The 57,459-nt window shown below is 68.2% G+C and carries 50 protein-coding genes (1 of these 50 only partly in view); 29 read left to right on the forward strand and 21 right to left on the reverse strand.

The genetic code is table 11. The features are described 5' to 3' along the window. Positions 1–134: 134 nt before the first annotated feature. A complete protein-coding gene (locus tag HMPREF9710_RS28965; RefSeq protein ID WP_371855241.1) occupies positions 135–254 on the forward strand; it encodes a hypothetical protein in 120 nt (39 codons plus the stop codon). Here HMPREF9710_RS28965 and HMPREF9710_RS28110 read toward each other — a convergent pair. Both HMPREF9710_RS28110 and HMPREF9710_RS23510 read right to left on the reverse strand, forming a co-directional pair. Further along, a complete protein-coding gene (locus HMPREF9710_RS28110; protein WP_157225729.1) occupies positions 230–607 on the reverse strand; it encodes a hypothetical protein in 378 nt (125 codons plus the stop codon). The genes HMPREF9710_RS28965 and HMPREF9710_RS28110 overlap by 25 nt on opposite strands. 9 nt (positions 608–616) lie before the next feature. Next, complete coding sequence (locus HMPREF9710_RS23510) at positions 617–1,021, reverse strand: DUF6973 domain-containing protein (RefSeq protein WP_005670612.1); 405 nt, start codon at positions 1,019–1,021, stop codon at positions 617–619. 162 nt (positions 1,022–1,183) lie between these two features. Here HMPREF9710_RS23510 and HMPREF9710_RS23515 point away from each other — a divergent pair, with 162 nt between their 5' ends. From HMPREF9710_RS23515 to HMPREF9710_RS23565, 11 genes are all read left to right on the forward strand, one after another. Next, positions 1,184–1,972: a ferritin-like domain-containing protein gene (locus HMPREF9710_RS23515; protein ID WP_005670613.1), complete on the forward strand. Its 789-nt coding sequence runs from the start codon at positions 1,184–1,186 to the stop codon at positions 1,970–1,972. Next, positions 1,972–4,344 (forward strand): DNA polymerase II, encoded by a 2,373-nt coding sequence (locus HMPREF9710_RS23520; RefSeq protein WP_005670614.1) that lies wholly within the window; start codon positions 1,972–1,974, stop codon positions 4,342–4,344. The genes HMPREF9710_RS23515 and HMPREF9710_RS23520 overlap by 1 nt, the downstream gene beginning before the upstream one ends. Positions 4,345–4,423: 79 nt before the next feature. After that, positions 4,424–6,202 carry an alkaline phosphatase D family protein gene (locus tag HMPREF9710_RS23525; protein ID WP_005670616.1) on the forward strand — a complete coding sequence of 593 codons (1,779 nt, stop codon included), beginning with the start codon at positions 4,424–4,426 and terminating at the stop codon, positions 6,200–6,202. A 119-nt stretch (positions 6,203–6,321) separates the two neighbouring features. Further along, positions 6,322–7,731 (forward strand): GntP family permease, encoded by a 1,410-nt coding sequence (locus HMPREF9710_RS23530; protein ID WP_005670618.1) that lies wholly within the window; start codon positions 6,322–6,324, stop codon positions 7,729–7,731. A 135-nt stretch (positions 7,732–7,866) separates the two neighbouring features. Next, on the forward strand, positions 7,867–8,826 hold the full coding sequence (locus tag HMPREF9710_RS23535) for a chemotaxis protein (RefSeq protein WP_005670620.1): 960 nt from the start codon (positions 7,867–7,869) through the stop codon (positions 8,824–8,826). A 50-nt stretch (positions 8,827–8,876) separates the two neighbouring features. Beyond that, positions 8,877–9,818 (forward strand): LysR family transcriptional regulator, encoded by a 942-nt coding sequence (locus HMPREF9710_RS23540; protein WP_005670622.1) that lies wholly within the window; start codon positions 8,877–8,879, stop codon positions 9,816–9,818. A 142-nt stretch (positions 9,819–9,960) separates the two neighbouring features. Continuing rightward, the gene (locus HMPREF9710_RS23545; protein WP_040778080.1) at positions 9,961–11,373 is read left to right on the forward strand and encodes an efflux transporter outer membrane subunit; all 1,413 of its coding nucleotides are present in this window, start codon (positions 9,961–9,963) and stop codon (positions 11,371–11,373) included. Between the two features lie 17 nt (positions 11,374–11,390). Next, a complete protein-coding gene (locus HMPREF9710_RS23550; RefSeq protein WP_005670626.1) occupies positions 11,391–12,563 on the forward strand; it encodes an HlyD family secretion protein in 1,173 nt (390 codons plus the stop codon). 15 nt (positions 12,564–12,578) lie between these two features. Then, positions 12,579–14,036, forward strand: coding sequence for an MFS transporter (locus HMPREF9710_RS23555; RefSeq protein ID WP_005670627.1), 1,458 nt, complete (start codon positions 12,579–12,581; stop codon positions 14,034–14,036). Between the two features lie 49 nt (positions 14,037–14,085). Next, positions 14,086–14,613: a TetR/AcrR family transcriptional regulator gene (locus HMPREF9710_RS23560; RefSeq protein ID WP_005670629.1), complete on the forward strand. Its 528-nt coding sequence runs from the start codon at positions 14,086–14,088 to the stop codon at positions 14,611–14,613. After that, on the forward strand, positions 14,610–15,734 hold the full coding sequence (locus tag HMPREF9710_RS23565) for an MFS transporter (RefSeq protein ID WP_005670631.1): 1,125 nt from the start codon (positions 14,610–14,612) through the stop codon (positions 15,732–15,734). Before HMPREF9710_RS23560 ends, HMPREF9710_RS23565 begins: the two co-directional genes overlap by 4 nt. Positions 15,735–15,803: 69 nt before the next feature. Here HMPREF9710_RS23565 and HMPREF9710_RS23570 read toward each other — a convergent pair whose 3' ends face one another. The 7 genes from HMPREF9710_RS23570 to purU form a co-directional block, all read right to left on the reverse strand. Further along, positions 15,804–17,306 carry a tripartite tricarboxylate transporter permease gene (locus HMPREF9710_RS23570; protein WP_005670634.1) on the reverse strand — a complete coding sequence of 501 codons (1,503 nt, stop codon included), beginning with the start codon at positions 17,304–17,306 and terminating at the stop codon, positions 15,804–15,806. 6 nt (positions 17,307–17,312) lie between these two features. After that, complete coding sequence (locus tag HMPREF9710_RS23575) at positions 17,313–17,777, reverse strand: tripartite tricarboxylate transporter TctB family protein (RefSeq protein ID WP_005670636.1); 465 nt, start codon at positions 17,775–17,777, stop codon at positions 17,313–17,315. Positions 17,778–17,938: 161 nt separating this feature from the next. After that, positions 17,939–18,913 carry a tripartite tricarboxylate transporter substrate binding protein BugD gene (locus tag HMPREF9710_RS23580; RefSeq protein ID WP_005670638.1) on the reverse strand — a complete coding sequence of 325 codons (975 nt, stop codon included), beginning with the start codon at positions 18,911–18,913 and terminating at the stop codon, positions 17,939–17,941. A gap of 257 nt (positions 18,914–19,170) precedes the next feature. Beyond that, complete coding sequence (locus tag HMPREF9710_RS23585; protein ID WP_005670641.1) at positions 19,171–21,483, reverse strand: xanthine dehydrogenase family protein molybdopterin-binding subunit; 2,313 nt, start codon at positions 21,481–21,483, stop codon at positions 19,171–19,173. Further along, positions 21,480–22,514 (reverse strand): FAD binding domain-containing protein, encoded by a 1,035-nt coding sequence (locus HMPREF9710_RS23590; protein ID WP_005670643.1) that lies wholly within the window; start codon positions 22,512–22,514, stop codon positions 21,480–21,482. The genes HMPREF9710_RS23585 and HMPREF9710_RS23590 overlap by 4 nt, the downstream gene beginning before the upstream one ends. Beyond that, positions 22,511–23,038 carry a (2Fe-2S)-binding protein gene (locus HMPREF9710_RS23595; RefSeq protein WP_005670645.1) on the reverse strand — a complete coding sequence of 176 codons (528 nt, stop codon included), beginning with the start codon at positions 23,036–23,038 and terminating at the stop codon, positions 22,511–22,513. The genes HMPREF9710_RS23590 and HMPREF9710_RS23595 overlap by 4 nt, the downstream gene beginning before the upstream one ends. A gap of 98 nt (positions 23,039–23,136) precedes the next feature. Next, positions 23,137–24,027, reverse strand: a complete 891-nt coding sequence (gene purU, locus HMPREF9710_RS23600; protein ID WP_005670647.1) for a formyltetrahydrofolate deformylase — start codon at positions 24,025–24,027, stop codon at positions 23,137–23,139. Between the two features lie 242 nt (positions 24,028–24,269). On the opposite strand from purU, the gene HMPREF9710_RS23605 reads away from it, so the two are divergent. Next, positions 24,270–24,740, forward strand: a complete 471-nt coding sequence (locus tag HMPREF9710_RS23605) for a GNAT family N-acetyltransferase (RefSeq protein ID WP_005670648.1) — start codon at positions 24,270–24,272, stop codon at positions 24,738–24,740. 9 nt (positions 24,741–24,749) lie between these two features. Here HMPREF9710_RS23605 and HMPREF9710_RS23610 read toward each other — a convergent pair whose 3' ends face one another. Then, positions 24,750–25,214: a hypothetical protein gene (locus HMPREF9710_RS23610; protein ID WP_005670650.1), complete on the reverse strand. Its 465-nt coding sequence runs from the start codon at positions 25,212–25,214 to the stop codon at positions 24,750–24,752. Positions 25,215–25,396: 182 nt separating this feature from the next. Between HMPREF9710_RS23610 and HMPREF9710_RS23615 the strand changes: the two genes are divergently transcribed. Continuing rightward, positions 25,397–25,693 carry a putative quinol monooxygenase gene (locus tag HMPREF9710_RS23615; protein ID WP_005670652.1) on the forward strand — a complete coding sequence of 99 codons (297 nt, stop codon included), beginning with the start codon at positions 25,397–25,399 and terminating at the stop codon, positions 25,691–25,693. 193 nt (positions 25,694–25,886) lie between these two features. Next, positions 25,887–26,510: a PEP-CTERM sorting domain-containing protein gene (locus HMPREF9710_RS23620; RefSeq protein ID WP_005670653.1), complete on the forward strand. Its 624-nt coding sequence runs from the start codon at positions 25,887–25,889 to the stop codon at positions 26,508–26,510. A 1-nt stretch (position 26,511) separates the two neighbouring features. On the opposite strand, the gene HMPREF9710_RS23625 is transcribed toward HMPREF9710_RS23620, so the two are convergent. Together HMPREF9710_RS23625 and HMPREF9710_RS23630 are read right to left on the reverse strand one after the other, a co-directional pair. Further along, positions 26,512–27,045: an ankyrin repeat domain-containing protein gene (locus HMPREF9710_RS23625; RefSeq protein WP_005670654.1), complete on the reverse strand. Its 534-nt coding sequence runs from the start codon at positions 27,043–27,045 to the stop codon at positions 26,512–26,514. Between the two features lie 65 nt (positions 27,046–27,110). Then, positions 27,111–28,319 (reverse strand): MFS transporter, encoded by a 1,209-nt coding sequence (locus HMPREF9710_RS23630; RefSeq protein ID WP_005670655.1) that lies wholly within the window; start codon positions 28,317–28,319, stop codon positions 27,111–27,113. Positions 28,320–28,424: 105 nt separating this feature from the next. Here HMPREF9710_RS23630 and HMPREF9710_RS23635 point away from each other — a divergent pair, with 105 nt between their 5' ends. Continuing rightward, a complete protein-coding gene (locus HMPREF9710_RS23635; protein ID WP_005670656.1) occupies positions 28,425–29,339 on the forward strand; it encodes a LysR family transcriptional regulator in 915 nt (304 codons plus the stop codon). Positions 29,340–29,406: 67 nt separating this feature from the next. Continuing rightward, a complete protein-coding gene (locus tag HMPREF9710_RS23640; RefSeq protein WP_005670659.1) occupies positions 29,407–29,784 on the forward strand; it encodes a Rap1a/Tai family immunity protein in 378 nt (125 codons plus the stop codon). Between the two features lie 10 nt (positions 29,785–29,794). Here the strand turns inward: HMPREF9710_RS23640 and HMPREF9710_RS23645 are convergent, their stop codons facing one another. Next, entirely contained in the window at positions 29,795–31,939 is a 2,145-nt protein-coding gene (locus HMPREF9710_RS23645; protein ID WP_005670661.1) for a TonB-dependent receptor domain-containing protein, read from the reverse strand. Between the two features lie 271 nt (positions 31,940–32,210). Here HMPREF9710_RS23645 and HMPREF9710_RS23650 point away from each other — a divergent pair, with 271 nt between their 5' ends. The 3 genes from HMPREF9710_RS23650 (at position 32,211) to HMPREF9710_RS23660 (ending at position 34,277) form a co-directional block, all read left to right on the forward strand. Beyond that, positions 32,211–32,522 (forward strand): c-type cytochrome, encoded by a 312-nt coding sequence (locus HMPREF9710_RS23650; RefSeq protein ID WP_005670663.1) that lies wholly within the window; start codon positions 32,211–32,213, stop codon positions 32,520–32,522. Between the two features lie 589 nt (positions 32,523–33,111). Continuing rightward, positions 33,112–33,813 carry a pirin family protein gene (locus tag HMPREF9710_RS23655; protein ID WP_005670664.1) on the forward strand — a complete coding sequence of 234 codons (702 nt, stop codon included), beginning with the start codon at positions 33,112–33,114 and terminating at the stop codon, positions 33,811–33,813. 68 nt (positions 33,814–33,881) lie between these two features. Beyond that, positions 33,882–34,277 carry an OsmC family protein gene (locus HMPREF9710_RS23660; protein ID WP_005670666.1) on the forward strand — a complete coding sequence of 132 codons (396 nt, stop codon included), beginning with the start codon at positions 33,882–33,884 and terminating at the stop codon, positions 34,275–34,277. Here HMPREF9710_RS23660 and HMPREF9710_RS23665 read toward each other — a convergent pair. Next, positions 34,274–35,206: a LysR substrate-binding domain-containing protein gene (locus HMPREF9710_RS23665; protein WP_005670667.1), complete on the reverse strand. Its 933-nt coding sequence runs from the start codon at positions 35,204–35,206 to the stop codon at positions 34,274–34,276. The genes HMPREF9710_RS23660 and HMPREF9710_RS23665 overlap by 4 nt on opposite strands. A gap of 168 nt (positions 35,207–35,374) precedes the next feature. Here HMPREF9710_RS23665 and HMPREF9710_RS23670 point away from each other — a divergent pair, with 168 nt between their 5' ends. From HMPREF9710_RS23670 to HMPREF9710_RS23710, 9 genes are all read left to right on the forward strand, one after another. Continuing rightward, the gene (locus tag HMPREF9710_RS23670; protein ID WP_005670669.1) at positions 35,375–35,641 is read left to right on the forward strand and encodes a XapX domain-containing protein; all 267 of its coding nucleotides are present in this window, start codon (positions 35,375–35,377) and stop codon (positions 35,639–35,641) included. A 34-nt stretch (positions 35,642–35,675) separates the two neighbouring features. Next, on the forward strand, positions 35,676–36,362 hold the full coding sequence (locus HMPREF9710_RS23675; protein WP_005670671.1) for a hydrolase: 687 nt from the start codon (positions 35,676–35,678) through the stop codon (positions 36,360–36,362). A gap of 120 nt (positions 36,363–36,482) precedes the next feature. After that, positions 36,483–38,369, forward strand: coding sequence for an amidohydrolase (locus HMPREF9710_RS23680; protein ID WP_005670673.1), 1,887 nt, complete (start codon positions 36,483–36,485; stop codon positions 38,367–38,369). Between the two features lie 2 nt (positions 38,370–38,371). After that, complete coding sequence (locus HMPREF9710_RS23685) at positions 38,372–39,064, forward strand: YoaK family protein (RefSeq protein WP_040778085.1); 693 nt, start codon at positions 38,372–38,374, stop codon at positions 39,062–39,064. After that, positions 39,061–39,621 (forward strand): TMEM175 family protein, encoded by a 561-nt coding sequence (locus HMPREF9710_RS23690; protein WP_005670679.1) that lies wholly within the window; start codon positions 39,061–39,063, stop codon positions 39,619–39,621. The genes HMPREF9710_RS23685 and HMPREF9710_RS23690 overlap by 4 nt, the downstream gene beginning before the upstream one ends. Before the next feature lie 64 nt (positions 39,622–39,685). After that, on the forward strand, positions 39,686–40,318 hold the full coding sequence (locus tag HMPREF9710_RS23695; RefSeq protein ID WP_005670682.1) for a response regulator transcription factor: 633 nt from the start codon (positions 39,686–39,688) through the stop codon (positions 40,316–40,318). Between the two features lie 170 nt (positions 40,319–40,488). Continuing rightward, positions 40,489–40,914, forward strand: coding sequence for a Rid family hydrolase (locus HMPREF9710_RS23700; protein WP_229409924.1), 426 nt, complete (start codon positions 40,489–40,491; stop codon positions 40,912–40,914). Between the two features lie 119 nt (positions 40,915–41,033). Continuing rightward, the gene (locus HMPREF9710_RS23705; RefSeq protein ID WP_005670685.1) at positions 41,034–41,513 is read left to right on the forward strand and encodes a helix-turn-helix domain-containing protein; all 480 of its coding nucleotides are present in this window, start codon (positions 41,034–41,036) and stop codon (positions 41,511–41,513) included. A 16-nt stretch (positions 41,514–41,529) separates the two neighbouring features. Then, entirely contained in the window at positions 41,530–42,138 is a 609-nt protein-coding gene (locus HMPREF9710_RS23710) for a DedA family protein (RefSeq protein ID WP_005670687.1), read from the forward strand. 3 nt (positions 42,139–42,141) lie between these two features. Here HMPREF9710_RS23710 and HMPREF9710_RS23715 read toward each other — a convergent pair whose 3' ends face one another. From HMPREF9710_RS23715 to HMPREF9710_RS23745, 7 genes are all read right to left on the reverse strand, one after another. After that, positions 42,142–43,065 carry a diguanylate cyclase domain-containing protein gene (locus HMPREF9710_RS23715; protein WP_005670689.1) on the reverse strand — a complete coding sequence of 308 codons (924 nt, stop codon included), beginning with the start codon at positions 43,063–43,065 and terminating at the stop codon, positions 42,142–42,144. After that, entirely contained in the window at positions 43,062–46,613 is a 3,552-nt protein-coding gene (locus tag HMPREF9710_RS26780) for a hybrid sensor histidine kinase/response regulator (RefSeq protein ID WP_005670691.1), read from the reverse strand. Before HMPREF9710_RS26780 ends, HMPREF9710_RS23715 begins: the two co-directional genes overlap by 4 nt. A gap of 152 nt (positions 46,614–46,765) precedes the next feature. After that, on the reverse strand, positions 46,766–50,227 hold the full coding sequence (locus tag HMPREF9710_RS26785; protein ID WP_005670692.1) for a hybrid sensor histidine kinase/response regulator family protein: 3,462 nt from the start codon (positions 50,225–50,227) through the stop codon (positions 46,766–46,768). 2 nt (positions 50,228–50,229) lie between these two features. Beyond that, positions 50,230–51,615 (reverse strand): oxygenase MpaB family protein, encoded by a 1,386-nt coding sequence (locus HMPREF9710_RS23730; protein ID WP_005670695.1) that lies wholly within the window; start codon positions 51,613–51,615, stop codon positions 50,230–50,232. 47 nt (positions 51,616–51,662) lie between these two features. Continuing rightward, entirely contained in the window at positions 51,663–53,795 is a 2,133-nt protein-coding gene (locus HMPREF9710_RS23735; protein ID WP_005670697.1) for a TonB-dependent receptor, read from the reverse strand. 405 nt (positions 53,796–54,200) lie between these two features. After that, a complete protein-coding gene (locus HMPREF9710_RS28870; protein ID WP_005670700.1) occupies positions 54,201–55,814 on the reverse strand; it encodes a methyl-accepting chemotaxis protein in 1,614 nt (537 codons plus the stop codon). Between the two features lie 212 nt (positions 55,815–56,026). Beyond that, positions 56,027–57,459 carry the 3' portion of a methyl-accepting chemotaxis protein gene (locus HMPREF9710_RS23745; protein WP_005670703.1) on the reverse strand. 172 nt of this gene lie beyond the right edge of the window, so the window shows 1,433 of its 1,605 coding nt (coding positions 173–1,605); the start codon falls outside the window, past its right edge; it ends in the stop codon at positions 56,027–56,029.

Genomic DNA, 57,459 nt, shown 5'->3' on the forward strand with positions numbered 1-57,459 from the left:
GACGATCAAGTCTGGTTGAATCCGGAACGGATTCGGCCAGAAGCACTACAGCAAGCAGCTTGAGATGACGCGACAACTACGTTGACAAACACCGCTCAGCGGCGTCGCTGATCAACGACACGTGCTCGGGATACATCAACAAATATACCTTTTCGCGCGACACCGCCGCCGGTTGCGAGGTCGACTTCTGGATCGCCACCGATTTTGGTGCGACTGTATTTGATTTACCTCACTTCACATCGGGAACGAAATGAACGCGTTCGATCCGACCATTATTCTTGTTTGCCTCAAATACCCATAAATAGCCTTTTCCATGAATACTGGTGACGGTATCTGGCCCGACAAAATAGGCCGGATTATTATCGTAGTAGTAGTAGCCTGTGGATGGACCCAGTATCTTTTCGATCTGGCGCCGGTCGAGGGTGGTAGCATCATACTGGCGCAAGAATGACGCGGTCATCCGGCCACGCTCGATCCGCGATGCAGTGGCCCATGATTCGCGCGTGAACTCTCGCTCTCCCAGTTTGATTGCTTGATCAAGGGCTACGTCCGGCGAGCACGCTGAGAGGAAAAACACTGCAGAAAGCGCGGTGAGGAAGGGTCGCATGGTTTCATCCTAGCGTTCGATGATCTTGAGTCGGCCGGTGCGGAGTGCATCGACGCATCGCAAGATCAGTATCTGATTCGGACCTCCGTAGCGGCCGATACTCAGTCCGACGGCGTTATTATGCAGATCCATCGCCTTCTCATCCGGTGGATTATCCGGAAAAGCTTCGTGCGCATTCGTGTACCGCAATGCGCTGGCATACCCGATGTCTCGCGCGAGAAGTGCGGACCAAAAACAGTGTCGAAACGCGTCCCCCGGCGTATTGCGGCGGCTTCCTGGAAACCGCAGTTCGCTTTCGAGCAGTGCGCGCTGCGCGGATCGCTTGATTACCGCCGCCTGCTCGGGAAACAAGGCGAGATGAATTTTTTCACTTGCCGTCAGCTTCTGGAACAGTTCCGCATACGTCGTTGTCATATGAGTTTCCTTCTATGATAGGCGGTAAGAGTGTTTCATGTTCTGTCGTATTCACTCTTGGTCATGCTCAATCCGTACGCTGGCCCGGCGCGTCAGAAATCAGCGGCACAGGCGCTAAACGAATTGAGTAAAATGCCGTCTTTCGCCAGTACAGATCACACCATGGAACTCCGCGCCGCCGCGCTGCACGCGCTGCTCGAAACCGATCCTGCCACCAAGGCCCAGGCGGTCGCCGCCTTGAGCGCCGCCTGCAAGGCCGGGACCGTGCGCATCGACACCGCCACCGCGCTCGCCGCGCCCGCCGGCATCCCCGGCCGCCCGGCCCGCCCCGAACTGGTGCCGCCGCTGCAGGTCGGACGCCGCTCGATGGCCACGCCCGAGGGGCGGGCCATGCTGGTCCACGCCCTGGCGCACATCGAATTCAACGCCATCAACCTGGCGCTCGACGCGCTGTGGCGTTTCCATGGCATGCCGGAGCAGTATTACCTCGACTGGCTGCGCGTGGCCGACGAAGAGGCGCTGCACTTCACGATGCTGAGCGCGCACCTGGGCACGCTTGGCCACGCCTACGGCGACTTCCCCGGCCACGACAGCCTGTGGGAGATGGTGGCCAAGACGGGCGACGACGTCATGGCGCGCATGGCGCTGGTGCCGCGCACCCTGGAGGCGCGCGGGCTCGATGCGATTCCGCCACTGCGCAAGAAGATCGCCCAGGCCGGCGACCTGGCCGCGGCCCGGATCCTCGACCGGCTGCTGGTGGACGAAGTAGGGCACGTCGAGATCGGCAACCGCTGGTACTTCAGCCTGTGTCATGAGCGGGGACTGGAGCCGATCGCCACCTACGACGAACTGACCGCGCGCTACAAGGCGCCGGTCCTCAAGGGACCGTTCAATATCGAAGGCCGGCGCCAGGCCGGCTTCACCGAGGCCGAGCTGCAGCGCTACCGCTGATGGACACTGGTGTGGAGACAGGCTTCTTGTTGACGCGCCACTGGCGCGACACCGCCGCCGGCTGCGAGGTCGAGTTCTGGCTCGCCACCGATGCCGGTCCGCGCCGCCTGCGGCTGCCGGTGCAAAAGCCCGTGGCTTTCATCCCGGAAGAGCAGCGCGCCAGCGTCGAACAGTTGCTGGTCGATGAGCGCGGATGGGAACTACGGCCGCTCGACCTGCTCGATTTTCGCCACCGGCCGGTCGCCGGCCTGTACTGCCGCAAGTACCGCCAGCTGCTGCGCATCGAAAAACAGCTGCGCCAGCATGGTCTCGACGTGTTCGAGGGCGACGTGCGTCCGCCGGAGCGCTACCTGATGGAGCGCTTCATCACGGCGCAGGTAGGCTTCGCCGGCACGCCGGTCGATCGCGATCCCTTGCTGCTGGTCGACGCCGTCCTGAAGCCGGCGCCGGGCTACCGGCCGACGATCCGCACCGTCTCGCTCGACATCGAAACCACCTTCCAGGGCGAGCTGCGCTCGATCGCGCTCGAAGGCTGCGGCCAGCGCCAGGTCTATATGCTCGGGCCGCCCAATGGCGAGGACCGGGAACGCGATTTTGAACTCGACTACTGCGACACCCGGCTCGAACTGCTCGACCGCCTGGAAGAATGGTTCATCCGCCACGACCCCGACGCCATCATCGGCTGGAACCTGATCCAGTTCGACATGCGGGTGCTGCAAAAGCATGCCGATCGTTTCAACCGCCCGCTGCGCCTGGGCCGCGACGGCAGCGCGATCGAGTGGCGCGAGCATGGCGGCAAGCAGGAGCATTACTTCATCTGCATCGCCGGTCGCCTGGTCATCGACGGCATCGATGCGCTGCATTCGGCCACCTGGAGCTTCCCGTCCTTCAGCCTCGAGAACGTGTCGCGCGCCTTGCTGGGCGAAGGCAAGGCGATCGACAACCCGCACGACCGCATGGCCGAGATCGACCGCATGTTCGCCGAGGACAAGCCGGCGCTGGCCTGGTACAACCTCAAGGATTGCGAGCTGGTCACGCGCATCTTCGACAAAACCAGGCTGATGGCCTTCCTGCTGGAGCGCGCCAGCGTGACCGGGCTGGCGGCCGACCGCAGCGGCGGTTCGGTGGCGGCCTTCGAGCACCTGTACATGCCGCTGCTGCACCGCCAGGGACGGGTGGCGCCGAACATCGGCGACGTCGCCGGCGCCGACAGTCCCGGCGGCTTCGTGATGGATTCGCGCTCCGGCCTGTACGATTCGGTGCTGGTGCTGGACTACAAAAGCCTGTATCCCTCGATCATCCGCACCTTCCTGATCGATCCGCTCGGCCTGGTCGAAGGCCTGCGCGAGCCCGAGGACGCCACGGTGCCGGGCTACCGCGGCGGGCGCTTCTCGCGCACCAGGCACTGCCTGCCCGGCATCGTGACCCAGGTCTGGGCCGGCCGCGAAGCCGCCAAGCGCGAGCACAATGCGCCGCTGTCGCAGGCGCTGAAGATCATCATGAACGCCTTCTATGGCGTGCTCGGCACCACCGGCTGCCGCTTCTTCGACCCGCGCCTGGCCTCGTCGATCACGATGCGCGGCCACGACATCATGCACCGCACGCGCGAGCTGATCGAGGAGCAGGGCTACCAGGTGATCTACGGCGACACCGATTCGACCTTCGTCTGGCTCGGGCGCGAGCACGCCGAAGGCGATGCGCGCCGCATCGGGCAGGCCCTGGTCGACCACGTCAACGGCTGGTGGCGCAGTCACTTGCAGGCCGAGTTGGGCATCGAGAGCGCGCTCGAACTGGAGTACGACGTGCACTTCCGGCGCTTCCTGATGCCGACCGTGCGCGGTTCGGACGAAGGCAGCAAGAAGCGCTACGCCGGCCTGGCCGCGAGCGCCGATGGCGGCGAAGAGATGGTCTATAAGGGCCTGGAGACGGTGCGCACCGACTGGACTCCGCTCGCGCAAGCCTTCCAGCAGGGGCTCTACGAACGCATCTTCAAGGGCCAGCCCTATGAGGACTATGTGCGCGAGCTGGTCGCGCGCATGCTGCGCGGCGAATGCGACGACGATCTCGTCTACCGCAAGCGCCTGCGCCGGCCGCTGGAGGAGTACCAGCGCAACGTCCCACCGCACGTGCGCGCCGCGCGCATGGCCGACGAGCACCACCTGCGCCAGGGCCGCCCCGCGCTCTACCGCAAGGGCGGCTGGATCCGGTATGTGATGACCTTGAACGGCCCCGAGCCGATGGAAGCCCGCCACGGCGCCATCGACTACGAACACTACCTCACGCGCCAGCTCGAACCGGTGGCCGACGCCATCCTGCCCTTCCTGGGCGACAGCTTCGCCAATCTCACCAGCCCGCAGCAGACGCTGTTCTAGCAGTTCTTGTCGCCCTGTCACGCGTTGGAAACATCGGCTCGCTAGACTGCCGTCACGTTTTCAACAGGAGGGGGACCACGTGGACCGTCGGGGCTTTTTACGTAGCAGCGCATACTTCACCGTCGCCGCCGCAGGCGGCTTGCTTGCCGCCTGTGGCGGTTCGGACGACACGCCGCCGCTGGGCAGCTTCACCTTCCCGCTGGGCGTAGCCAGCGGCGATCCGAAGGAGGGCAGCGTCGTGTTCTGGACCCGTTGCGCGCCGGAGAGCGGCAGCGAAGCGGTCGAACTGCGGCTCGAAGTGGCGATGGACGCCGCCTTCACCCAGGTCGCCGGCGTGGTCGAACTGAACGCGCTGCCGACCTATGACCATACGGTGCGCGCCAAGCTGACCGGCCTCGCCCCAGCCACCCTGTATTACTATCGCTTTCGCGCCGGCGCCGACCTCAGCCCGGTGGGAAGGGCCAGGACCGCACCGGCCGCCGCCAGCACCCCGGCGCAGATGCGCTTCGCCTGGATGACCTGCCAGGACTGGAGCGTCAACCACTGGGCCGCGATGGGCATGATGGCGGCCGAGGAACTCGATTTCATCGTCCACCTGGGCGATTATGTCTACGAGACGGTCGGCGCCAACTTCCAGTCGGGCCGCGCCGAGCCGGCCCATACGCGCATCGACCTGCCCGACGGCGTGACGATCGCGGGCGGCGCGCGCTACGCCAATACCCTGGCCGACTATCGCACCTTGTACCGCACCTATCGCAGCGATGCGCGCCTGCAGGCGCTGCACGCCAAATGCCCGATGATCGTGATCTGGGACGACCACGAGTTCTCGGACGATTGCTGGCAAGACCACCAGACCTACGACAACGCCAACCAGCAGCAGACGTCGCGCCGCCGCAATGCGACCCAGGCCTGGGCCGAATACATGCCGGTCGACTGGGGCGACGTCTCGTTCGACCTGAACAAGGCAGGCCACGACAATATCCGCATCTACCGTGACTTCCGCTTCGGCGCCCTGATGCACCTGGTGATGACCGACCAACGTTTGTACCGCGATGACCACGTGGTCAATGAAGCGGCCTACGCCGGCATGCTGCAGGGCGACCCGGTGGCCGGTGACGACTCGATCGGCTCGCGCTACTTCGTGCCGCAGCCGCTGCTGGCCCGGTTCGAGGCCGGCGCCAGGACCGCGCTGGGCCGCAATCCGGGCCTGCTGGGACCGACGCAGACGCAGTGGTGGAAGGACACCATGCAAGGCTCGACGGCCACCTGGAAGGTATGGGGCAATGAAGTGACCCTCAACCGCATGTGGCTCGACATGCGCACCATGGCGCCGCCGCCGTACGACAACCTCTATATCGTCAATGCCGACGGCTGGGATGGTTATCCTTCCTATCGCGCCGAGATGCTGGGCCACCTGGCCAGCAACGACGTCAAGAACGTGGTGGCGATCACCGGCGACCTGCACGCGTTCCAGTGCGGCGTGATCTACGACAGCAACGATCCGCGCAGCGGCCGGCCGGTGGCGGTCGACTTCGTCGCAGCCGGCATCAGCAGTTCCTCGTTCTACCAGTACCTGCGCGCCGGCGCCGGCAACACGCCGCTGGCGCCGCTGGTGGCCACGCCGCAGGGCTTCGACCAGGTGCTGCGCATGAACAATCCCGCCTTTGCCTACGCCGACCACGACGCCCAGGGCTATGCGGTGGCAACCGTCACGCCGGCGACGTTCAGCGTCGTGTTCACCAAGGTCAAGCCGCTCGATGCCAATGGCGCGGCGCCGACTGCGCCGCTGGCCAAGCGCACCCGGATCACGCTGGCAAACGGCTCGACGACGCCGCGCGTGGAGGACAACGTCGCCTGAGCACAGCGTGCCGATGCCGCCTGCATAAACGCACGCGATATCGGCGCAAACGCTGTCCCACGGCCGCGCTCCCTTTCTATAATGATGACGTCCTTACACGCCATCGCCATGGAGTCGTCTTGTCCTTCCTGATCGTCCTGGCCGCTCTGGCCTTCCTGATGTTCGCCGCCTACCGCGGCTACAGCGTCATCCTGTTCGCGCCGGTTGCCGCCCTGGGCGCCGTGCTGCTCACCGACCCGGCGCAGGTGGCCCCGGTCTTTTCCGGCATCTTCATGGAAAAGATGGTCGGCTTCGTCAAGCTGTACTTCCCGGTGTTCATGCTCGGTGCGGTGTTCGGCAAGGTGATCGAACTGTCGGGCTTTTCGGAGGCCATCGTGGCGGCGGCGATCCGCTACATCGGCGCCGCGCGCGCCAACGCCGTCATCGTCGCCGTCTGCGCCTTGCTCACCTATGGCGGCGTGTCGCTGTTCGTGGTGGTGTTCGCGGTCTATCCGTTCGCGGCCGAACTCTATCGGCGAAGCGACATCCCCAAGCGCCTGTTGCCGGGGGCGATCGCGCTGGGCGCCTTTTCGTTCACGATGGATGCCTTGCCCGGCACTCCGCAGATCCAGAACATCATCCCGACCACCTTCTTCCAGACCACCTCGTGGGCCGCGCCGGTGCTGGGCACCCTGGGAGCGCTGTTCATCCTGGCGGTCGGGCTGACTTACCTGGAGTGGCGGCGGCGCGCGGCCGCCGCCAAGGGGGAGGGCTATGGCACGTCGCTGGTGAACGAACCGGAGCGGGTGGAGACAAGCGCCGGCGGCTTGCCGCATCCGCTGCTGGCGGTGGCGCCGCTGCTGCTGGTGGGCGTGGCCAACTTTGTCTTCACCCGCATGATTCCGGTCTGGTATGGCGGCGACAGCCACACGGTGCCGCCCGAGATCCTGCCCGGCATCGCCACGCCGGTAACGACGACGATCAAGACCGTGACCGCGATCTGGGCGGTGCAGGCGGCGCTGCTGCTGGGGATCCTGTTCGTGGTCGCGACCGCGTTCACGCGCGTGGCGAGGCGCTTCGCCGACGGCAGCAAGGCGGCGGTGGGCGGCGCGCTGCTGGCGGCGATGAATACGGCGTCGGAGTATGGCTTCGGCGGCGTGATCGCGGCGCTGCCCGGCTTCCTGGTGGTGAGCGACGCGCTGCGCAGCATTCCGAATCCACTGGTGAACGCGGCGGTCTCGGTCAGCGCGCTGGCCGGCATCACCGGCTCGGCCTCGGGCGGCATGAGCATCGCGCTGGCCGCGATGTCCGACGTCTTCATCCGCGGCGCCGGGAGTGCCGGGATACCGCTCGAGGTGATGCACCGGGTGGTGGCGATGGCCAGCGGCGGCATGGACACCCTGCCGCACAACGGCGCCGTGATCACCCTGCTGGCGGTGACCGGCCTGACCCACCGCGAGGCCTACCGCGACATCTTCGCCGTCACCCTGATCAAGACGGCAGCTGTATTCTTTGTCATCGGCGTATATTACGCCCTCGGTCTCACGTGACAATTCGTGGTTTTTTTGCACCTGTTCCCGCAAAATCAGCAAGGCTTATGGCTTGTATTGACCCAAGAAAGAGCCGCGCGACTACAATGAGTTCCGCAATGGTTTCCGTGCAGCACTATTAATCCAGGATGGAACATGAAATCGGTACAGCAAGAAGTCGACGAACGCAGCAACCTGACCGGCACCAACAAATTCGAATTGCTGTTGTTCCGCCTGGGTGGTGACGAGCAGGGCAACCATAACGAGCTGTTCGGCATCAACGTCTTCAAGATCCGCGAGATCGTCGCCATGCCCGAGATCACGGCGGTGGCCGGCGCGCCGCAGCACGTGCTGGGCGTGGTCAACCTGCGCGGCCAGATCATCCAGGTGCTCGACCTGCCGGGCATCACCGGCGTCAAGCCCAAGACCGGCCTGAACATCATGCTGGTGACCGAGTTCGCGCGCACCACCCAGGCCTTTGCCGTCGAGAGCGTGGAAGAGATCGTGCGCCTGGACTGGAGCCAGGTCATGACCGCCGAGCACAGCGCCGGCAGCGGCATGGTGACCAGCATCGCGCGCCTGCCCGAGCAGGATGGGCAGCCGGCGCGCCTGGCCCAGGTGCTGGACGTCGAGACCATCCTGCGCAACCTGAACCCGAACCAGGAACGCGAGAACATGGAGCAGGCGGTGGGCGCCAAGATCGTGATCAAGCCGGGCGCCGTGATCCTGGCGGCCGACGATTCGGTGGTGGCGCGCGCGCTGATCGAGCAGGGCCTTGACGCGATGGGCCTGCCCTACATCATGACCAAGAGCGGCAAGGAAGCCTGGGACCAGCTGGGCACGATCGCCGCCGCGGCCGAAGCCGAAGGCCGCACCGTGTACGACCGCGTGGCCATGGTGCTGACCGACCTCGAGATGCCCGAGATGGACGGCTTCACGCTCACCCGCAACATCAAGTCGAGCAACCGCTTCGGCAACCTGCCGGTGGTCATCCACTCTTCGCTGTCGGGCACCACCAACGAAGAACACGTCAAGAACGTGCGCGCCGACGCCTACGTGGCCAAGTTCTCGGCCGAAGACCTGTCGCGCACCCTGCGCAAGGTGCTGGGCGGCTGATCCTGCCCCCGGGGATCACATGCCAGTTGCCGCAATGATATGATGCGGGCGTGATCCCCGACCTTTCCCACTTACTCATCCTCGACAGCCTCCTGCGCGAGGGCAGCCTGACCCGCACCGCCGAACTGCTCGGCATGACCCAGCCCACCGTCAGCCGCGCGCTGGCGAAACTGCGGCGCCATTTCGGCGACCCGCTATTCGTGCGCTCGGGCCAGCGCATGCAGCCCACCTCCCGCGCCCTCGAACTGGCCGGCCCGGTGGCGGCCGTGCTGGACGCGGCGCGCCAGCTCGAAGGCGGCCCGGCCGCCTTCGATCCGCTCAGCGCCACCCGTTCCTTCGGCCTGTACATGGTCGACGGCGCGGTGGTGAATATCCTGCCCCAGCTGCTGGACGGGCTGGCCAGGCTGGAGAACGGCGCCGCCGGCCTGCAGCTGCGCAGCGTGCACATCGATCCCGGCTCGCTCGAGGCCCAGCTCGAACGCGGCCATATCGACCTGGCCATCGGTCGCTTTCCGCACCTGCTCAACAACATCCGCCAGCGCAAGCTGTGGGACGACGAATACGCCTGCCTGATGCGGCCCGGCCATCCCTGGGCCGGGCAACTCGACCGCGACGCCTGGCTGACCCACCGCCACGTGCTGATCGAGATGGAGCACACCAGCCACCACAACGTGGCCGTGACCCGCAAGCTGGAAACGCTGCTGGAGCCCACCCGCATCCTGTGCCATGTGCCGAGCTTCACCTCGGCGGCGCACATCGCGCTGCATACCGACGCCATCGCCACCATTCCGCTGCGCCTGGCGCGACCGCTGGCGCGCGACCTCGGCCTGGTGCTGGCGCCGATGCCGGTCGAGCTGCCGCCGCTGCAGCTGGCGCTGTACTGGCACGAGCGCAGCCACCGCGACCCGGCCAACCGCTGGCTGCGCGAATTCGTGCTGACGACCCTGACCAATACGCTGGGAGCCGAGACTGGTTATGCAGATTCTGCATGATGTCCATGCCGCTTATGGCATGGCCTAAATAACTCAGAGCAACTATGCTTCGGCTATCCCTGTATTTTTGCCGAGGCACACCATGCTTCAATCCCTTCCCGCGCCAGGCCGGTGTCCGACCCGCCTGGCGCTTGTTTCTGCGATGCTCGTACTCAGCGGCTGCGTGTCGATGGGCGCGCAGCCGCAATTGGCGCGCCTGACCCAGGACGCGGCTACAAATTCATCGCGCGCTATTGGGTCGTTGGCGACCGAGACCGCCGCCTGGCCGACCCAGGATTGGTGGCGCGCCTATGGCGACCCCCAGCTCGACCGGCTGGTGGAGGGCGCGCGCGATGCCAGCCCGACGATCGCCGGCGCGCTCGCGCGGGTGCGCCAGGCGGCGGCCCTCGAAGGCCTGGCCGCAGCGAGCCTGGGGCCGCAGGCCAACGCCTCGGTCCGTTCCGCGCGCCAGCGCTACAGCGAGAACGGCAGCGTGCCCAAGCCGCTGGCCGGTAGCTGGCAGTGGGTCAACGACGCCAGCCTCAACCTGGGTGTCGAACTCGATTTCTGGGGCAAGAACGCGGCCAGCGTGGCCGCCGCCGCCGGCCGCGTCAATGCGCGCCAGGCCGAAGCCCAGGCCGCGCGCCTGGCGGTGTCGACCGCCGTGGTGCAGGCCTACCTGCGCCTGGACCACCTGTATGCGCAACGCGACCTGGCCGAGCAGGAGCTGCGCCAGCGCAGCCGCATCCTCGAGCTGGTGCAGCAGCGCGTCTCCGCGCAGCTCGACAGCAAGGCGGAGCTGAAGCAGGCCGAGATCGGCGTGCCGGCCGCGCGCGGCCAGATCGCGGCGCTGGACGAGGCGATCGCGCTGACCCGGGGCCAGATCGCGGCCCTGGGGGCGCAAGGCCAGGACGCGGCCGAGTCGATCGCCCGTCCACGACTGCGCCTGGACCGCCCGGCGGCGGCGCCGGCCGACGTGCCGGCCGCGCTGCTGGGCCGCCGTCCGGAACTGGTGGCGCTGCGCTGGCAGGTCGAGGCGGCCAGCGGCGAGATCGACGTCGCCAAGGCGCAGTTCTATCCGACCGTGAACCTGAGCGTGTCCGGCGGCCTGGCCAGCCTGGGCTTCGACCGCCTGCTGCAGGGCGGCAGCCGCAGCTTCGCGGCCGGCCCGCTGGTGACCCTGCCGCTGATCGACGGCGGCCGGCTGCGCAGCAATCTCGCGGCGCGCAACGCCGAATTCGACGTCGCGGTCGAGAACTACAACGCCGCCGTGATCGATGCGCTGCGCGACGTGACGGCGCAACTGACGTCGCTGCGCTGGCTGGGCGAACGGGTGCGCGAGCAGGACCAGGCCCTGGCCGCCGCCGAGCAGGCCTATGAGCTGGCCGAGCAGCGCTACCGCGCGGGGCTGGGCAACTTCGTGCAGGTCCTGATCGCCGAAACCCAGGTCGTGGCCCAGCGCCGCGCCCAGGCCGAGCTGGACGCCCGCGCCTACGAGCTGGACGTGAACCTGGTGCGCGCGCTGGGTGGCGGCTACCAGGCCCCGGCCGCCAGGCCCGCGCTGGCCGCACATTGAAGAATCGAGAGAACGCTATGGACACCAATAATACGAACAACGCTCCCCAGGGCCGCCGCAAGCTGGCGCTCGGCCTTTCTGTCGCCGTGCTGGCCGCCGCCGGCGGCATCGCCTGGTCCTCGCCCGAGGTGCTGGGCATCGGCTGGAACAGCCAGCACACCGAAGACGCCTACGTCGAGGGCAACCTGGTGCAGGTGACCCCGCAGGTCGCCGGCACCGTGACCCGCATCGCGGCCGACAACACCGATTTCGTGCGGCCCGGCGACGTGCTGGTGCAGCTTAACGAGGTCGACGCGCGCCTGGCCCAGGACCGCGCCGAGGCGGCGCTGGCCAAGTCGGCGCGCCAGGTGCGGGCCCAGTTCGCCGGCGTCGAGCAGCTGCGCGCGACGGTCGCCCAGCGCGAGGCCGATCTCGGCAAGGCCGCCAGCGACCTCGAACGCCGGCGCAAGCTGGCCGACACCGGCGCCGTGTCGGGCGAGGACATCCGCCATGCCGAGGATGCCGTGGCCGCCGCCCGCGCAGCGCTCACCGCCGCGCGCCAGCAGGTCGGCTCGGCGCTGGCCCTGGTCGACGGCACCACGGTCGAAAGCCATCCCGACGTGCAGGCCGCGATCGCCCAGCTGCGCGACGCCTCGCTGGGTCTGGCGCGCACCACGCTGGCCGCGCCGGTGGGCGGCATCGTGGCGCGCCGCAACGTCCAGATCGGCCAGCGCGTGGCCCAGGGCACGCCGCTGATGGCGATCGTGCCGCTGGACCAGATGTGGGTCACCGCCAACCTGAAGGAAACCCAGCTCAAGGACGTGCGCATCGGCCAGCCGGTGGCGGTGACGGCCGACGTGTACGGCAAGGACGTCGTCTTCCATGGCCGCGTGGTCGGCCAGGAAGCCGGCACCGGCAGCGCCTTCGCCGCCGTCCCGGCCCAGAACGCGACCGGCAACTGGATCAAGGTGGTGCAGCGGGTGCCGGTGCGCATCGCGCTCGACCCGGCCGACCTGGCGCGCCATCCGCTGCGCCTGGGCCTGTCGATGAAGGTGGCGATCGACACCAGCAGCAAGCAGGGCCTGAGCCTGATGCAGGCCGGGGCCGCGCGCCAGCAGTACAAGACCGTCGTGTTCGAGACCGAGTCGCATGGCGCCGACGAGGCGATCCGGCGCGCGCTCGGTCACCCGGGCGCGGTGGCGTCGCGTTGATGGAAAGGGCAGGCGATGAACGCCCCCGCTAAGCTTACGATTCCACGTCCGGCGCTGCTGGCCGCGATCTTCGTGTTCAACTTCATCGAGTTCCTCTCGACCGGCATGACGGTGTTCGCGGCGTCGGCCATCATGGGCCACGTCGGCGCCTCGCCCGAGGAATACGCCACCGTCTCGGCGCTGTACGCGGCGGTGGCGGTGCTGTCGATCTCGCAGCTGACGGTGATGGTGCAGCGCCTCGGTTGGCGCAACTACCTGCTGGGCGGCGTGGTGTTCTACATGGTCGGCGCCTGGATCTGCGCGGGCAGCGGCAGCGTCGCCGCCTTCGCCGGCGGCCGGCTGTTGATGGCCATCGGCGGCGGCGTGTTCATGACCGCCTCGCGCATGATGGTCAACCTGATTCCGCCTTCGCCCCAGCGCCTGCAGGGCATCGCGGCATTCGGCAGCGCGCTGTCGCTCGGCCTGGCGCTCGGCCCCCTGGCCGCGGCGAAGTTCATCGGCCACGAAGCCTGGGGCGGGATGTTCCTGCTGCTGGCGACGCTGGCCGCGATCGGCGCCGGCATCGCGGCGCGCTGGCTGCCGCTCGGCGCCGACACGCTGGACGGCACGCCGACGCGCCTGCACGTGCCGGATGCGATCCTGCTGGGCGGCGGCGCCGCGATCACGCTGTTCGCCCTGCAGCACCTGACCTACGACTGGCATGGCGGCCAGCGTGGCGCGCTGCTCGGCCACCTGGCGCTGGGCCTGGCCTTGCTGCTGGCCTTCGGCCTCGTCAAGGCGCGCCGCCACGAACCCTTCCTGCACCTGAACATCCTGGCCAGCGCGCGCTATCGCCTGGGCCTGGTCATCTTCGCGGTCTGCTACGCGGTGCTCGGGATGGTCAACACCCTGTTGCCGCAGGCGGTGCAGAAGGGCCTCGGCATGGGGCTGGAGCAGGCCGGCGTGCTGCAAGGCGTGGGGCTGCTGTCGACCTTCGTCGTGTTCGTGGTGATGCTGCAGATGGTCAAGCGCAATCCGCATCCGACCAGGTTCTTCGTGACCGGCTTCCTGATGCTGGCGGCGCTCGGCTGGCGCTTCGCCACCCTGGATCCGCGCGCCAACGCCTGGGACACGGTGATGTTGTGGATGGGCCTGTTCGGCGGCTTCCTGACGCTCGGCATGGCGACCGCCGCGATCCACTCGTTCAAGGATCTGCAGGCGGACAACGTGGTGTTCGCGCACGCCCAGCAGCTCAAGAACATGCTGGGGCAGGTGGGCCTGGCGCTGGGCGTCGGCGTGACCAATATCGCGCTGCAGGAGCGCACGGCGCTGCATTCCTCGCGGCTGGCCGAGAAGGCCGGCCCGATCGGCGACGGCGGGCTGGAGCTGGCGCGCCAGGCCGGACTGCTGGCGGGCCAGGACCTGTTCTGGGTCGTGATGTGGGTGGGCCTGGTCGGGGCCGTGCTGCTGACCATGCAGCGCCGGTTCGACTAGGGGGGCAAGCGTGCGCCCGGGTGTAAAACGATCGTTTTACACTGGGGCCATGGATACCAACCCAGCACTCCTTGCCATTGCCGAGCGCCTGTTCTACGAACACGGCTACATGGCCACCAATATGGACACCCTGGCGCGCGCCGCCAGGATGTCGAGCCGCACCCTCTATAAACATGCCGGCAGCAAGGCCGCCCTGGTGGGCGAGGTGCTCGCCGCGCGTGACCGGCGCTTCTTCGAGCAGGTCGATGGACTCGACGTGCGCGCGCTGTTCGCCGCGCTGGCCGGCTGGATCGCGCACGAAGGGGCGCGCGGCTGCCTGTTCCTGCGCATCCTCGGCGAGACCGGCGGCGCCGAACCGGCGATCGTGGCGGCGGTGCAGGCGCACAAGGCCAGGCTGCGCGAACACGTCGCGCGGATCGTCCACGCTGATCTCGGGCGCGCCGACGAGGTGCTGGCCGGGCGCATCGTCCTGCTGTTCGAAGGCGCGGTGGCGGCCAGCGCCTGGCAGGGGGCGAGCGCGATCGAGGCGGCGTGCGGGGCCGCCGTGGATCTGGTTGCGATGGCGCGTGCGGCGTGAAACAGACCCTCGCTCTCGGCGTCACCGGCTTTGGCCTGATCGCGGTCTGCTACGGCTTCGCGCGCTTCGCCTTCGGCCTGTTCCTGCCCGCGATCTCGGCCGATTTCGAGCTCTCGTCCTCACTGGCGGGGATCATCTCGGCGGGGTCCTTTCTCGGCTTTTGCCTGGCGATCGTGCTGGCGGCCTGGCTGACCGAGCGCCGCGGGCCGCGCTTCGTGGCGGTGGCGGCAGGCGTGGCCGGCGCCGCCGGCATGATCGGGCTCGCCAGCGCCGCGTCGCCCGCCTGGCTCGCCGCCGCGGTGATCGTGGCCGGCTCGAGCACCGGCCTGGCGTCGCCGGCGCTGGCCGCGGCCGTGACGGCGATGCTGCCGCCCGCCAGGCACGACACGACCAACACCTTCATCAATGCCGGCACCAGCGCCGGCGTCGCCCTGTCCGGCCCGGTGGCGGCGCTGATGGGGGCCGAGTGGCGGCTGGCCTATGCCGGCTTCGCCGGCGCGACCCTCCTGATGGTCGGCGCGACCCTGAAGGTGCTGTCCGCCGGCCGGCCGCGGCCCGCCGTCGCTGCGCCGTTGCTGCCCCGGCTTTCGCCCGACCTGATGCGGCTGGCCGCGGCCGCCGGCCTGAGCGGAGCGGCGAGCACCGTGGTCTGGAGTTTCGGCGCCGACCTGCTGGAGGCCAATCTCGGCTGGAGCGGACGCCAGGTCGGCATGCTGTGGACCGTCATGGGGTGCGCGGGCGTGGTCGGCGCCATGGCGGGATCGCTGATTGCCCGCTACGGGATGCGCGCGGTGCATCTTGTGTTCCACGTCGCGCTGGGGCTGGCGGTTGCCGCCGTCGGCCTGGATGGCGCGCCGCCGTGGCTCGTGTTCATGGGCGGCGGCCTGTTCGGCGCCGCCTACCTGATGCTGACGGGCGTCTATCTGGTGTGGAGCATCGCGGCGCTGCCCGCGCGGCCCGCGACCGGCGTGACGCTGGCCTTCCTGGCGCTGGCGGTGGGTCAGACGCTGGGCGCATTGGGCTTCGGCTTTCTGATGGAGCGCGCCTCGCCGAACGCCGCCGTGGCGTCGTTCGCGGCGCTGGCCCTCGTCGCCGGCCTCGTTCGGCGCGGCCCGGAATGACAACGCCCGGCGCCAGCCTGGAAAGGCCGGCGCCGGGCGGCGCACGGGGTTCGCTCCGCGTTCAGCGCATCAGTCTTCCTGGAACGCCTCTTCGCGCTTCTTGCGCAGCGACGGCAGCAGCACGACGATCATCGCCGCGGCGGCCAGGCCCAGCATCACGCCCGAGATCGGACGCTCGATGAACACCATCGGATCGCTGCGCGACAGCAGCAGGGCGCGGCGCAGGTACTCTTCCATCATCGGTCCGATGATGAAGCCGAGCAGCATCGGCGCCGGTTCCAGTTCCAGCTTGGCGCACAGGTAGCCCAGCAGGCCGAACAGCGCCATCAGGTAGACGTCGAAGTTGCTGTTGTTCAGGCTGAACACGCCGATCGCGCAGAACATCAGGATCGCCGGATACAGCAGCTGGTAAGGCACCATGATCATGCGCACCCAGATGCCGATCATCGGCAGGTTCAGCACGACCAGGAACAGGTTACCGATCCACATCGAGACGATCAGGCCCCAGAACAGGCCGGGCTGCTCGGTCATCACGGCCGGACCCGGCTGGATGCCCTGGATGATCATCGCGCCGATCATCAGCGCCATCACCGGGTTCGACGGAATGCCGAGGGTCAGCATCGGGATGAACGAGGTCTGGGCGCCGGCGTTGTTGGCCGCTTCCGGGGCCGCCACGCCTTCGATCGCGCCCTTGCCGAACTGCGCCGAGTTCTTCGACACCTTCTTCTCCAGCGAGTAGGAGGCGAACGACGCCAGCATCGCGCCGCCGCCCGGCAGGATGCCGAGGATCGAGCCGAGGCCGGTCGCGCGCAGGACCGGGGCGATGATGCGCTTGAAGTCGTCCTTGCTCAGCATCAGGCCCTTGACCTTCTTCATCACCAGGTTGCGCGACTCGTCGTGCTCCAGGTTGCGGACGATCTCGCCGATGCCGAACATGCCCATCGCGACGATCACGAAGTTGATGCCGTCGGCCAGCTGCGGCAGGTCGAAGGTGTAGCGCGCCGAGCCCGAGTTGACGTCGGTGCCCACCACGCCCAGCAGCAGGCCGAGCAGCACCATGCCGATCGCCTTGAGCAGCGAGCCGCTGGCCAGGACCACCGAGGCGACCAGGCCGAGCACCATCAGCGAGAAGTATTCGGCGGGGCCGAATTCGAGGGCCATGTCGGCCAGCGGCGGCGCGGCCAGGGCCAGCAGCACGGTGGCGACCGAACCGGCGAAGAACGAGGCGATCGCCGCGGTGGCCAGCGCCTTGCCGGCGTTGCCGTTGCGCGCCATCTGGTAGCCGTCCAGGGCCGTCACGACCGACGAGGATTCACCCGGCAGGTTGACCAGGATCGCGGTGGTCGAGCCGCCGTACTGGGCGCCATAGTAGATGCCGGCCAACATGATCAGCGCCGATTCCGGCGGCAGGCCGAAGGTCGCCGGCAGCAGCATGGCGATGGTGGCGATCGGGCCGAGACCCGGCAGCACGCCGACCGCGGTGCCGACGAAGACGCCGACCAGGCAGTAGAACAGGTTTTGAAGCGTGAAGGCCGTTTCGAGGCCGAGGGCGAGATTGCTGAAGAGTTCCATATTCTATTAATTCCCACCGAGCCAAGGACCAAAGATAGGCATCGGCAAGCCGAGCAGCTTGACGAACAGGCCTACCGCGAACAGGGCGCCGCCGACGGCCAGCGCCACGGCCTTGCCCAGATTGAATTTCTGGCCGGCGTAGCTGCTGATCAGGATCAGCAGGAAGGCCGCCGGCACCAGGCCCGCGTCGCGCACCAGGAAGCCGAACAGCAGCACGGCCACCAGCACCAGCGACAGCTCTTTCCAGTACAGGCGGCCGATCGGCTCGCCCTGGCGGAAGAAGGAGCGCAGCAAGGAAGCTGCGCCGACCAGCGACAGCAGGCCGCCGAGGGCGGTCGGGAAATAGGCCGGGCCCATGCGTCCGGCCGTGCCCATTTCATAGTCCTGGCCGATGACGATGGCGCTCAGGCCGAAGAAGAGAAAGACGATGCCACTCCAAAAATCCTTTGGGTGGCGTATGAATGCTGGCACGTGGTGGTCCCCTTTTTTTGTGATGCAAATGCGGTGGTACAGATGCAATGGTTCGAAGTGTGTTTCAACGACGGTGCTGCGGGTGCGGCAGGTACGACAGCTACAACAAAACGCACCGTCCCGGTGGAACCGGCACAGTGCGTGATATCAGATGCTCATGCTCAGTCGGCGAAAGCGCCGGCTTTCTTGATGATCGGACCCCACAGGTCGATCTGCTGCTTGAGGTGGGTGCGCAGCGCTTCCGGCGTCGCCTGGTTGGTCGGCACCGGTTCGGTGCCCAGGTCGCTGAAGCGCTTGATCACGTTCGGATCGCGCAGCGAGGCGCGCAGGGCGTTCGCCAGCGCATCGACGACCGGCTTCGGCGTGCCCTTCGGCGCGTACAGGCCGTGCCAGACGCCGACTTCGAAGTTCGGCAGGGCGCCGGACGCCAGGGTCGGCAGGTTGGGCAGCGACGGCACGACGGTCTTGGTGGTCACGCCATAGGCCTTGATCTTGCCGCTCTTGATCTGGCTGGTGGTGTTGGTGGTCTGGTCGCACATGAAGTCCACCTGGCCGCCCAGCAGGTCGTTCATCGCCGGGCCGGTGCCCTTGTAGGGCACGGTGGTCAGCTCGACGCCCATCGCGGTCTGCAGCAGCATGCCGCACAGGTGCGAGGCCGAACCCAGGCCGGCGTGGGCGTAGGTCACCTTGTCCTTGTTGGCCTTGACGTAGGTGATCAGCTCCTTCATGTCCTTGGCCGGGAAGTTGCCGCGCGCGACGACGGTCATCGGCACGTCGGTAATCAGGCCGATCGGCTCGAAGCTGGTGATCGCGTCGTACGGCAGCTTGCGGTACAGGGCAGGGGCGGTCGACTGGCCGATGTGGTGCAGGAACAGGGTGTAGCCGTCGGGAGCGGCCTTGGCCGCGCGCGCCGCGCCGATGGTGCCGCCGGCGCCGCCGACGTTCTCGATGATGATCTGCTGCTTGAGGGTGGTGCCCATCGACTGCGCCACCAGGCGCGCGACCGTATCGGTCGGGCCGCCGGCCGCGAACGGCACGATCATGGTGATGGTCTTGTTGGGGTAGTTCTGGGCCTGGGCCAGGCCGCTGCCGAAAGCGGCCAGGCACGCGACAGCGCACAGCATCTTGAGCTTCATGTTTGTCGTCCTCGTTATCTCGTTCTTGGTATGGGATGGCAGTGCGCACCTTTGCGGTGCGTCGCTGCGCTCTAGCGTTGTCTTACGCAGCTAGGGTTGTACCAGTAAACATATTGATATGCAACTACGTGGAAATACGTATGTCGCATGGGTGTGACGAGGTTCAGTAAAAGCTGTACAGCCGAAGGCGAAAATTCGAAAATGACAACGCCGACGGCGGTGGCCGTCGGCGCTTCGATGCCGTCGAGAGAATCGGATTACACCGGCGCCTGCACCGGCAGTTCGCGATCCCCCATCAGCAGCTTGGCCGGGGTCATCGGCGTGGTGCGCAGGCGCTTGCCGGTCGCGTGGAAGATGGCGTTCGACACCGCCGCCGCCACGCCCACGATCCCGATCTCGCCCACGCCCTTGGCGCCGAGCTGCTTGCTCACGATGCGGTCGTCCTCTTCCACGAAGATCACGTCGATGTCGTGGATGTCGGCGTTCACCGCCACGTGGTATTCGGCGTAGTTGTGGTTCATGAAGCGCCCGTACCTGTCATCGGTATGGGTTTCTTCATGCAGGGCCTGGCTGATGCCCCACACCACCGCGCCGCTGATCTGGCTGGCCGCCGTCTTGGCGCTGATGATGCGCCCGGCCGCGACCGCGCTCACCACGCGGGTCACGCGCACCATGCCCAGCTTCTCGTTGACGCGCACCTCGCAGAACACGGCCGAGTGCACCGCGCGCGTGTACTTGCGCTGCTTGAGCATCTGCGGCGTCATGAAGAATTTCTCCTCCAGGCGGTCGAGGTTGGCGTCGCGCAGCACGGCGGAGAGTTCGACCCGCTGCGCCGGATCCTTCTTCAAGAACACTGCGCCGTCGCCGAACTCGACGTCGCGCATGCGCGCCTTGGCCAGCGGCGAATCCTGCATCGCCGCCGCCATCTTGAGCAGCTGCTTCTTGAGCTTCTCGCAAGCGCCATGCACGCCCGAGCCGACCGTGGCCATGTGCGACGAGCCGCCTTCGATCGGCGCCATCGGCAAGGTCGAATCGCCCAGCTGGAAGGTCACCTGCTCGAGCGGCAGGCCAAGCTGTTCGGCGGCGACGATCGACATCGCGGTATAGGTGCCGGTGCCGATGTCGGTCGCGGCGCTGCTCACCACCAGGCGGCCATCGGCATGCAGCACGGCGGAGACGCGCGCCACCATCACCAGCGAATCCCAGATCCCGGTCGCCATGCCCCAGCCGACCAGCTCGTCGCCGTCCCGCATCGAGCGCGGCTCGAGCGGACGCTGGTCCCAGCCGAAGCGCTCGGCGCCCTGGCGGTAGCATTCGCGCAGCTCCTTGGTCGAGAACGGCTTGTCCTCGATCGGGGCGACGTCGGTGTAGTTCTTCAGGCGCAGGGCCAGCGGGTCCATCTTGAGTTCGTACGCCAGCTCGTCCATCGCCACTTCGAGCGCGTGCACGCCGTGGGCGGCGCCGGGCGCGCGCATGTCGATTGGCGTGAATCGATCATGCGCCACCACCTGGTAGCCGAGCTTGATGTCGGGACAGGCGTACAGCTGGCCGGACCAGTTGACGATCACTTCCACGTAGTCCTCGAGGCGCGAGGTTTCCTGGATCGCCTCGTGCCAGATCGCCTTGAGCGTGCCGTCATGGTCGGCGCCCAGGCGGATGCGGTGCCAGGTCTCGGGGCGGTGGCCGAAGCTGAACATCTGCTGGCGCGTGAGCACCACGCGCACCGAGCGTTTCAGCTGCAGCGCGCCCATCACGGCCAGCGGCAGCTGGTACTGCGGACGCAGGCCGGAACCGAAAGCGCCGCCCACGTAGGGGTTGCGCACCGTCACCTTGTCCTTCGAGATGCCGAAGCCGTGCGAGACGTACCAGCGGCTGTTCTGCGAGCTCTGGGTCTTGTCGTAGATGGTCAGGTGGCCATCCTCGCCATAGATCACGGTGGAGGCGAACATCTCCATCGGATTGTGATGCTCGACCCCGTTGTAGTACTGCGAGTCGACCTTGACCGGGGCATTCGCGAACGCCTTTTCGCCGTCGCCGGTGCTGCTCGGCGGCGTGAAGCCGGCCTTCATCTTCTTCGGCTCATAGGCTTCGCCCAGGCGTTCCAGGTGGTTGGTCTCGTGCTCGTCGACGTCGTAATGCACGCGCACCAGCTGGGCCGCGTGGCGCGCCGCCTCGAAGGTGTCGGCGATCACCAGGGCCACCGGCTGGCCGCTGTAGAAGATCTGGTCCGAGAACAGGGGCCGGAAGGGCGAGCCGACGGGAGCGGTCATGTCCTTCCAGGCGATGTCGAGGGAGCGCATCTTGGGGCGGTTCTCGTGGGTCATGACGGAAATCACGCCATGCGCGGTGAGGGCGTCGACGGTGTCGATGCGGGTGATGCGGCCCTTGGCGACGGTGCTGCTGACGACGACGCCATAGCACAGGTCGGGCGCGAACACCTCGGCCGCGTACTGGGCCTGGCCGGTGACCTTGGCGCGGCCGTCGACGCGCGAGACGGCCATGCCGCTCTTGACGCGGCCGGTGCCGGCCGGCGCGCTCGGCGCTCGCAGTTCTGGAATCAGGTCGGTCATGCTCGGTCTCCTTCTGGATGGCGGTCGCTGCCGCTGGCGATATCGGTGCCGCGGGCGGCGCTGGTCAAGGCCTGGACGATGGCGTTCTTCGCCAGCGCCGGCTTGAAGTCGTTCTGGCCGAAGCTGCGCGCGCCCTGTAGAATGGTGTCGGCGACGGCGGCGAAGGCTTCCTCGCCGGCCGCCTTGCCCACCAGTTGCGCTTCTGCCGCTTCGATCCGCCACGGCTTGTGGGCGACGCCGCCGAGCGCGATGCGCGCAGCCTTGATCGTGCCGTCGTCATCGAGGTCGAGGGCGGCCGCCACCGACACCAGCGCGAACGCGTAGGACAGGCGGTCGCGCACCTTGATGTAGGCGCTGTGGGCGATGAAGCGGTCGGCCTGCGGGACGGTGATGTGGGTGATCAGTTCGCCCGGCTGCAGGGTGTTGTCGATCTCGGGACGGTCTTCCGGCAGGCGGTGGAACTCGGCGAAGGGGATTTGCCGCTTGCCGCTGCTGGACTGGACGTGCACGGTCGCATCCAACGCGCGCAGGGCCACGCACATATCGGACGGGTGGGTCGCGATGCAGGCTTCGCTGGTGCCCAGGATCGCATGCTGGCGGTTGACGCCATCCCTGGCCGGGCAGCCGGTGCCGGGCTCGCGCTTGTTGCAGGCGGTGCCGACGTCATAGAAGTAGACGCAGCGGGTGCGCTGCATCAGGTTGCCGCCATTGCTCGCCATATTGCGCAGCTGGGGCGAGGCGCCGGCCAGGATCGCGCTCGACAGCAGCGGGAAGCGTTCGCGCACCAGCGGGTCGTAGGCGGTGTCGGCGTTGCGGGCGAGGGCGCCCAGCAGCAGGCCGCCGTCGTCGCCGACCTCCACCTTGTCCAGGCCGAGGCCATTGATGTCGACCAGTTGCGAAGGGCGCATCACGCCTTCCTTCATCAGGTCGAGCAGGTTGGTGCCGCCCGCGATCGGGCGCGCTTCGCCGGCGCTCAAGGCCGCCAGCACGCCGTCGAGGTCCTTCGATTGGGTGAAGGTGAATGGATTCATGCGAGCACCGCCCCGGTCGTGAAGGCGGGCTTGTCGCCGCTATCTTTCTTGCGCAGGTCCATCACCTGGACCACGGCGTCCGCGATCTGCGGATAGGCGCCGCAACGGCAGATATTGCCGCTCATGAGTTCGCGCACGTCGTCGCGCGACCTGGCCTGGTCCTCGTTCATCAGGCCCACGGCCGAACACAGCTGCCCAGGGGTGCAGTAGCCGCACTGGAAGGCGTCGCAGTCGATGAAGGCTTGCTGGATCGGGTGCAGGTCTTCGCCGTTGGCCAGGCCTTCGACCGTGGTGATCTCTTTACCGTCCTGCATGACCGCCAGGGTCAGGCAGGAATTGATGCGCTTGCCGTCCACCAGCACCGTGCATGCGCCGCATTGTCCCTGGTCGCAGCCCTTCTTGGTGCCGGTCATGCCTGCGCGCTCGCGCAACAGGTCAAGCAAGGTCACCCAGGACTCGACGTTGAATTCGCGGTCCTGCCCGTTGATACGCAGGCGGACCGGATACTGCTGGTGAAGTTCCATGGTCATTCCCCTCTATGAGAAGCCATGATCTTACCCGTGCAGCCGGGTGCGTCACGGTTAGGTGACGCACCTATTCTTGAGGTAACTTGTTATTTTGCTCAGGGACCGCGGAATACCACTGTTTTGTTGCCGTCGACAAAGACGCGGCGTTCGATGTGGAATTTGACCGCCGCCGCCAGCGCCAGGCACTCGTTGTCGCGGCCGACGCGGGTCAGCTGGTCGACCCGGTAGTTGTGGTCGACCCTGGTCAGCACCTGCTCGATGATCGGGCCCTCGTCGAGATCGGGCGTGGCGTAATGGGCCGTCGCGCCGATCAGCTTGACCCCGCGGTCGAAGGCTTGCTGGTAGGGTTTGGCGCCCTTGAAGCCGGGCAGGAAGGAGTGGTGGATATTGATGCACTTGCCGGCCAGGCGCCGCGCCAGCTCGTCCGACAGGATCTGCATATAGCGCGCCAGGATCACGAGTTCAGAGCCGGTCTCCTCGAAAATCTCGAACAGGCGCGCCTCTTGCTGCGTCTTGTTGTCCTTGGTGACCGGCAGGAACACGAAGCGGATGCCTTCGCGTTCGACCATCGGGCGCAGGTCGAGGTGGTTCGACACCACCGCCGTGATCTGCATGTTCAGTTCGCCGTTACGGCGGCGGTACAGCAGGTCGTCCAGGCAGTGGTCGGTCTTGGAGACCATGATCACGGTGCGCACCGGATCGAGCGGGTCGAACATCTTCCACTGCATCTCGAGGCGGCCGGCGACCAGGTCGGCGAACTCGCTGCGGATGCGGTCGATCGGTGGGGAGTTTTCTTGCTGGCGAAACACGGCGCGCATGAAGAAACGCGCGGTCGAATCGTCGTCGAACTGTTCCAGCGCGCAGATATAGCAGTCGCGCTCGGCGAGGAAGGTCGCCACGGCGGCGACGATGCCGGTGCCGGCCGGGCAGCTGGCGTTGAGGATGTATTCGATGCGGCCGGCGGGCGCCGGGGCGATGCTGCTCATGGGTGATTCCTGTCGGTTAGGGGCTGGATGCGAAGTGCCCGTCCGTCACGCGACACCGGCCAGGTGGGACGGCGGCAGCTCTGGTTTCCGGCGCCGCCGGGTCGGCAGCGCTGGCAAGGCGATGTTGTCAGAATGTATAGAATGATGGATGTGGCCGATGTCGTCAAGCGTGCATGTCAGGCGTGCTACCATGCGCGCTTTTTTCCAGGGTTCCGATGCCGACGCCAACGCATATCCGTCCAATGCTGTTCGCCGATCTCGATGCCGTGCTGCGCGTGCAGGCGGCCTGCTATCCACCGGCGATGCAGGAAGCGGCGCCCGTGGTAAAGGCGCGGCGCGATGCGGCGGCCGCCACCTGCCTGGTCGCATGCGACGCCGACGGCGTGTGCGGCTACCTGTTCGCCTACCCGTCGCGCCTGGGGCGGGTCACCGACCTCGGGGCGGCGTTCGAGATCGCGCCGGACGCCGACACGCTGTACCTGCACGACCTGGCGGTCGATGCGCGCGCGCTCGGACGCGGGCTGGCGCGATCGCTGGTGGAGCGCTTGCTGGACCTCGGCCGCGATCTGGCGTTGTCCCATGCCGCGCTGGTGTCGGTGCAGGACAGCACGCGCTTCTGGAGCGGCTTCGGCTTCGCGGCGCGGGCCACCGGCGATGCGGGCCTGCTCACGTATCCGGCGGGAGCGCTCTACATGGCGCGCCCGCTGGCCTGACGCGCTGGATCATTCGACGCGGCGCACCTTGGCCGAGGCGTTGGTGCCGTCCACGCGCATGAAGATGGTGCCGAACAGATTGCGTTCCATGCTGACCTTGACGTCGGTGCGCGGCGCCAGGACCGCGTCGCTGCCGTCGATGACGCGCCACACCTGGCCGTTGGCCAGGCGGATCCGCGAACCCGGGCCCCAGCCTTCGAAGCTGCCCACGATGGTGCTCTGCACCGACTGGGGCTGCTCCTCGCGCTGTTTCACCGCTTCCATGCCGAAGTTTTGCTCGGCGCGGGCCGCCGCCACCGGCGCACCGGCCGCCTGCGCGGCTGCCGCGGGACTTGCCGCGCCAAGGGGAATCGCGTCATAGCAGGCCACGCGCGCCGCGACGTCGCTCACGGCGCGGCATTTCAGGAGCGCGGCGTCGTTGGCGAGCGCGGAACCGGAGGCAAGGAGCAATACGGCAAGAGGCAGGGCTTTCATCGGAATCCTAGGTAGTGGTGGAAGCTCGCCCGCGGGCGGGGCCGGGGCGGCTACGATTATAGGGGATGAGCATGCCGGAGTGGAAATCGCGGGCCGGCCGGCAGATGCGCGCGGTTCATCCTATACTGCAGGGCGGCGCCAGGCACTCCCAAGCCATCGCGCCTCCGACACGAAGGAAGAACATGAACCAGCAAGTGACGATCATCGCCACCCTGTACGCCAGGGCGGGCCAGGAAGCCGCGCTCGCGGCGCGCATGCACGCGATGACGATGGAAACCCGCAAGGAAGCCGGCTGCATCCTGTACGAGCTGCAGCGCTCGACCGAAGACCCGCGCGAGTTCATCATGGTGGAATACTGGCGCGATGCCGAGGCGGTGGCGCTGCACGACGCCAGCGCGCACATGGCGGCCCTGGTGGCCGACCTGCCGGCGCTGGTCGAGCGCCCGGTGGCGGTGCGCAAGTACACACCCGCCGGCTGAAAGCGGCAGGGCCTCGCCCGCGGCCACGCTTCGGACCTGGTCCGAACGGATGAGCTGTCGAGATATTTAACACTCGCTGCTTCCGTATTGACAATCGGCGAAAAATCTTTCGTCAAATCAAGGAGTTGCCGCCGCGAAGGTCACAGGCCCGGTTCTTGCTCATTCATGGTGAGTAACCATGAGGAGCATGTCGATGTTGCGTATCACCCCGTTGCTGTTCGCGGCCGCACTGCTGGCCCAGCCGGCGCAGGCCGCCGTGACCTATTCCTGGCAGCAGGTCGAGGCATCCGAGTCGATGCCGCCCGGCCTGAACTTTGAGCTGGTGTTTTCCGATGCGGCGGTCGCGCAGGGCAGCCTCTACCTCGATTTCACCAATATGTGCGACCTGGACGGGCCGTGCCTGGATCCCCAGGACAGCCTGCTGTCGCTGCGCTACTGGTACGAAGAGCCGTTCTCGGGCGATTACCGGCACAACTACATCGACTACGGCTACCGCCAGCTGCCGCAGCACTACTATGACAAGATCAGGCTGGACGTGACCTTCCTGCCTGGCGGCGTGCTCAGCGGCGAGATCTTCGCCACCGACGGCAATTCGCACTTCACGCTGGGCAGCACGGGCAGCCTGTTCACGGTGCTGAACGCGCACAGCGACGAGCCGTTCGGCTGCGCCTACGAAAGACCGGCCTGCTCGGGCTCCACCGGCCTGCTGGTGGGCGAGCCGCTCGAGGGCGAGGTGCCCGAGCCGTCCAGCGTGCTGCTCGCCGGCCTGGGCCTGGCCGCGGCCTGGCTCACCCTGCGCCGGCGGCCAGGGCGCTGACTCAGGCTGTCGGCGCCAGCAGCGCCGCGGTGTCGGCCGCGCCCATGCGCTGCGCCGCGTCGAAGGCGCTGACGCCGTCGGCATCGCGCCGTGACGGGTCGGCGCCGCGCTCCATCAGCAGGCGGGCGATCTCGACCCGGTTGAACATCGCGGCGAACATCAGCGCGGTCTTGCCGGACGGTCCCGCATGGTCGGCGATGGCGCCGTGGTCCAGCAGCAGCTTCGTCACCGCCAGGTCGCCCTTGAAGGCGGCGCCATGCAGCGGGGTCTGGGAAGCGTCGTTCATGAGTTGCGGATCGGCGCCGTGCTCCAGCAGCACGCGCGCGGCGTCGTGGTGGCCGTGGTAGCAGGCCAGCATCAGGAGGCTGTCGCCGCGTTCGTTGCGCAGATTGGGCGGCAGGCCCTGGGCCAGCAGGGCGCCGAGCGATTCGGCTTCGCCGGCGCGGGCGTGCTGGAATACCTTGCGCACCCATTCGAGGGTGGCTTCATCGAGTTCCGCCGGCGCGGCCGGCGGGGTGGTGTCATTGGCTTGCATGCATGTTCCTGGTGTCGGTGCGATGCTTGATTAAATCACATCCGGCTGCGACACGCAGGCGCGCTTCAGGCTTGCTGGCGGCTGGCCGTGTGCTCGGCCGCTTCCCACAGCCAGGCCGGCAGGGCCAGCGCCGGCAGCAGCATGCCGGTCACCAGCGCCGCATGCCAGCCATACTGGGCATAGACCCAGCCGCCGAGCGCCGAACCGAGCGCGCCGCCGGCGAAGAACAGGGCGAAGTACAGGCCGTTCAGGCGGCTGCGGATCTCGGCGCCGAGGGCGAACAGCGCGCGCTGGCCCAGCACCAGGTTGGCGGCGACCGCGGCGTCGAGCACGATGGCGGCCACGGCCAGCAGGCCGAGCGCCAGCGGCTTCGAATGGGGGGCGAACAATGGCAGCAGGAAGCTCAGCGCGCCGACCGCCAGCGCGATCGCGGTCGCGCCCAGGGTATGGCCGGCATCGGCCAGGCGGCCGGCGATCGGCGAGGCCACCGCGCCGGCCATGCCGACCAGGGCGAACAGCGCGATCCCGTTCTGGCTCAGGCCGAAGTCGGGGCCGGACAAGGCTTGCGGCGCCACGGTCCAGAACAGGCTGAAGGCGCCGAACAGGCCGGCGTGGTACAGCGCCCGGCGCCGCAGGACCGGGGTGTTGGCCAGCACCGGCCACAGCGAGGCGATCAGCGCGCCGTAGCGCTGGGTGGCGGCCGGCCGGCGCTGCGGCAGCTTGAAGTGCAGCACCACGGCCAGCAGCAGCACCAGCGCCGCGGCGATCCCGAACACGGCCTGCCAGCCGCCGAAACCGGCCAGCACGCTGGCCACCGGACGCGCCACCATGATCCCCAGCAGCAGCCCGCTGACCACCTTGCCGACGGTCTGGCCGCGCGTCGCTTCCGGCGCCAGGTGGGCCGCGAACGGCACCAGCACCTGGGCCACCACGGCGCCCAGCCCGATCGCCAGGGCCGCCAGCAGGAACTGCCAGGCCGTGCCGGCGTTCGCGGCCAGCGCCAGCGCGGCGCCGGTGGCGACCAGGCCGCTCACGATCAGGCGCCGGTTCTCGAGCAGGTCGCCCAGCGGCACGATGAACAGCAGGCCGAGGCAGTAGCCGATCTGGGTGAGGGTGACCACCAGGCCGGTGGCGCCCGGAGGCATGCCGAGGGCGGCCGCGATCGGGCCGACCAGCGGCTGGGCGTAATACAGGTTGGCGACGATGATGCCGGCGGCGGCGGCCAGCAGCAGCGTCATGCGGCTCGATATCTGTGTCTGGGTGCTTGTTCTCATGGTGTGCTCCGGGTTGGGGTTCTGAACGATTCCATTCTAGGCAGTCGTGAGGCAAAGATAATTAGTGCATAATGCCCACATACAATTCATATAATGTGAACAATCATGGACAAGGTGAAGGCGATGCAGACCTTCGTGCGGATCGTCGAGGCGAACAGCTTCACGAAGGCCGCCGAATCGCTCAACCTGCCGCGCGCCTCGCTGACGACGACCATGCAGAACCTCGAGCGTCACCTCGGCGCCCAGCTCCTGCAGCGCACCACGCGCCGGCTGTCGCTCACGCAGGACGGTGAGCGCTACTATGAACAATGCGCCGCGATCCTGGCCGCGATCGAGACGGCGGAAGCCGATTTCCTGGGCGTCGACGGGCGCCGCATGCAGGGACGGCTGCGGATCGACCTGCCGGGCGCACTGGGCCGCGCCATCGTGCTGCCGCGCATCGCCGAGTTCCGCCGCGCCTGGCCCGGCATCGACCTCTCCATCGGCATGGGCGACCGCCTGGTCGACCTGACCGGCGAAGGCATCGACTGCGCGCTGCGGGTGGGCGAGCTGCAGGATTCCAGCCTGGTGGCGCGCCGCATCGGCCTGATGCGCTTCGCCGTCGCGGCCACGCCCGACTACCTGGCGCGGCGCGGCGTGCCGGCCTCGCTCGACGAGCTGGCGGGGCACGAGGGCATCGTTCACTTCTCGGGCCGCACCGGGCGCGCCTTCGAGTGGGAATTCCAGGAAGCGGATGGGCTGCGCAAGGTCGCCGTGAAAGGGGGAATCGCCATCAACGACGCCGACGCCAACCTGATTCTCGCCCTGCAGGGCCTGGGGCTGACCCAGCTGGCGCGTTACCAGCTGCGCGCGCATGCGGACCGGCTGGTCGAGGTGTTGCCGGGCGTGCCGCCGACGCCGATGCCGGTGTCGCTGCTGTATCCGCAGGGGCGCATCGCTAATCCGCGCCTGCGCGCCTTCGCCGACTGGCTGGCGGGGGTGTTCGCGGCCGACCCCGACCTGCGGCTGGCGCACGATTGAGGGTCCGCAAGCGGCGGCAGCGAGCGGCGCAGCACGATGGAAGGCCGAATATTCGTCAGGAGCGGCAATGACACCGTGCGCCTGGATCGGGATCGCGGCCTGCCTTCCCTTGTGGGCGCAGGCATCGATTCCCTACGTCTACCCATTCAATGCGATGAGCGGCCAGGAAGTGGTCGAGCACCGGCTCAAGGAACCGAAGACCCAGCTCGACTATATCAACCGCGAGAAGGTCGAGGCCTACCTCAATGGCATCAAGGACGGCGCCCACGGCCGCGAATGGTGCCTGGCGCGGCCCGTGCTGCCCGACGAACTGAACCTGGCCGTGGTGCGCCGCCTGAAGGCGACGCGCAAACCGGCCGAACTCAAAGAGAACGCGGCGCCGCTGGTGCTGGCCGAGCTGCGCCGGCGCTTCCCCTGCCCGAAGCCGGGCAAGAAGAAGCGCTGACCGGTGTGCGTCAGAAGTCGACGTTCATCGACACCCACAGGCGCCGGCCATCCATATTGTTGACATACACGCTGCTGTAGGTCGGCGCCGCGGTCGGCGACGACTGGTAAGGACGGTAGTCGACGAAGTCCTTGGCGAGCAGGTTGTAGATCGCGGCATTGATCGAGATGGCCGGGCTGAGCTGGTAGGCGGTGCCCAGGTGCAGCATGCCGTAGGCCTTGTAGTCGCCCAGCGTCGCCTTGGCGGCGCGGCTGGCGGCCGAGGTGCCCGGATCGCGATAGCGCTCGCTGCGGTACTCGGCGCGCAGCCACGTGTTCCAGCCCGGCGTGATATCCCAGGTCAGGCGCGCATTGAACGCGTGTTCGGGCGTGTCGGACAGCGGCTTGCCGGCGCTGGCGCCGCTTTTCTGCTCGCTCTCGGTATAGGTGTAGTTCGCGCTCGCGGCCCAGCCGGCGGCGATGGGGAAGCGGGTGGCCAGCTCAACGCCGCGGGTCACCGCCTCGTCGACGTTGATCGACTGGCCGAAGGCGTCGACGTTCGGCCAGTTGCCGAAGCTGACGCAACCCGGGCGGTTGGGCGCCAGGCGGTAGGAGCAGTTCAGCAGGCCGGTGCCGCTGGTGATCTTGTCCTCGAACTCGTTGTTGAACACGGTCGCGTTGGCGGTCCAGCCGGCGCCGTTGTCGAAGTAGGCGCCCAGTTCGGTGGTCACGCTGGTCTCGGGTTTCAGGTTCGGGCTGCCGACCAGCGGAATCGTGCCCTGGCCGCCGAAGCCGTTGATGCCGGGCGAGAGCTGTTCGACGCGCGGCGTCTTGTAGCCCTTGCTGATGCCGCCCTTGAAGGTCCAGCGCGGCGACGTCGTCCACACCAGGTAGGCGCGCGGACTGGTCTGGCCGCCGAAGATGCTGTGGTCGTCGTAGCGCGCGCCGAGGGTCAGGGCCAGGCGCTCATGGAAGCGCCATTCGTCTTCGAGGAACAGCGCTTTTTGGGTGAAAGCGAATGCTTCGGGCGCGACGCCGTCGATCATCTCGGCATCCCAGTGCTGGGCTCCGATGGTGGTCAGGTGATTTCCCCACGGGACCATCAGCTTGGTGTCGAACACCTTGCTTTCGACTTCCAGCGTGCGCGCGCTGCCCGCCACCATGCCCGGGGTGCCGGGCGGGATGGTGCGGCCGATGGTTTCGGTCTGGTTGACCATATAGCTGCTGTCCCAGGTGCCGAACGGCAGGCGCGCCTTGTAGGCCAGGGTGGCCTGGTCGCGGTTGTACTTCTGTTCGGGGCCGTAGCCGCCTTGCACGCTCTGGGTGCCGACCTGGCCGCGCGAATTGTCGTAGGTCTGGCGGGTGCGGTCGGCGTCCAGGGTGAATTCGTGGTAACGGTTGGGCGTGAACGCCAGGCGCGCGCCGACGTTGTCCACCTCGGCCTTGACCGGGTTGGAACCCATGTTCAGGTTCACTTCGCCGTTCTGGTTGTCGTAGCTGAGCGTCGCTTCGTTGCGGCGCAGAACGCTGCCGCGCAGCGCCAGGCCCAGCACGTCGCTGGCGATCGGACCGTTGAGGTAGAACTTGGCGCCCTTGACGTCGCCGAACCTGGATTCCTCCTGCAGGGTGTAGTCGGCCGACACCGTGCCGCCCCATTGCTTGCCGACCTTGCGCGTGATGATATTGATGACGCCGCCCATCGCATCCGAGCCGTACAGGGTCGACATCGGGCCGCGGATGATCTCGATGCGTTCGATCGCGCTGACCGGCGGCATGAAGCTGGTCGAGGTGCCGCCGAAGCCATTCGGGGTCACGTTGCCGGCGGCGTTCTGGCGCCGGCCGTCGATCAGGATCAGGGTGTAGTCGCTCGGCATGCCGCGCACGCTGATGTTCAAGCCGCCGGTCTTGTCGCCGGCGGCGGCGACGTCGATGCCTTCCACGCTCTCCAGGGCCTGGGCCAGGTTGCCGAAGCGTTCCTTCTCGAGCTGTTCGCGGGTCAGCACGGTGATCGAGGCCGGCGCTTCGCGGATGGTCTGCTCGAAGCCCGAGGCCGAGACGACGACGGTCGCCATGTCGGCCGGGACCGCATTGGCATGCGCGGCGAAGGGCAGGGCGCCGATGGCGAGGCTCAGGAGCGAACGGCGCAGCAGCGGGGCGTGAAGGGTTGGGGTAGGCATCATTTATCCGTAGTTGTAGTTAAGAGCGTGTCTTTACAGGTGTAAAGATATGTAAAGAGGTCAGGCCGGCAACATTCTAAACACAAATACGAATCATTCCCATTCTTATTTGTAACCATGCCGGATGGATGAGGGAGTCAGATAGGGCTATCTCTGCCGGTGGTCGCAATGAAGACCTGTTGTCGGCTATCATGCCGGGTGCGCCAGGGACGAGGCTGTCGGTCCCCGGCCACAGCGCCCCATTGTCATTACAGCCCATCGAGGAGTACACATGAAGAAGACCATGATCCTGGCCGCGAGCCTTGCCGCCGCCGCCGCCATCCCTTCGGCCCACGCCAGCGCCGACCTGGCCAAGGCCAAGGCCTGCATGGCCTGCCACACCGTCGCGAGCAAGCTCGTCGGCCCTTCGTACAAGGACGTCGCCGCCAAGTACGCGAAGGATGCCGGAGCCGAAGCGCGCCTGGCGCTGAAGATCCAGAAGGGCAGCAGCGGCACCTGGGGCCCGATTCCGATGCCGGCCAACCCGCAGGTCAGCGATGCCGAGGCAAAGACGCTGGCCAAGTGGATCCTGGCGCAGAAATGACGGGCGCTGTTCGCGGCGTCTGCGCGAGGCGCAGATCAAGCCCGACATGCGCGGCCACGTCGCCGAATTGCTGGCCAACTCGGTCCAGTCGCGCCAGCTCGACGTTCGGCTGAGCAGCGAGGACCAGATGCTGCTCGACTAACTGGCGCGCGAAGGCGCCCTCCGCGCGTGCGACCTGGCCTGCAAAGGCCGCAGCGGGCGCGGCTACGCAACCAGTCCGGGCGCCCGCCTGGTGCCGGGCGCGGGCACACCGTCCGACCCGCTGGCATTCGGCGACCTGCTCGCGGCCAAGGTACCTGGCGTTCTTTCCCATTGGCATAAATGGCGGCTGTTACCATGCGCGCGCCAGCCTGAAGTTCTAACCGGCCGGCGCCCGGCGCCCGGTGGGTGGCGGTGTGGTGGCCGCCCACCGGGTCTCTTAACTATGTTCGAAAATTTCGATGAAAGGCTGTGAAATTATCCGTTTTTCAAGTCCTCGTGGCGCGAGCATAATGACTCCATCGCATCGAACACAAGACGTATCGGCCGGCGGATTCCCCGCCCTGGCGATCGAGTGGATCGATGATCACCACCACGAAAGGATGACACCATGTTGAACGTACGTAAAAGCAATGAACGCGGCGGCGCAAGCTTTGGCTGGCTGGACTCGAAGCACACCTTCTCCTTCGGCCACTACCACGATCCCAAGCACATGGGCTTCGGTCCGCTGCGCGTGATCAACGAGGACAAGGTGCAGCCCGGCCGCGGTTTCGATTCGCACGGCCACCGCGACATGGAGATCATCTCCTATGTGCTCGACGGCGCGCTGGAACACAAGGACAGCATGGGCAACGGTTCGGTGCTGCGCTACGGCGACGTGCAGATCATGAGCGCGGGCTCGGGCGTGGTGCACAGCGAGTACAACCACTCGAAGACCGAGGGCGTGCACTTCCTGCAGATCTGGATCATGCCGAACGTGGGCGGCGCCGAGCCGCGCTACGAAGAGAAGCACTTCGACACCGCTGACAAGACCGGCAAGCTGCGCCTGATCGGATCGCCCGACGGCCGCGAAGGCTCGGTCTCGATCCGCCAGGATGCCGCCCTGTATGCGACCATCCTCGATGGCGACGATCAAGTGGAGCATGCCCTGGGCGCCGGCCGCCAGGCCTATGTCCACGTGGTGCGCGGCCAGGTGACGGTCAATGGCATCGCCCTGGAAGGCGGCGACGCGCTGAAGGTGACTGGTGAAGAGGCCGTGACCCTGGCCCAGGCCGCCGGCGCCGAAGTATTATTGTTCGACCTGCCGCAATAAGCAGCCGCGTCATACGCCGCTCCGCCAGCGGGGCGGCGCCTGGAACACCACGATAACAGGAGACCACCATGCAAGTGACGACCACCCGCGGCAACGACAAGCTGCAATACAGGATCCGGATCGGCAAGCACGAGCTAATCGCCGACGCTCCCGAAGCCTTCGGCGGCGACGCCAGCGGTCCCGAGCCGCACGATCTCCTGGCCGCCTCCCTGGCCGCCTGCACCGCGCTGACCGTGACGATGTATGCCAAACGCAAGGGCATGCAGCTCGACGACGTGCGGGTCGCCATCGACCATGGCCAGCAGGACGGCGCCTACGAGCTGCGCCGCCATATCGAATTCGTCGGCCAGCTGAGCGCGGACGAACGCGCGCGCCTGCTCGACATCGCCAACAAGTGCCCGGTCCACAAGACCCTGTCCGGCACGATCCACATCCACACCGACGCCGTTCAAGCGGCAAACTAAGCCCCTGCGGGCCCCGCGCAGGGATCGGGCAGCATGCGGGCGAACGTCGCGCCGGTCCGCATGCGCTCGATCCACCACTTGAGCGCGGCGCCATCCTCGCCGCTGCGCCAGGCGAGATAGAAGGTCTCGTCGGCCTTCGGTTCCACCACCTGTTTTTCGACCAGCAATCCCTGGTCGATGGCCGGTCGCGCCCATGCCTCGGGCAGGAAGCCGAAGCCGAGGCCCTGGACCTGGAACTCGTACTTGGTGCGCATATCGGGCACCGCCAGCGTCTCCTGCCCGAACAGCAGGCCGACGGTGCGCGCGCCGAGCACGCGCGCCGAGTCCGAGACCGAGATCGCCCGGTAGGGCAGCAGGTCGGTCTTGTCGAGCGGATGCGCGAGCCGCGCCAGCGGATGGTGCGGGGCGACGGTGAACACGAAGGCGCTGGTGCCGAGCGGTTCGGCGGTATAGCCGCCGCCCGACGGGCCCTCGCCGGCGGCGCCCACCAGCAGGTCGACGCGGCGGTCGAGCAGCGCGTCCCAGGTGCCCGACAGCGACTCGCGCACGATGCGCAGCCGGGTCTGGTCGGCCACGCCATAGAAGGCTTCGATGTCCGGCTGCAGGGCGCCGCTCGATAACACCGAATCCATGCCCAGGGCGATCTCGGTCTCCCAGCCCGAGGCCACGCGCCGCACCCGCGATTCGAGGTCGCCGGCGGCGCGCAGCAGGTAGCGGCCCTCCTTGAGCAGTTCCTGGCCGGCGGGGGTGAGCGTCACCTTGGGGCCGAAGCGGTCGAACAGGCGCACGCCCAGGTCGTCCTCGAGCTTGGAAACGGTGTAGGAGATGGTCGATGGCACGCGAAACAGTTCTTTCGCGGCCCCGGCGAAGGAACCGCGGCGGGCGATGGTTTCGATGATCTGGAGGGCGTCGAGGCTGAGCTTGAGCAATTGTCTGTCCCATGGTGCGTGATGGCGCCATGGTAGCGCCAAGGCCCGCTCCGCACCAAGCCCCCGGCTGCTGAAAATAGCAATCTGATTCTATCGCCGCGGCGATGGTCTAACGATACTGGAATGAATGGGCGCCGGTGCGGCGTCACCCGCGACTAGGAGCTGAACATGTATCTGATTTCACTGGGCGCCGGCATCCTGGCCGGCCTGTTGTACGGCCTGATCAACGTACGCTCGCCGGCGCCGCCCGCCATCGCGCTGGTCGGCCTGCTGGGCATGCTGATCGGCGAACAGATCGTCCCGGTGGCCAAGCGCCTGATGGACGGCGCGCCGGTCACCGCCAGCTGGTTCGCCAGCGAATGCAAGCCCAAGATCACCGGCGTCGCCGCCAAGGCGCCGGAGCCTGGCGTCGATGACGGCCGGCGCCAGGGCTGATCCGTCAAGTTTCATCACCAACAAGGAGAACATCATGAGCAGTCCAAAACTCGAAGTCCTGACCCCGCAGAATTCGCAGCTGATCATCATCGACCATCAGCCGCAGATGGCGTTCGGCGTGCAGTCGATCGACCGCCAGACCCTGAAGAACAACGTCGTCGGCCTGGCCAAGGCGGCCAAGGTGTTCGACATCCCGACCACGATCACCACCGTCGAAACCGAATCGTTCTCCGGCAACACCTATCCCGAGCTGCTGGACGTGTTCCCGGGCCACCAGATCCTGGAGCGCACCTCGATGAATTCGTGGGACGACCAGAAGGTGCGCGACGCGCTCGAGGCCAGCGGCCGCAAGAAGGTCATCGTGGCCGGCCTGTGGACCGAAGTGTGCAACACCACCTTCGCCCTGTGCGCGATGCTCGAAGGCGAGTACGAGATCTACATGGTGTCGGACGCCTCGGGCGGCACCAGCAAGGAAGCCCACGACATGGCCATGCTGCGCATGGTGCAGGCCGGCGTGGTGCCGGTGACCTGGCAGCAGGTGCTGCTCGAGTGGCAGCGCGACTGGGCCCACCGCGACACCTACAACGCGGTGATGAAGATCGTCACCGAGCACTCCGGCGCCTACGGCATGGGCGTCGACTACGCCTACACCATGGTGCACAAGGCGCCGGCGCGCGCCCAGGGCACGCACGAGGTGCTGGCGCCCGTCCCGGCCCGTTGATCGGCCCGTTGATCGGCCCGCAAGCATAGAAGTTCTCGCCGCCGCACGCCCTCCAAAGCGCGCGGCGGTTGCCGCAAACCCGCCGGACGCGTCGCGCCCGGCGACATTTGGAGTACACGCATGAACCAAGCACAGTCCAGCGCGGGCGCGCAATCGACCCCGCCGCTCATCCTGATCAACGGTTGCTTCAACACGATCGACCGCGAACAGCCCCAGGCCAGCGCGGTCGCCATCCAGGACGGCCGCTTCCTGGCCGTGGGCGACACCGGCTACGTGATGCGCCACCGCCGCGACGGCAGCCAGGTGATCGACCTCAATGGCCGCACCGTGGTGCCCGGCCTGAACGACTCGCACCTGCACCTGATCCGCGGGGGGCTCAACTACAACCTCGAACTGCGCTGGGAAGGCGTGCCGTCGCTGGCTGACGCCCTGCGCATGCTGAAGGAACAGGCCGACCGCACGCCGCATCCGCAATGGGTAAGGGTGGTGGGCGGCTGGAACGAATTCCAGTTCGCCGAGCGCCGCATGCCGACTCTCGACGAAATCAACGCCGCCGCGCCGGATACGCCGGTGTTCATCCTGCACCTGTACGATCGCGCCTTGCTCAATCGCGCGGCCCTGCGCGCGGTCGGCTATACGAAAGACACGCCGAATCCCCCGGGCGGCGAAATCGTGCGCGATGGCGCCGGCAACCCGACCGGCATGTTGATCGCGCGTCCGAATGCGATGATCCTGTACGCCACCCTGGCCAAGGGCCCCAAGCTGCCCTATGACCTGCAGCTGAACTCGACCCGTCAGTTCATGCGCGAACTGAACCGCCTGGGCCTGACCAGCGCGATCGACGCCGGCGGCGGCTTCCAGAACTACCCCGAAGACTACGCCGTCATCGAGGAACTCGACAAGGCCGGCCAGCTCACCATCCGCATCGCCTACAACCTGTTCACCCAGAACAAGGGCCAGGAACTGGAAGACTTCCAGCGCTGGACCGGCATGGTGACGCCGGGGCAGGGCAGCGACTACTACCGCCACAACGGCGCCGGCGAGATGCTGGTGTTCTCGGCGGCCGACTTCGAGGATTTCCTGGAGCCGCGGCCCGACCTCGATCCCGGCATGGAAGACGAGCTGGAACGCGTGGTGCGCCACCTGGTGGCCCAGCGCTGGCCGTTCCGCCTGCATGCCACCTATGACGAATCGATCTCGCGCATGCTCGACGTGTTCGAGAAGGTCAACCGCGACATCCCGTTCGACGGCCTGCACTGGATGTTCGACCACTGCGAGACCATCACCCAGCGCAATATCGACCGCGTCGCCGCGCTCGGCGGCGGCATCGCGATCCAGCACCGCATGGCGTTCCAGGGCGAGTATTTCGTCGACCGTTACGGCGCCGACGCCGCCAAGGCGACGCCGCCGGTGAAGAAGATGCTGGAAACCGGCGTGCCGGTCGGCGCCGGCACCGACGCCACCCGCGTGGCCAGCTACAACCCGTGGACCTCGCTGTACTGGCTGGTGACCGGACGCACCGTCGGCGGCCTGCCGCTGTACGGCAGCGCCGGCCACCTGCCGCGCCAGGTCGCGCTGGAACTGTGGACCGCGGGCAGCGCCTGGTTCTCCAGCGAGCAGGAGCGCAAGGGGCGCATCCGCGAAGGGATGCTGGCCGACCTGGCCGTGCTGTCGCGGGACTTCTTCAGCATCGACGCCGAAGAGATCAAGGCGATCGAATCGGTGCTGACCGTGGTCGGCGGCCGTATCGTGTACGGCGCCGCCGAATTCACCAGCCTCGGACCGCCGCCGATTCCGGTGTTGCCCGAGTGGTCGCCGGTGAGCAAGGTGCCGGGCCATTGGAGGAAGGTCGAGCCGCAGGCGCAGCAGAAGGCGCTGCCGCACCAGTGCAGCGGTCCATGCGGCGTGCATGCCCACAGTCATGACACGGCGCGGCGTTCGAACATGCCGGTATCCGATTTCAGCGGCTTCTGGGGCGCGCTGGGTTGCAGCTGCTTTGCGTTCTGACGATGGCGACTACATCTCCATCGCGCCTGCAGGGCTTCAATATGGGCTTCCTCGGCGGCTATGTCGACACCCTGGGCTTCATCGGCCTGTTCGGCCTGTTCACGGCCCACGTCACCGGCAACTTCGTGCTGCTCGGCGCTTCGCTGGCCGATCCGGCGAACATTCCGTCGCTGCTGAAGATCCTGGCCTTCCCGGCCTTCATCCTCGGCATCGCCGCGGCGCGCCTGCTGGTGGCGTCGTGCGAGCGGCGTGGCGTCGATGCGCACCGGCCCTCGTACCTGCTGCAGCTGGTCCTGTTGATCGGCTTCATGGCCTGCGGCATGCTGTCCGAGCCGGTGGCGCGCGACATGTCGGCGCTGGCCATGGCGGCCGGCCTGCTCGGCACCGCGGCGATGGGCGCCCACAGCGCGGCCAGCAAGCTGCTGCTGGCCCACCTGGCGCCGACCTCGATGATGACCGGGAACGTGACCCAGCTGGTGATCGATACCGTCGACCAGCTGCGCGGCGCCGGCGACGCCGCCACCACGGCGCGCTGCAGCAAGTTCTTCTGGCCGCTGTTCGGCTTCGCGATCGGCTGCGCGGCGGGCGCCTTCCTGTTCCTGGCGGCCGGCTTCGTGGCCTTGACCGTGCCGGTGGCGATCCTGTGCCTGCACCTGCTGCGGCCCGGCCTGGACGGCGCTCGGGCAACGGCATGACCAAGACCCGCCTGGAGGCGTTCAGCGACGGCGTGATCGCCGTCATCCTCACCATCATGGTGCTGGAGCTGACGCCCCCGCACGGCACGGCCGTCGGCGACATGCTGGCGGTCGTGCCGGGCTGGTTGCGCTATGCCCTGAGTTTCGTCTACGTCGGCATCTACTGGGTCAACCACCATGCGCTGTTCGAGCGCGTGGAACGGGTCGACTGGGCGACGCTGTGGGCCAACCTGCACCTGCTGTTCTGGATGTCGCTGATCCCGTTCGTGACCGCCTGGGTGGCCGAACACCCGACGGCCCCGGCGCCGGTGGCCCTGTACGGCGTGGTGCTGTTCCTGTGCTCGGTGTCCTTCATGCTGCTGTCGTGGCGCCTGGGGACGCTGGCCGGCCTGGATCAGGCCCACACCTGGCAGAACGCCAAGAACCGGCTGTCGCTGGCCATGTACGCGCTGGCGGTGGTGGTGGCGCTGTGGCACCCGCCGCTGGCGGCGGTGATCCACGTGCTGCTGGCGGCGCTGTGGCTGGTGCCGAACCGGATCGAACGCGGGCAGTCCTGACTGGACGCCGCGTGGCGGCGCTGGCATGATGCCGTCGCCAGCCAAGAACAAGAAGAGGAGCACCGTGAACAGTCAACAGCGCACCATCGATGTCCTGATCGCCGACGACCATCCCCTGATGCGTGAGGGGATCGCGGCCGTGATCTCCAGCCAGCCCGACATGCGGGTGGCGGGCGAGGCGGCCGACGGCCTGGAGGCCGTCGCGCTTTACCGCAAGCTGCGGCCCGACGTCACCCTGATCGACCTGCAGATGCCGCACCTGAACGGCATGGATGCGATTGCCGCGATCCGCGCCGAATTCCCCCAGGCCTGCCTGGCCATCCTGACCACCTTCCGCGGCGACGCCCGCGCCATGCAGGCGATCAAGAGCGGCGCCCAGGGCTACCTGCTCAAGAGCTCCCTGCGCAAGGAACTGACCGACGCGATCCGCATGCTGGCCGCCGGCCACCGTTACATCCCCTCCGAGATCGCCGGCGAGCTGGCGCGCCACCTGGGCCAGGAAAGCCTGACGGTGCGCGAGCTGCAGGTGCTGGAGCTGATCGCCCGCGGCAACGGCAACAAGCAGATCGGGGCCGCCCTGAACCTGTCCGAAGACACGGTCAAGGGCCACCTGCGCAGCATCATGGACAAGCTGGGCGCCAATAATCGCACCCATGCGGTGACCATCGGCATCGAGCGCGGGTTCCTCGAAATCTGACCGGGACTGACCGCGACAGCAGATTTCTGCAATACGGCCGGGCACTGCGTTTGCCAGAATCGATGACGGTTGCGGCGCCGGACTGCCCGGTGTGCACACCGACTTCGATAACGAACCTGGAGCACGCAGAATGAGCAAGAACCCTACGCTTAGCAAGAAAACCGCCAATCATGGCGTCCCATGGGAATCCATCTACGGCTACAGCCAGGCGGTGCAGGTCAAGGACGTGGTCTACCTGTCCGGCCAGCTGGGGCACGACAAGGACGGCCGACTGGTCGCGCCTGCGCCGCTCGACGCCCAGGGCCGGCCAACTGACTTCGGCGGCATGGAAGAACAGATGCGCCAGACCTTACCGCAATGCGGTCGACCTGCTGGCCCGATTTGGCGCGACCCTCGACGACGTCGTCGAGGAAACGCTGTACGTGCTGGACGTCGCCGCTGCCTTTGCCGTGGCAGGCAAGGTCAGGAAAGAATTCTACGGCATGGACCAACCACAATGCGCGAGCAACCTCATCGGCGTCACGCGCCTTGCATTGCCGCCACAACTGATCGAGGTAACCTTCCGAGCGGTACTCCCGGACGCCGGCGCGGCCTGAACCCGCCCCCCCCACTTTAGTGGGGGTAGGCGGGGGCCCTATCTTGTCTGTGCAACATCTCCAGCGGGCGGCAACATTCTGCCCAGATCGTCTCGAACACGACCACCATGGAGAGCACCATGCAGACCGCGCTATCGATCCCCGTCGCCCTTTCTTTCCAGCCCGCCGCCGGGGGCCAAGCCGCCAAACCCTGCCACGGCGGCCTGCCGCGCTGGCAGGTCAGGCGGATCACCGACTACATCGACGCCAACCTGGGCGCCACCCTGCGCACGGCCAGCCTGGCGGCGACACTGGGCCTGAGCGTCAGCCATTTCACGCGCGCCTTCAAGCACAGCGTCGGCGTGCCGCCGCGCATGTACGTGATCCGGCGCCGGCTGGCGGCGGCCTGCGAGGCGATGGTCAGCTCGGACACGCCGCTCACGACCATCGCCCACGCCCATGGTTTCTGCGACCAGTCGCATTTCACCCGCACCTTCCACGAGGTGATCGGCCTGTCGCCCCACGTCTGGCGCTGCCTGCACCGGCCGGGCGTCGGCGTCGATCCGTACGAAAGCGAACAGAAGCGCACGATCGAAGCGGATATGGTGGAGACTGCCTAACCAGTGGGAGTGCCCCGTGTTCGATTTCATCACCGAATTCATGCAGAGCGGCGGCTATCTGGCCGTGTTCGCCTTGATGGCGCTGGAAAATATCTTCCCGCCAATCCCGTCCGAGCTGATCATGCCGTTCGCCGGCTTCGTGGCGGCGCGCGGCGACCTGAACGTGATCGGCGTGCTGATCGCCGGCACCGCCGGCTCGGTGGCCGGGGCCTTGCCCTGGTATTACGCCGGCAAGGTCTACGGCAAGGAGCGACTGGAAAAATTCGCCGACAAGCATGCGCGCTGGATGACCGTCACCCACGGCGACATCGAGCATGCGATGGATTCATTCGAGAAACATGGGCGCAAGGTCGTGCTGTTCGGACGCCTGATCCCGGCCATCCGCACCCTGATCTCGGTCCCGGCCGGCCTTGCCGGCATGCCGATGGGGCAGTTCCTGCTGTATTCGACCGTCGGCTCGCTGGTCTGGACCGGCATCCTGACCGGCGCCGGCTATATGCTCGAAAGCCAGTACGAACGGGTGGCGCAGTATGTCGATCCAGTGTCGAAGGCGATCCTGATCGGCCTGCTCGGCTGGTACCTGTACCGGGTCGCGACCTTCAAGAAGCGGGCGAAGGCCCAGTAATCTTCAGACGGCGGCGCCGCCGTCGCGCCACCAGACCTGGTTGCGACCGTTCTGCTTGGCGCGGTACAGCTCGGCATCGGCCGCCTCGAACAGCTCGGCTTGCTGTTCGTCGCTGTCCGGATCGACCGTGGCGCCGCCGATGCTCACCGTCAGCAGCGGCGCCACGCTCGACGCCTCGTGCGCGATGTTCAGGGCGGCCACCGCCTCGCGCACCCCTTCGGCCACCCGGCGCGCGTCGAGCGTGTCGGTGTCGGGCATCAGGAGCAGCAATTCCTCGCCGCCGTAGCGCGCCGCCAGGTCGCCCGGGCGGCGCATGGCGGCGCCGGCCACCCGCGCCACCGAGCGCAGCGCGCGGTCGCCGGCCGGGTGGCCGTAGCGGTCGTTGAACTGCTTGAAGGCGTCGATGTCGAGCAGGGCCAGCGACAGCGGCCGGCTCGAGCGCCGCGCGCGCTGCCATTCGAGGTTGTACATCTCGTCGAAGCGGCGCCGGTTGGCCAGTTCGGTCAGGCCGTCGATGTTCGCCAGCCGTTCCAGCATGCGGCGCTGGCGCACCACCTGCAGGTGCAGCGCCACGCGCGCCATCACCACGGTCTGGTTGAAGGGCTTGACGATATAGTCCGAGGCGCCCATCTTGAGGCCGTTGGCCTCGTCTTCGGGGCGGTCGAGGCCCGAAATGAAGATCACCGAGATCTGGGCCGTCCGCGGGTCGTCGCGCAGGCTGCGCAGCACGGCGTAGCCGTCCATGTCGGGCATCATCACGTCCAGCAGGATCAGGTCGGGCAGGTGGCGCGCGGCGCGCTCCAGGGTCTGGGCGCCGTTACGGGCCAGCAGCACCGTGTATTCGGGCTTGAGCAATTCGCCCAGCACTTCGCGGTTGATGGCGTCGTCGTCCGCCACCAGGACTTTCTGCGTCTCCACTACGTTCATCGGCTGCTTTCGAGGCTGAGGCTGGGGCTCAGGCTATGACTGAGGTCGAGTTGCGTCGCCAGCGCGGACAGCGGCGCCAACGCGGCAGCATACTCGATATCGGCGACCGCGCGCCGCACGCCATCGAGCGCGGCGTCGTACAGGTTCGGGTCGACGCTCACCGCGAGCAGGGCCTCGAGCTGCGCCAGCGCGTCCTCGGCGCGCGCGTCGTCATTGCGCAGGTGGCGGTCGAGGCGCGCGATGACGGCCGCCAGCGCCTCGGGATCGCTCGGTTTCGGCAGGGTGGCGGCGGCCAGCTGGGCCAGGCCCGCCAGCACCGATTCGGCGGCCGTCACCAGCGCCGGCACCTGGGTGCCGACCCGTTCCAGCTGGCCGGCGCGCAGGTCCTGCTCGAGCCGGCTGGCGGCGCCGGCCAGTTCGAAGGCGCCGACGTAGGCCGCGCTCGACTTCAGGTTGTGCGCCAGCGCCTGCAGGCGCGGGTGGTCGCCGGCCGCCAGCGCGTCGCGCAGGATGCGCGGCGCGGCGGCGTATTCCCGCACGAAGCTGCCGGCGCGCTTTTCCAGGCGGCGGCGCTGGCCGTCGACCTTGTCCAGGGCCAGGCGCCAGTCGATGCCGGGCACCGCCGGCAGCGCCGCCGCAGCGGGGTCCGGCTCCCGGCGCGCGGCCTGCGGCGCGGCGGCGCCCTGGCTGCCCTCGGGCGCCGGGCGTCCCTCGAGGCGCGCCGGATCGATCCACTTGAGCAGGGTGCAGAACAGCAGGTCGGGATCGATCGGCTTGGTCACGTGGTCGTTCATGCCGGCCAGCCGGCTCAATGCGCGGTCGCTGGCCAGCGCATGCGCCGTCATCGCCACGATCGGCAGTTCGCGCAGGCGCGCGTCGAGGCGGATCTCGCGGGTGGCCGTGAGGCCGTCCATCTCGGGCATCTGGATGTCCATCAGCACCAGGTCGTAGTCGCCGGCGCGCGCCATGCGCACCGCCTCCACGCCGTTGAAGGCGACGTCCACCTGCATGCGGGCGGCGGCCATGAACTCGAGCGCCACCTCGCGGTTGTTGGCATTGTCCTCGGCGAGCAGGATGCGGGCGCCGTCCAGGCGCGGCAGGTCGGCCATGGCCGGCAAATATTTTTCCATAGGTTCGAAGGGGCCGAGCTGCGGGTGCAGGGCTTGCAGCAGGCTGTGATAGAGCAGGGCGGGACCGACCGGCTTGTGCAGGAAGGCGTCGACCGGCAGTTCGCCTTCCTCTTCCATCACGGTCTCGCGGGTGCAGGCCGAGATCATCAGGATCGCGGGCGGCGGGCAGTCGTGCCCGTGTTCTTGCGCACAGCGGCGGATGCGGCGGATCGTCTCCATCCCGTCCAGCCCCGGCATCAGGTAGTCCATCAGCACGACCTGGTAGGGCTGGCCGGCGGCCTCGGCGCGGCCCAGCAACGCCAGGCAATCCTCGCCCGAGGCCGCGGCGTCGGCGCGCATGCCGAGGCCGGCCAGCATCTCGGACAGCGCGCCGCGGGCGCTGGCGCTGTCGTCCACCACCAGCGCGCGCACGTCCTGCAGCAGGGCCTGGCGCACGGTGGAGGCGGCGGCGGTCGCCTGGCCGTCGGCGATCCCGAGCGGCACGCTGAAGGTGAAGCGGCTGCCCTTGCGCGGCGCGCTGCGCACCGCGATGTCGCCACCCATGAGTTCCACCAGCTGGCGCGAGATCGACAGGCCAAGCCCGGTGCCGCCATACTTGCGGGTGGTCGAGCTGTCGGCCTGGCTGAACGACTGGAACAGGCGCCCGATGGCTTCCTCGGTCATGCCGATGCCGGTGTCGCTGACCGAGAACGCCAGCGTCACGCGTCCGGCCACGGTCTTGACCGCCTCGACCGCCACCACGATCTCGCCATGCTCGGTGAACTTGACGGCGTTGCCGGTCAGGTTGATCAGGACCTGGCCCAGGCGCAGCGGGTCGCCGACCAGTTGCGTCGGCACGCCCGGCCCGACCCGGAACACGAGTTCGAGGCCCTTGGCCTCGGCCTTCACCGCGGTGAGGCTGGACAGGTGTTCGAGCAGCTCGTCCAGGTCGAACTGCACTTCCTCGAGGTGCAGTTTGCCGGCCTCGATGCGCGAGAAGTCGAGGATGTCGTTGATGATGCCCATCAGGTGTTCGCCCGCGCCGAGGATCTTGCCCAGGTAGTTGCGCAAGGCGGGCGCCGGCTCGCTCATCAGGGCCAGCCGGCTCATGCCGATGATCGCGTTCATCGGGGTGCGGATCTCATGGCTCATATTGGCCAGGAATTCGGACTTCATGCGGGTGCTGGCTTCGGCGCGCAGCATCGCTTCCCGGATCGCCTTGGTGCGCAGGCCCAGGATGCGCATGAAGACCAGCATGTCGAAGGTGCTGCCGAACACCAGCGCGTGCATGGTCCAGAAGTTGGCCGGCAGCCTGCCGTTGATCAGCAGGGCGGTGATCAAGGCGCAGGCGAAGGCGCCGGCCCAGCCGATCAGGAAATAGGTGCCGACCATGTCGCCGTTGCGTGCGCGGCGGAAGGCGCCGGGCAGGCCGAGCAGCATCGGCATGATGCCGAGCGTGCCGACGATCATGACCAGGTAGCGATGGCTGATCAGGCCGAAGCCGAAGCCGAGCGCCGTCACCACGCACAGCGCCGCCAGCGTCTTCATCAGCACACTGAAGATGCGGTCGCGCCCGGGGCGGGCCAGCGACTGCTCGACGAACAGGTAGGCGCCGCATGACGCCAGGATCGAGGCGAGGCCGGCCCCGTGTTCGAGCAGCCAGGCGTTGCCGGGCCAGACGTACTGGCCGGCGATGCCGAACCAGGCGGCCGAGTACACGGTGACCCCGGCCGCCAGCAGCGCGTATTTGCCGAACAGGTGGTCGCGCAGCGTGATCCATTGGCCGATCGCGTACAGAAACAGGGTGATGCGCAGGCCCAGCAGCATCCCTTGCAGGATTTGCTCGCCCAGCGCCTCGGGCAGCACGGCGTGCGGCTGCATGAAGGTGATCGGCAGGATCTTGGGGCCCACCGAGCGCACGCGCAACAAGACCGTGTAGTCGTTGCCTGGCGTGAGGCGCAGCAGGGCGCCGGGCACCCGGCCGGCGAGCGATTCGCCGGATGGCGCCTGCATGCGGCCCAGGCTGGCGACCTTTTCCAGGCCCTCCGGGCGGGCCAGGTAGACGTCCAGTTCGTCGAGCAGCGCGTAGTCGACCTGCAGCACCCAGCCATTGGTGGCGTCCTGCGGCACCGTCACCGGGATGCGCAGCCAGGTGGTCCCGGGCAGCATGCCCAGGCTGGCACGGGCGGTGCGCGGCCGCTCGAAGCGCTGCGGCGCCGCCAGCGCGGCCGCCGCGTCCAGGCGGCTGTCCGGGTCGTGCAGGACGGCCACGGCGGTCCAGGCCTCGATCACCTGGGCGTCGCGCGCCAGTTGCAGCGGCGCCGCCGGCGCCGGCCGCACGCAGAGCAGCAGGAGGGTGAACAAGAGCGCGAGCGTCAACGCCAGGCGCGGGACGGCGCCAGGGACCGGGCAGTGGGCGGCGGATGACGTGGAGGTCATGGATCTTTCGGTAGAGGCGGCGGGCGAACCGCCCGGCAGTCTAGCAGGAAGGCTCTGCCGTGGACAGTGATAATGCAACCCCGGGCCGGCGCGCCGCGGCGCGCGGTAGCGCGACCCGGTACCGTGCCCGTGGCCGGCGCGCGGCCGGGGCCTCAGGCGCGGCTCCCGGTGCGGGGCGCGAGCTGCCCCGCCAGGCGCGCCAGCGGCGCCAGCGCGGCGCCGTATTCCACCTCGTCGATCGCGCGCCGCAGCGGCGCCAGGTCCTGCGCATAGGGGCCGCCGGCCAGCAGCGCCTCGAGCTGATCGAGCGCGTCCTCCGCCCGGGCGTCGTCGGCGCGCAGCCAGGCTTCGAGGCGGGCGCACACCTCCGCCAGCGCCTGCGGATCGGCCGGCTGCGGCCGGCCGGCCGTCGCCACCTGGGCCAGGCCGGCCAGCACCGGTTCGGCGGCGGCGATCAGCGCCGGCACCTGGACTCCGATCCGTTCATGCAGTCCGGCGCGCAGGTCCTGGTCGAGGCGGCCGGCGGCGGCGGACAGCGCGAAGGCGCCGATATAGGCCGCGCTCGACTTGAGGTTGTGCGCCAGCGACTGCATGCGCGCATGGTCGCCGCCGTTCAGGGCCTCGCGCAGGATCTCGGGCGCATTGCCGTACTCGCGCACGAAACTGCCGGCGCGTTTCTCGAGCCGGCTGCGCTGGCCGTCGACGTTGTCCAGGGCCAGGCCCCAGTCGATTCCAGGCACCGCCGGCAGGGCGCGCGCGGTGGTCGCGGGCAGAGCCGGCGCCGCCTGTGGAACGTGCGCGATGGGGCGGCCGACGAGGCGGGCCGGGTCGATCCACTTGAGCAGGGTGCAGAACAGCAGGTCGGGGTCGATCGGCTTGGTCACGTGGTCGTTCATGCCGGCCAGGCGGCTTTGCTCGCGGTCGCTGGCCATGGCGTGCGCCGTCATGGCCACGATCGGCAGCGCGCGCAGGCGGGGATCCTGGCGGATCGCGCGCGCGGCGGCGTGGCCGTCCAGCTCCGGCATCTGGATGTCCATCAGCACCAGGTCGTAGTCCCCCTCGCGCGCCATGCGCACCGCCTCCACGCCATTGAAGGCGACGTCGACCTGCATGCGCGCCGCCGCCATGAAGTCGAGCGCTACCTCGCGGTTGTTCGCATTGTCCTCGGCCAGCAGGATGCGCGCGCCGTCCAGGCGCGGCAGGTCGGCCATGATGTGCGGCGGCATACGCTCATCGGCGCCGTCGTCGACGCCGTCCGGCGCTGGCGCGGCGTGCGGATGCAGCACCTGCAGCATGCTGTGGTACAGCAGCGCCGGGCCGACCGGCTTGTTGAGGAAGGCGTCGACCGGCAGTTCCCCGGCGGTCTCCAGCACCGCCTCGCGGCCGACGGCCGACACCATCAGGATCGCCGGCGGCGTGGCCCCGGCCACGCAGGCGGGGATGCGGCGGATGGTGGCGACGCCATCGAGGTGGGGCATCAGGTAATCCATCAGCACGATCTGGTAGGGGCGTCCTTCGGCCTGGGCCGCGGCGAGCATGCGCAGGCACTCCTCGCCCGAGGCGGCGCTGTCGGCCTGCGCGCCGAAGGTGTCCAGCATCTCGCACAGCGCGGCGCGCGCGCTGGCGCTGTCGTCGACCACCAGCGCGCGCAGGTCGGTCAGGATCGCCGGGCGCAACGCGCCGGCGTCGCCCTGGCCGTCGTCGAGTCCGAGGGCGACCGTGAAGATGAAGCAGCTGCCGGCGCCGGGCGTGCTCTGGACCGAGATCCGCCCTCCCATCAGCTCGACCAGCTGGCGCGAGATCGACAGGCCCAGCCCGGTGCCGCCATACTTGCGGGTGGTCGAGCTGTCGGCCTGGGTGAAGGAGTCGAACAGGTATTCGAGCTGGCCGGCGGTCATGCCGATGCCGGTGTCGCTGACCGAGAACGCCAGCATGACCCGGCCGTCGCCCGCCGCGCCCGGGCGGACTTCGACCGCGACCACGATTTCGCCGCGTTCGGTGAACTTGACCGCGTTGCCGGTCAGGTTGATCAGCACCTGGCCCAGGCGCAGCGGATCGCCCACCAGCCGTTGCGGCACGCCCGGCCCGACCCGAAACACCAGTTCGATGCCCTTGGCGTCGGTTTTCACCCCGACCAGGTTCGACAGCTGCTCGAGCATCTCGTCGAGCGAGAACGGCGCCGCCTCCACCGACATCTTGCCGGCCGCGATCTTCGAATGGTCGAGGATGTCGTTGATGATGCCCAGCAGGTGTTCGCCGGCGCCCAGGATCTTGGAGACGTAGTTGCGCAGCCTGGGGTTCGGATCGGCCATCAGGGCCAGCCGGCTCATGCCGATGATGGCGTTCATCGGGGTGCGGATCTCGTGGCTCATATTGGCCAGGAATTCGGACTTCATGCGCGCTTCGGTCTCGGCGCGCTGCATGGCCTCGCGCAGCGCCTTGGCGCGCAGGCTCAGGATGCGCATGAAGACCAGCATGTCGAAGGTGATCCCGAACTGCAGCGCGTGAGCGGTCCAGAAATTGACCGGCACCTCGCCGGCGGCGATCAGGGTCTGCGTGATCGTGCCGCCGTAGCTGGCCACCCAGCTGATGAGGAAATAGGCGCCGATCGCGTCGCGCTGGCGCATGCGGCGGAATGCCGCCGGCACGCCGAGAAGCATCGGGACCGCGCCGATGGTCGTGGTGATGAAGATCATCGGAAGGTAGCTGATCCAGTCGAAGGCCCACCCCACGCCGGTCACCGCGCAGATCGCCGCCCCGCTGCGCATGATGATCCTGAAGATGCGGTCCTTGCCGGGCCGGGCCATGATCTGCTCGACGAACAGGTAGGCCCCGACCGAACCGATCATCGACGCGATTCCCATCATGTGCGCGCTGAACCACAGGTGCTCGCGCCACAGGAACTGCTCGGCGGTCCCGTACCAGCTCGCGAGGTAGACGGTCAGGCCGCCGATGAACAAGGCATATTTGAGGAACAGCGCGTCGCGCAGGGTGGCCCACTGGCCCAGGCTGTAGACGACCAGGCAGGCGGCGATGCCGAACAGCAGCCCTTGCAGCATCTGCTCCTTGAGCGAGGCGCGGTGGAAGGCGTCCTCGTGATAGAAGGTCACCGGCAGCACCTTGGGGCCACGCGATTCGATCCGCACCAGCAGCGTGTACTCCTGGCCCGGCGCGAGCTTGAGGGCGACGGCCGGCACCCGGCCCTTGAGCGTCCCTTCCATGTCCTGGCGGCGGCCGGCGGCGGCCAGCTTTCTCGGCTCCCCGCCTTCGACCAGATAGACGTCGAGGTGTTCGATCACGGCGACATCGAACTCGACCACCCAGGCCGAAGGCGCATCCGGCGCGACCCGGAAAGGAATCCGGATCCAGCTCGGCGCCGGATTCAGGCCCAGGGTGGCGTACGCCTTGTCGGGCGCGGTGAAGCGCTCCGGCGCGGCCAGGACGGCGGCCGCGTCCAGGGCCTTGCCGGGGTCGCGCAGCAGGCTGGCCGCGGGCCAGCCTTCGACCGCCGGCGTGTCGGCGGCCAGGATCGCCGCGCCGGCGCCGGCAGCGCCGGCGCCGGCGCACACGAAGAGGCAGAGCGCCAGGCCGAGGAAGATGGACAGCGCGCGCATGCTCAGGCCGCCCGTTTGTCCGCGTCGGCGCCAGCGCCCGCCGCCGGCGGGGCGCGGTGCCCGGCCAGCCTGGCTTCGAGCCGGTTCAGCCAGCGCGGCGCGCGCGGGTCGTGGCGCCACTGGCCGAGCGCGTCGTTCAGCGTTCCCAGCAGCGCGTCGGGCAGGCGCAGGGGCCGGGTCTGGTCCATCAGGAAGCGGGTCACCAGGCGGTAGCCGAAGGTGCGCGTGAGCATGCGACTGATCGAGAAGCCGGGCACGGCCAGGCGCACGAGGGCGTCGACGGCGCGCACCAGGCCCAGGCCAGCCGTGAACACGAGCCGCGACAACAGCGGCTGGCGCCGGTTCAAGCCGAGGTCGGCGCTGGCGTCGCGCCCGCACAGGTGGCGCGTGAGCAGGGTCGGGAAGGGCTTGAACAGGCGCAGGGGGATTTCGTCCTCCATCGCGCGCATCAGCGCCGCCGCCAGCGCCGGGCGCGGATCCGGCGCGCGCGCCAGCTCGCGTCCGCGCGCCTGGATGTCCAGGAACGCCTGCTGCGCCTGTGCCATGGTGTCGGGCATCAGGGAGCGCTCGATGCCGAGCATGTGACCCAGGACGTTCCAGGCATGCAGGTAGTCTTCTTCGTCCTGGCGCTCCAGGCCAAGGCCCAGCTTGCGCAGGCTGCGCAGGAACACATAGTGGAAGGTCAGCAGGGTGTAAGCCAGCTCTTCCTGGTTGCACGGCAGGCCGTTGCGCGCGGTGTCCCAGCCGTGGGCATACAGCGTGTGATAGATGCCGCCGCCGGCGGGGAGCAGCGGGCGCACGGGGCCGGCGCCGAGCGAGTCGTCGGGCGAGCCGCGCAGGATCAGGTGGCGGATGGTGGCGTGGATCAGCCTGACCTTCAGCGCCTGGGCCACGCCGGCGCCCTCGCGGCCGGTCAGCCCGCCGGCGAGCATGACGGGGAAGATCATGGCGGCGGTGGAGCGCACCCGGTAGTCGGTGTGCGCCTCGAGCTGGCCGGCCGCGTGCAGCACCGCCGACAGGTCGGGCAGCACGTAGCATTCGGGCAGGCTGGCGCAGAACAGCAGGGTGCAGGACAGCATGCTCATGTCCATGAACAGGCTTTCCGCGCGCGCGATGCGCGCCGGCTCGGCCCACCCGGGCAGGGCCAGGCAGGCGCCCAGGTAATCCTTCAGCGCCGCCCCGGCGCGCGGATCGAGGCCGTGCCCCGGCTCCCAGTGCGCCAGGGCGCCGTTGCTTTCCCAGCGCGCCAGCTCGCGATTGACCGCGGCGATGCGCTCGGCCAGCTGGTGCGGACCTTCGGCCCCGGCCAGCATGCCGGCGACGGCGAGATCGGCGGGCGGGTCGGCCCGCATGGACGGGGACGGCGGATGGGGTGCATCGCGGTGCATACGGTCTCCTGGTGCGGCGGTGGGAAGCGTCGGAACGCGGCCCCGGGTCAGAATCGCCAATCCAGGCGCAGGTCGGCGGTGCGCGGCGCGGTCGGCGTGGCCATCCCGAAGCTGTCGATCAGCGACGGCCGCACCGAGTTCTCGAGATTGCGCACGCGCGCCAGCAGGCTCCAGTTCGCGGCCATCGGCTGGTAGCGCAGGGTGGCGTCGGTCGTGGTGTGGGCCGGGATACGGTATTCCAGCAGGTTGCTCGGGATCGTGATCGCGTATTCGGCGCTGCGGCGCGCGAACACGCCGGCATGCAACTGCCCGCCCAGGGCCTGGAAGCGGTGCTCGTAGCCCAGGGTGTAGACGTGGCTCGGCGTGCGGTCCAGCTTGCGGCCGGCCCAGGACACGCCGGCGGTCGGCCTGTAGACGGCGTAATGGGCGTCGAGGAAGGTGGCGCCGTAGCGCAGGCGGCCGTTGGCCCCGACCCGCAGCTCGCCGTCGAGTTCCAGGCCGCGCGAGCGGGCCTGGCCGGCATTGCCGGTCAGGAGGCGCGGCGCGCCCGAGACGATCGCATTGCTGCTCAGCTGCAGGTTGGTGTAGTCGTAGTAGAAGGCGGCGGCATTGAAGCTGAGGCGCCCGTCCAGCAGGCGCGACTTGAGGCCGGCCTCCCAGGCGCGCAATTCCTCGGGCTGGTAATACAGGTAATCCGGATCGACCGCGGCGGCGGCCGGGCAGGCGACGCCGCCAACGTCGGCGCCGGCCACGCAGCCGTCGTTGAAGCCGCCGGCTTTGTAGCCGGTCGCCAGGCTGCCGTACAGCAGCGTGGTCGGCGCCAGGTCGACTTCGACGCCCAGGCGCCAGGTGGTGCGCGCGGTGGACAGCGCGGCGGCGTTCGGCAGGCGGCGGTCGGTGGCCGGATTGAACACCGGTCCCTGCTGGAAGTCGGTCGAGCCGACGCGGTCCTTGTCGTCCTCGGTGCGGCGCGCGCCGGCGGTCAGGCGCAGCGCGTCCAGCACGCGCCAGGTCAGCTGGCCGAACACGGCGCGGCTTTCCGCCCGGGTGTGCAGCGGGAAGGAGTAATACGGCGGCAAACCGACCGGCCGCAGGCCCTGGAACGCATACGAGGTGTTCGAGTCTTCGCTGAAGTAGTACAGGCCGGCTTGGGCGCTGAGCGGACCGCTGCCATTGGTGGCGACGCGCAGCTCGTGCGAATCCTGTTCGTTGTGGCCGTCGTAGTCGTTGACCACGCCGAGGGCGACGGTCGGGGCAACGCGGTAATAGTAGTTCTGGCGGATCGCCTGGTCGAGCTTGCGGTGCGAACCCAGGTAATACACGGTGGCCGGACCCAGGTTCCAGCTCAGGTCGGCCGACAGGCCGCGTGCGCGGCGGTCGTGCCAGCCCTGCACCGGCGTCATGTTCGGCGGGCGGAAGCTGTTCGTCAGCCGCTCGTCGGTGGTGCTGTCGCGCCAGACCGGCCGGCCGCTGGCCACGCCGGTGAAGAAGTTGGTGTCGGGGACCATGCGGTCGTTATTGCCCTCGGTCTCGCCATGGTCGTAGCGCATCACCAGGGTGGCGTCGCGGTTGAGCTGGAGCCTGGCGCTCAGGCGCGCATCGCGTTCGTCGCGGTCCATCCCGGGGCGGTGCGGCGTGCCCTGGCCGTTCTTCAGGAACGGATCCTGGCGCAGCTGGCTGACCGCGGCGCGCAGCGACAGCGCATCGTTGACGGGAACGTTGATCACGCCGTCGACCTTGCGCCTGCCGTAGGTGCCGGCCTCGAGGCCGAGCGCGCCTTCCAGGCGGTCGGTCGGCGCATTCGAGATCACGTTGACCAGGCCGGCGGTGGTATTGCGGCCGTACAGCGTGCCCTGCGGGCCGCGCAGCACTTCGATGCGGTCGACGTCGAGCAGGTTGGCGCTCTGGCCGGCCGGGCGGGCGATATAGACGCCGTCGAGCATGAAGGCGGCCGACGGGTCGCCCTTGTCAGTGGTGTCGTTGTTGCTGATGCCGCGGATCGTCACGCGCAGGCCCGAGAAGGCCTGGTCGATGTGCACGTTCGGCAGGCGCGGGCCGATATCGGCCGGGCTGATGGCGCCGAGGTCGCGCAGGTGTTCGCCGCTGACGACGCTGACCGCGACCGGGGTGCGCGACGCCAGCGCGGCGGTGCGCTGGGCGGTGACCACGACCTCCGGCACGGCCGAATCGTCATTTTGATTGGGGGGGGACCTGCTGTGCGTGAGCGATGCTGCAGACGATGCCGGATACCGCCGCGACCAGCAGCTTCCGGGCTGGTCGGACCTGCTTTGCTTTCATGTAAAACTCCCTGTCTGGACCGATACTCACCCGTCCTGGGTAAGCCATCCTCAATTGTTCTATTTTGGCAAATAAAATTGCGCCAGAGGATGCAAAGTCTGCCAGACTAGCAGCACATGATTACAGGCAATAGGCCCGGAAAGAGATATTGAACAGAATGCGACGAGAATGCAACGCTCGCCTGTCGGGGGTCTGGTCAAGAAGCCAACGGAATGCGCCGGACAGTCTTGCGTGGGCTGCATCGCGCGGTCGGCCCCGGCAGCGCCGCGGACCGACCGCCGGCCCAGTCAGGCTGCCAGGACGGGACGCGCGGCAGGCGCGGCGCGGCGGGCATGCGGCGCCGCGGCGGCGCCTTGCTCCAGGCGGAAGGTGCCGACCACGGCCGACAGCTGCGCCGCCTGGTCGCGCATCGCATCGGCGGCCGCCGCCGCCTCTTCGACCAGGGCCGCGTTCTGCTGGGTCACCCGGTCCATCTCGACGATGGCGGTATTGACCTGTTCGATGCCGGCGCTCTGTTCCTCGCTGGCAGCGGCGATCTCGCCCATGATCACGGTCACCTGCTCGATGCTGTGGACGATCTGTTCCATGGTGGCGCCGGCGCGCGCCACCTGTTGCGTGCCCTGCTGGACCTGGCTCACCGAATCGTCGATCAGGCTCTTGATTTCCTTGGCGGCGGCGGCCGAGCGATGGGCGAGGGTGCGCACCTCGCCGGCGACGACCGCGAAGCCGCGGCCTTGCTCGCCGGCGCGGGCCGCCTCGACCGCCGCGTTCAGGGCCAGGATATTGGTCTGGAAGGCGATGCCGTCGATGACGCCGATGATGTCGACGATGCGCTGCGACGCGGCGTCGATGCGGCCCATGGTGCCGACCACGTCGGCCACCATCTTGCCGCCTTCGCCGGCCACGCCGGCGGCGTTGGCGGCCAGGCCGTTGGCGTGGCGCGCGTGTTCGGTGTTCTGGCGTACGGTCGAGGTGAGTTCTTCCATCGAGGCCGCGGTTTCTTCCAGCGAGCCGGCCTGCTGCTCGGTGCGGCTCGAGAGGTCCTGGTTGCCGCTCGCGATTTCGCCGGAAGCGGTGGCGATGGTGGCGGTGCCGTCGCGCACCTGGCCGACGATGGCGGCCAGGCTGGCGTTCATGCGCGACAGCGCCGCCATCAGCTGGCCGACCTCGTCGCCGCGCTCGAGCGCCTGGCGGCTGAATTGGCTGGTCAGGTCGCCGCCGGCCACGCGTTCGGCCACATCGAGCGCCTCGCGCAGCGGCGCCGTGATCGAGCGGCTGATGAACCAGGCGCAGGCGGCGCCCAGCAGCAGGGCCGCGCCACCCAGCGTGAACAGGATCACGCGGGTGCTGGCATAGGACGCCAGGATCGACTGGGCGACGCCGTCGGCGGCGCTGATCTGCATGGCGGCGAACTTGTCGACCGTGGCCAGGTAGGACACGGTGCGCGGGCTCAGCTGCTCGCGGTAGATCGCGTCGAGACGGGCCTGGTCGCCTGCGCGCTTGGCCTGGAACAGGGCGTCGCGCGCGGCCATATACGCCAGGCGCTGTTCCTTGACGAGCATGAACTGCTCGCGCACGGCGGGATTGCGCAGCGACTCCTCGATTTCCTTTTGCAGTACGTTGGAGCGGCTGGTGATCGCCTGGCGGCGCGGGCCGATCACGTCGAGGATGCCGGCGTCGACCGCGTAATAGACGGTCTCGTTGATGGCGCTGTTGATCTCGATGTTGCGGCGCCATTCGGCGACGCTGCGCTGGTTCTTGATGCTGGTATTGACCAGGCGGTCGGTCAGGTCGGCCGCCGACTGCATGCGCGTCAGGGCGGTGGCGCTCATGGCGAGCAAGAGCACGAGAACGATGGCAAAGCCGATGCCCAGGCGGGCGCCGATATTGAGTTTTTTCACGAGGGTAGTTTCCAGGCGGCTTAGGGATCCAGGCTGACCGCGCACGCGGCCAGGCCGGACTGGCGCCCCGCATGCGCTCCCGTGAGGAAGCCCACATGCGGCGCCAGATCGAAGGCCCTCAGTATAACCCGCAAATCCAGCAAAGCAATTGCTGTGCGGCAAATTTGCAACATACGGGATTTCCGACGTTGCAATTGCATGTACCCGGCTGGTCAGCTGAGTGCCGGCAGCGCGGCGCGCTCCTGCCGCTGTCGCGGCGCGGTCCTGGCGGCGTCACCGTTTCCGAGGCGGAAAGTGCCGACCACGGCCGACAGCTGCGCCGCCTGGTCGCGCATCGCATCGGCCGCGGCGGCCGCCTGTTCGACCAGGGCGGCATTCTGCTGGGTCACCCGGTCCATTTCGGCGATGGCGGTATTGACCTGCTCGATGCCGGCGCTCTGTTCCTCGCTGGCGGCGGCGATCTCGCCCATGATCACGGTCACCTGGCGGATGCCGTCCACGATCTGCCCCATGGTGGCGCCGGCGCGCGCCACCTGCTGCGTGCCTTGCTGGACCTGATGCACCGAGTCGTCGATCAGGCCCTTGATTTCCTTGGCGGCGGCGGCCGAGCGGTGGGCCAGGGTGCGCACCTCGCCGGCGACGACCGCGAACCCGCGCCCCTGTTCACCGGCGCGGGCCGCCTCGACCGCCGCGTTCAGGGCCAGGATATTGGTCTGGAAGGCGATGCCGTTGATCACGCCGATGATGTCGACGATGCGCTGCGACGACGCGTCGATGCGGCCCATGGTGCCGACCACCTCGTCGACCATCTTGCCGCCTTCGCCGGCGACGCCGGCGGCGCTGGCGGCCAGGCCATTGGCGCGGCGCGCGTGTTCGGTGTTCTGGCGCACGGTGGAGGTGAGTTCCTCCATCGAGGCCGCGGTTTCCTCGAGCGAACCGGCCTGCTGCTCGGTGCGGCTCGACAGGTCCTGGTTGCCGCTCGCGATTTCGCCGGACGCCTGCGCGATCGCCGCGCTGCCGTCGCGCACCTGGCCGACGATGGCGGCCAGGTTGGCGTTCATGCGGCCCAGCGCCTCCATCAGCTGCGCCACCTCGTCGCGGCCCTGCGCGTCGACCCGGCTGCCGAGGTCGCCGTCGGCCACGCGCTCGGCCACCTCGACCGCCTGGCGCAGCGGCGCCGTGATCGAACGGGTGATGAACCAGGCGAAGCCGGCGCCGAGGATGATCGCGGCCACGGCGAGCACCAGCAGGATGATGCGGGTCTCGGCGTAGGACGCCAGGATGGTGGTGCCGACCGCGCCGGTGGCGGTGCTCTGGCGGTTGGCGAACTCTTCCAGCGCGGCTTCGAAGGCCCGGGCGCGCGGCACGAACTGGGCGTTATAGGCCTGTTCGAGGCGGGCCGGGTCGCCCGACAGCTTGGCTTCGAGCACGGCGTCGCGGGCGCCGTCATAGGCGCCGCGCAGTTCCTTGGCGCGGTCCAGGAAGACGCGCACCTTCATGTTGAGCAGGTTGGCGTCGACGTCGGCTTGCAGGGCTTCGGCCCGGCGCACGTTGTCGCGCAGGCGCGGCGCGAGTTGCGCGACCACGCCAACGTCGCCCGCATGGTAGACGGCGTCGATCAGGGCGTCATTGACCTCGACCGCCT

Origin of the sequence: Massilia timonae CCUG 45783 (genome assembly GCF_000315425.1) — a bacterium.
Lineage (GTDB): Bacteria > Pseudomonadota > Gammaproteobacteria > Burkholderiales > Burkholderiaceae_D > Telluria > Telluria timonae.

Coding starts and splice junctions, on each gene's coding strand:
- HMPREF9710_RS23650 (WP_005670663.1), top strand. CDS start 32,211: ATGAAGAAGACCATGATCCTGGCCGCGAGCCTTGCCGCCGCCGCCGCC.
- HMPREF9710_RS23635 (WP_005670656.1), top strand. CDS start 28,425: ATGGACAAGGTGAAGGCGATGCAGACCTTCGTGCGGATCGTCGAGGCG.
- HMPREF9710_RS23520 (WP_005670614.1), top strand. CDS start 1,972: ATGGACACTGGTGTGGAGACAGGCTTCTTGTTGACGCGCCACTGGCGC.
- HMPREF9710_RS23625 (WP_005670654.1), bottom strand. CDS start 27,045: ATGCAAGCCAATGACACCACCCCGCCGGCCGCGCCGGCGGAACTCGAT.
- HMPREF9710_RS23595 (WP_005670645.1), bottom strand. CDS start 23,038: ATGGAACTTCACCAGCAGTATCCGGTCCGCCTGCGTATCAACGGGCAG.
- HMPREF9710_RS23560 (WP_005670629.1), top strand. CDS start 14,086: ATGGATACCAACCCAGCACTCCTTGCCATTGCCGAGCGCCTGTTCTAC.
- HMPREF9710_RS23605 (WP_005670648.1), top strand. CDS start 24,270: ATGCTGTTCGCCGATCTCGATGCCGTGCTGCGCGTGCAGGCGGCCTGC.
- HMPREF9710_RS23585 (WP_005670641.1), bottom strand. CDS start 21,483: ATGACCGACCTGATTCCAGAACTGCGAGCGCCGAGCGCGCCGGCCGGC.
- HMPREF9710_RS23680 (WP_005670673.1), top strand. CDS start 36,483: ATGAACCAAGCACAGTCCAGCGCGGGCGCGCAATCGACCCCGCCGCTC.
- HMPREF9710_RS28110 (WP_157225729.1), bottom strand. CDS start 607: ATGCGACCCTTCCTCACCGCGCTTTCTGCAGTGTTTTTCCTCTCAGCG.
- HMPREF9710_RS26785 (WP_005670692.1), bottom strand. CDS start 50,227: ATGCGCGCGCTGTCCATCTTCCTCGGCCTGGCGCTCTGCCTCTTCGTG.
- HMPREF9710_RS23655 (WP_005670664.1), top strand. CDS start 33,112: ATGTTGAACGTACGTAAAAGCAATGAACGCGGCGGCGCAAGCTTTGGC.
- HMPREF9710_RS23545 (WP_040778080.1), top strand. CDS start 9,961: ATGCTCGTACTCAGCGGCTGCGTGTCGATGGGCGCGCAGCCGCAATTG.
- HMPREF9710_RS23645 (WP_005670661.1), bottom strand. CDS start 31,939: ATGCCTACCCCAACCCTTCACGCCCCGCTGCTGCGCCGTTCGCTCCTG.
- HMPREF9710_RS23685 (WP_040778085.1), top strand. CDS start 38,372: ATGGCGACTACATCTCCATCGCGCCTGCAGGGCTTCAATATGGGCTTC.
- HMPREF9710_RS26780 (WP_005670691.1), bottom strand. CDS start 46,613: ATGACCTCCACGTCATCCGCCGCCCACTGCCCGGTCCCTGGCGCCGTC.
- HMPREF9710_RS23580 (WP_005670638.1), bottom strand. CDS start 18,913: ATGAAGCTCAAGATGCTGTGCGCTGTCGCGTGCCTGGCCGCTTTCGGC.
- HMPREF9710_RS23620 (WP_005670653.1), top strand. CDS start 25,887: ATGTTGCGTATCACCCCGTTGCTGTTCGCGGCCGCACTGCTGGCCCAG.
- HMPREF9710_RS23640 (WP_005670659.1), top strand. CDS start 29,407: ATGACACCGTGCGCCTGGATCGGGATCGCGGCCTGCCTTCCCTTGTGG.
- HMPREF9710_RS23705 (WP_005670685.1), top strand. CDS start 41,034: ATGCAGACCGCGCTATCGATCCCCGTCGCCCTTTCTTTCCAGCCCGCC.
- HMPREF9710_RS23535 (WP_005670620.1), top strand. CDS start 7,867: ATGAAATCGGTACAGCAAGAAGTCGACGAACGCAGCAACCTGACCGGC.
- HMPREF9710_RS23615 (WP_005670652.1), top strand. CDS start 25,397: ATGAACCAGCAAGTGACGATCATCGCCACCCTGTACGCCAGGGCGGGC.
- HMPREF9710_RS23675 (WP_005670671.1), top strand. CDS start 35,676: ATGAGCAGTCCAAAACTCGAAGTCCTGACCCCGCAGAATTCGCAGCTG.
- HMPREF9710_RS23670 (WP_005670669.1), top strand. CDS start 35,375: ATGTATCTGATTTCACTGGGCGCCGGCATCCTGGCCGGCCTGTTGTAC.
- HMPREF9710_RS23555 (WP_005670627.1), top strand. CDS start 12,579: ATGAACGCCCCCGCTAAGCTTACGATTCCACGTCCGGCGCTGCTGGCC.
- HMPREF9710_RS23690 (WP_005670679.1), top strand. CDS start 39,061: ATGACCAAGACCCGCCTGGAGGCGTTCAGCGACGGCGTGATCGCCGTC.
- HMPREF9710_RS23550 (WP_005670626.1), top strand. CDS start 11,391: ATGGACACCAATAATACGAACAACGCTCCCCAGGGCCGCCGCAAGCTG.
- HMPREF9710_RS23570 (WP_005670634.1), bottom strand. CDS start 17,306: ATGGAACTCTTCAGCAATCTCGCCCTCGGCCTCGAAACGGCCTTCACG.
- HMPREF9710_RS23515 (WP_005670613.1), top strand. CDS start 1,184: ATGGAACTCCGCGCCGCCGCGCTGCACGCGCTGCTCGAAACCGATCCT.
- HMPREF9710_RS23715 (WP_005670689.1), bottom strand. CDS start 43,065: ATGAACGTAGTGGAGACGCAGAAAGTCCTGGTGGCGGACGACGACGCC.
- HMPREF9710_RS23700 (WP_229409924.1), top strand. CDS start 40,489: ATGGCGTCCCATGGGAATCCATCTACGGCTACAGCCAGGCGGTGCAGG.
- HMPREF9710_RS23510 (WP_005670612.1), bottom strand. CDS start 1,021: ATGACAACGACGTATGCGGAACTGTTCCAGAAGCTGACGGCAAGTGAA.
- purU (WP_005670647.1), bottom strand. CDS start 24,027: ATGAGCAGCATCGCCCCGGCGCCCGCCGGCCGCATCGAATACATCCTC.
- HMPREF9710_RS23590 (WP_005670643.1), bottom strand. CDS start 22,514: ATGAATCCATTCACCTTCACCCAATCGAAGGACCTCGACGGCGTGCTG.
- HMPREF9710_RS23730 (WP_005670695.1), bottom strand. CDS start 51,615: ATGCACCGCGATGCACCCCATCCGCCGTCCCCGTCCATGCGGGCCGAC.
- HMPREF9710_RS23610 (WP_005670650.1), bottom strand. CDS start 25,214: ATGAAAGCCCTGCCTCTTGCCGTATTGCTCCTTGCCTCCGGTTCCGCG.
- HMPREF9710_RS23630 (WP_005670655.1), bottom strand. CDS start 28,319: ATGAGAACAAGCACCCAGACACAGATATCGAGCCGCATGACGCTGCTG.
- HMPREF9710_RS23660 (WP_005670666.1), top strand. CDS start 33,882: ATGCAAGTGACGACCACCCGCGGCAACGACAAGCTGCAATACAGGATC.